This is a genomic window from Paraburkholderia sp. UCT31, from assembly GCF_014397655.1.
GTDB lineage: Bacteria > Pseudomonadota > Gammaproteobacteria > Burkholderiales > Burkholderiaceae > Paraburkholderia > Paraburkholderia tuberum.
Genome location: NZ_VZQP01000004.1, coordinates 1 through 57437 on the forward strand (window position 1 = coordinate 1; position 57437 = coordinate 57437).

At 63.7% G+C, this 57437-nt stretch carries 54 protein-coding genes and 1 pseudogene (1 of these 55 running past the window's edge); 22 read left to right on the forward strand and 33 right to left on the reverse strand.

Annotated elements, in window-relative coordinates; all coding sequences use genetic code 11:
* Nucleotides 1-79: 79 nt before the first annotated feature.
* Nucleotides 80-499 (reverse strand): PPC domain-containing DNA-binding protein, encoded by a 420-nt coding sequence (locus F6X40_RS03530; protein WP_184023491.1) that lies wholly within the window; start codon nt 497-499, stop codon nt 80-82.
* A 156-nt stretch (nt 500-655) separates the two neighbouring features.
* Here F6X40_RS03530 and F6X40_RS03535 point away from each other — a divergent pair, with 156 nt between their 5' ends.
* From F6X40_RS03535 to F6X40_RS03555, 5 genes are all read left to right on the forward strand, one after another.
* Complete coding sequence (locus F6X40_RS03535) at nt 656-1108, forward strand: MarR family winged helix-turn-helix transcriptional regulator (RefSeq protein WP_187626848.1); 453 nt, start codon at nt 656-658, stop codon at nt 1106-1108.
* Between the two features lie 87 nt (nt 1109-1195).
* Entirely contained in the window at nt 1196-1525 is a 330-nt protein-coding gene (locus F6X40_RS03540; protein WP_184059163.1) for a hypothetical protein, read from the forward strand.
* 122 nt (nt 1526-1647) lie between these two features.
* The gene (locus tag F6X40_RS03545; protein ID WP_018422741.1) at nt 1648-1983 is read left to right on the forward strand and encodes an ArsR/SmtB family transcription factor; all 336 of its coding nucleotides are present in this window, start codon (nt 1648-1650) and stop codon (nt 1981-1983) included.
* Nucleotides 1976-2455 (forward strand): SRPBCC family protein, encoded by a 480-nt coding sequence (locus F6X40_RS03550; protein ID WP_090810571.1) that lies wholly within the window; start codon nt 1976-1978, stop codon nt 2453-2455. The genes F6X40_RS03545 and F6X40_RS03550 overlap by 8 nt, the downstream gene beginning before the upstream one ends.
* A gap of 141 nt (nt 2456-2596) precedes the next feature.
* Nucleotides 2597-3025, forward strand: coding sequence for a VOC family protein (locus F6X40_RS03555; RefSeq protein ID WP_090810573.1), 429 nt, complete (start codon nt 2597-2599; stop codon nt 3023-3025).
* A 50-nt stretch (nt 3026-3075) separates the two neighbouring features.
* On the opposite strand, the gene F6X40_RS03560 is transcribed toward F6X40_RS03555, so the two are convergent.
* Together F6X40_RS03560 and F6X40_RS03565 are read right to left on the reverse strand one after the other, a co-directional pair.
* Nucleotides 3076-3402: a DUF190 domain-containing protein gene (locus F6X40_RS03560; protein WP_187626849.1), complete on the reverse strand. Its 327-nt coding sequence runs from the start codon at nt 3400-3402 to the stop codon at nt 3076-3078.
* A 252-nt stretch (nt 3403-3654) separates the two neighbouring features.
* Nucleotides 3655-4437, reverse strand: a complete 783-nt coding sequence (locus F6X40_RS03565) for an ABC transporter substrate-binding protein (protein ID WP_187626850.1) — start codon at nt 4435-4437, stop codon at nt 3655-3657.
* Between the two features lie 460 nt (nt 4438-4897).
* On the opposite strand from F6X40_RS03565, the gene F6X40_RS03570 reads away from it, so the two are divergent.
* Genes F6X40_RS03570 through F6X40_RS03600 form a run of 7 tightly spaced genes read left to right on the forward strand, consistent with a single transcriptional unit; the run spans nt 4898 to nt 10453 of the window.
* Nucleotides 4898-5425 carry a Na+/H+ antiporter subunit E gene (locus F6X40_RS03570; protein ID WP_187626851.1) on the forward strand — a complete coding sequence of 176 codons (528 nt, stop codon included), beginning with the start codon at nt 4898-4900 and terminating at the stop codon, nt 5423-5425.
* Nucleotides 5418-5678, forward strand: a complete 261-nt coding sequence (locus F6X40_RS03575; RefSeq protein WP_187626852.1) for a monovalent cation/H+ antiporter complex subunit F — start codon at nt 5418-5420, stop codon at nt 5676-5678. The genes F6X40_RS03570 and F6X40_RS03575 overlap by 8 nt, the downstream gene beginning before the upstream one ends.
* 3 nt (nt 5679-5681) lie before the next feature.
* Nucleotides 5682-5924, forward strand: a complete 243-nt coding sequence (locus F6X40_RS03580) for a hydrogenase subunit MbhD domain-containing protein (RefSeq protein ID WP_018422732.1) — start codon at nt 5682-5684, stop codon at nt 5922-5924.
* Between the two features lie 3 nt (nt 5925-5927).
* Complete coding sequence (gene mnhG / locus F6X40_RS03585) at nt 5928-6272, forward strand: monovalent cation/H(+) antiporter subunit G (RefSeq protein ID WP_187626853.1); 345 nt, start codon at nt 5928-5930, stop codon at nt 6270-6272.
* A complete protein-coding gene (locus tag F6X40_RS03590; protein WP_184059171.1) occupies nt 6269-6973 on the forward strand; it encodes a Na(+)/H(+) antiporter subunit B in 705 nt (234 codons plus the stop codon). Before mnhG ends, F6X40_RS03590 begins: the two co-directional genes overlap by 4 nt.
* Before the next feature lie 16 nt (nt 6974-6989).
* Nucleotides 6990-7364, forward strand: a complete 375-nt coding sequence (locus F6X40_RS03595; RefSeq protein ID WP_184023510.1) for a sodium:proton antiporter — start codon at nt 6990-6992, stop codon at nt 7362-7364.
* Nucleotides 7358-10453 (forward strand): complex I subunit 5 family protein, encoded by a 3096-nt coding sequence (locus F6X40_RS03600; protein WP_187626854.1) that lies wholly within the window; start codon nt 7358-7360, stop codon nt 10451-10453. Before F6X40_RS03595 ends, F6X40_RS03600 begins: the two co-directional genes overlap by 7 nt.
* A gap of 87 nt (nt 10454-10540) precedes the next feature.
* On the opposite strand, the gene F6X40_RS03605 is transcribed toward F6X40_RS03600, so the two are convergent.
* The 5 genes from F6X40_RS03605 to F6X40_RS03625 form a co-directional block, all read right to left on the reverse strand.
* A complete protein-coding gene (locus F6X40_RS03605) occupies nt 10541-11212 on the reverse strand; it encodes a hypothetical protein (protein ID WP_187626855.1) in 672 nt (223 codons plus the stop codon).
* A 27-nt stretch (nt 11213-11239) separates the two neighbouring features.
* The gene (locus tag F6X40_RS03610) at nt 11240-12784 is read right to left on the reverse strand and encodes a cytochrome-c peroxidase (RefSeq protein WP_187626856.1); all 1545 of its coding nucleotides are present in this window, start codon (nt 12782-12784) and stop codon (nt 11240-11242) included.
* Nucleotides 12785-12907: 123 nt separating this feature from the next.
* Complete coding sequence (locus F6X40_RS03615) at nt 12908-15322, reverse strand: alkaline phosphatase family protein (RefSeq protein ID WP_187626857.1); 2415 nt, start codon at nt 15320-15322, stop codon at nt 12908-12910.
* Between the two features lie 613 nt (nt 15323-15935).
* Complete coding sequence (locus F6X40_RS03620) at nt 15936-16610, reverse strand: PQQ-binding-like beta-propeller repeat protein (protein WP_018422724.1); 675 nt, start codon at nt 16608-16610, stop codon at nt 15936-15938.
* A 14-nt stretch (nt 16611-16624) separates the two neighbouring features.
* Nucleotides 16625-17854: a helix-turn-helix domain-containing protein gene (locus tag F6X40_RS03625; protein ID WP_187626858.1), complete on the reverse strand. Its 1230-nt coding sequence runs from the start codon at nt 17852-17854 to the stop codon at nt 16625-16627.
* A gap of 167 nt (nt 17855-18021) precedes the next feature.
* Here F6X40_RS03625 and F6X40_RS03630 point away from each other — a divergent pair, with 167 nt between their 5' ends.
* The 3 genes from F6X40_RS03630 to F6X40_RS03640 all read left to right on the forward strand — a co-directional run bounded on the left by F6X40_RS03630 (nt 18022) and on the right by F6X40_RS03640 (nt 20081).
* A complete protein-coding gene (locus F6X40_RS03630; protein WP_187626859.1) occupies nt 18022-18786 on the forward strand; it encodes a DUF899 domain-containing protein in 765 nt (254 codons plus the stop codon).
* The gene (locus tag F6X40_RS03635) at nt 18783-19616 is read left to right on the forward strand and encodes a DUF2182 domain-containing protein (RefSeq protein ID WP_187626860.1); all 834 of its coding nucleotides are present in this window, start codon (nt 18783-18785) and stop codon (nt 19614-19616) included. Before F6X40_RS03630 ends, F6X40_RS03635 begins: the two co-directional genes overlap by 4 nt.
* A 198-nt stretch (nt 19617-19814) precedes the next feature.
* Nucleotides 19815-20081 (forward strand): DUF4148 domain-containing protein, encoded by a 267-nt coding sequence (locus F6X40_RS03640; RefSeq protein ID WP_090810603.1) that lies wholly within the window; start codon nt 19815-19817, stop codon nt 20079-20081.
* 153 nt (nt 20082-20234) lie between these two features.
* Here the strand turns inward: F6X40_RS03640 and F6X40_RS03645 are convergent, their stop codons facing one another.
* The 12 genes and pseudogenes from F6X40_RS03645 to F6X40_RS03700 form a co-directional block, all read right to left on the reverse strand.
* Nucleotides 20235-21677 carry an aldehyde dehydrogenase family protein gene (locus F6X40_RS03645; RefSeq protein WP_187626861.1) on the reverse strand — a complete coding sequence of 481 codons (1443 nt, stop codon included), beginning with the start codon at nt 21675-21677 and terminating at the stop codon, nt 20235-20237.
* Nucleotides 21678-21716: 39 nt separating this feature from the next.
* Nucleotides 21717-22904: a fumarylacetoacetate hydrolase family protein gene (locus F6X40_RS03650; protein ID WP_187626862.1), complete on the reverse strand. Its 1188-nt coding sequence runs from the start codon at nt 22902-22904 to the stop codon at nt 21717-21719.
* Nucleotides 22905-22988: 84 nt separating this feature from the next.
* Nucleotides 22989-24773, reverse strand: a complete 1785-nt coding sequence (locus F6X40_RS03655; RefSeq protein WP_184023534.1) for an IlvD/Edd family dehydratase — start codon at nt 24771-24773, stop codon at nt 22989-22991.
* A 32-nt stretch (nt 24774-24805) separates the two neighbouring features.
* Nucleotides 24806-25279: pseudogene (locus F6X40_RS03660) on the reverse strand (MFS transporter); the annotation flags it as partial.
* A gap of 145 nt (nt 25280-25424) precedes the next feature.
* On the reverse strand, nt 25425-26420 hold the full coding sequence (locus F6X40_RS03665; protein WP_187626863.1) for a LacI family DNA-binding transcriptional regulator: 996 nt from the start codon (nt 26418-26420) through the stop codon (nt 25425-25427).
* 156 nt (nt 26421-26576) lie between these two features.
* Nucleotides 26577-27461, reverse strand: coding sequence for an SMP-30/gluconolactonase/LRE family protein (locus tag F6X40_RS03670; protein WP_187626864.1), 885 nt, complete (start codon nt 27459-27461; stop codon nt 26577-26579).
* Nucleotides 27458-28225, reverse strand: a complete 768-nt coding sequence (locus F6X40_RS03675) for an SDR family NAD(P)-dependent oxidoreductase (RefSeq protein WP_187626865.1) — start codon at nt 28223-28225, stop codon at nt 27458-27460. The genes F6X40_RS03670 and F6X40_RS03675 overlap by 4 nt, the downstream gene beginning before the upstream one ends.
* A gap of 65 nt (nt 28226-28290) precedes the next feature.
* Nucleotides 28291-30696: a glycoside hydrolase family 3 N-terminal domain-containing protein gene (locus F6X40_RS03680; protein ID WP_187626866.1), complete on the reverse strand. Its 2406-nt coding sequence runs from the start codon at nt 30694-30696 to the stop codon at nt 28291-28293.
* 280 nt (nt 30697-30976) lie between these two features.
* Nucleotides 30977-32107 (reverse strand): ABC transporter ATP-binding protein, encoded by a 1131-nt coding sequence (locus tag F6X40_RS03685; RefSeq protein WP_187626867.1) that lies wholly within the window; start codon nt 32105-32107, stop codon nt 30977-30979.
* Nucleotides 32108-32176: 69 nt separating this feature from the next.
* Entirely contained in the window at nt 32177-33007 is an 831-nt protein-coding gene (locus F6X40_RS03690) for a carbohydrate ABC transporter permease (protein ID WP_187626868.1), read from the reverse strand.
* A gap of 3 nt (nt 33008-33010) precedes the next feature.
* Complete coding sequence (locus F6X40_RS03695; RefSeq protein WP_316251785.1) at nt 33011-33928, reverse strand: sugar ABC transporter permease; 918 nt, start codon at nt 33926-33928, stop codon at nt 33011-33013.
* A 60-nt stretch (nt 33929-33988) separates the two neighbouring features.
* Nucleotides 33989-35269 carry an extracellular solute-binding protein gene (locus F6X40_RS03700; RefSeq protein WP_262421354.1) on the reverse strand — a complete coding sequence of 427 codons (1281 nt, stop codon included), beginning with the start codon at nt 35267-35269 and terminating at the stop codon, nt 33989-33991.
* Nucleotides 35270-35556: 287 nt separating this feature from the next.
* On the opposite strand from F6X40_RS03700, the gene F6X40_RS03705 reads away from it, so the two are divergent.
* Entirely contained in the window at nt 35557-36606 is a 1050-nt protein-coding gene (locus F6X40_RS03705; RefSeq protein ID WP_184045177.1) for a LacI family DNA-binding transcriptional regulator, read from the forward strand.
* Here the strand turns inward: F6X40_RS03705 and F6X40_RS03710 are convergent.
* The 9 genes from F6X40_RS03710 to F6X40_RS03750 form a co-directional block, all read right to left on the reverse strand.
* Entirely contained in the window at nt 36585-36974 is a 390-nt protein-coding gene (locus F6X40_RS03710; RefSeq protein ID WP_090810623.1) for a type II toxin-antitoxin system VapC family toxin, read from the reverse strand. The two genes, F6X40_RS03705 and F6X40_RS03710, sit on opposite strands and share 22 nt — an antisense overlap.
* Nucleotides 36974-37204, reverse strand: coding sequence for a type II toxin-antitoxin system Phd/YefM family antitoxin (locus F6X40_RS03715; RefSeq protein ID WP_008921569.1), 231 nt, complete (start codon nt 37202-37204; stop codon nt 36974-36976). Before F6X40_RS03715 ends, F6X40_RS03710 begins: the two co-directional genes overlap by 1 nt.
* A 686-nt stretch (nt 37205-37890) precedes the next feature.
* Nucleotides 37891-39021 (reverse strand): ABC transporter ATP-binding protein, encoded by a 1131-nt coding sequence (locus tag F6X40_RS03720; protein WP_187626870.1) that lies wholly within the window; start codon nt 39019-39021, stop codon nt 37891-37893.
* A 112-nt stretch (nt 39022-39133) separates the two neighbouring features.
* A complete protein-coding gene (locus F6X40_RS03725; protein WP_187626871.1) occupies nt 39134-40471 on the reverse strand; it encodes a GH1 family beta-glucosidase in 1338 nt (445 codons plus the stop codon).
* Nucleotides 40472-40530: 59 nt separating this feature from the next.
* A complete protein-coding gene (locus F6X40_RS03730; protein ID WP_187626872.1) occupies nt 40531-41361 on the reverse strand; it encodes a carbohydrate ABC transporter permease in 831 nt (276 codons plus the stop codon).
* Entirely contained in the window at nt 41358-42392 is a 1035-nt protein-coding gene (locus F6X40_RS03735) for a carbohydrate ABC transporter permease (protein ID WP_187626873.1), read from the reverse strand. The genes F6X40_RS03730 and F6X40_RS03735 overlap by 4 nt, the downstream gene beginning before the upstream one ends.
* 129 nt (nt 42393-42521) lie before the next feature.
* Entirely contained in the window at nt 42522-43769 is a 1248-nt protein-coding gene (locus F6X40_RS03740; RefSeq protein WP_187626874.1) for an ABC transporter substrate-binding protein, read from the reverse strand.
* Between the two features lie 190 nt (nt 43770-43959).
* Nucleotides 43960-45051 (reverse strand): LacI family DNA-binding transcriptional regulator, encoded by a 1092-nt coding sequence (locus F6X40_RS03745; RefSeq protein ID WP_184045163.1) that lies wholly within the window; start codon nt 45049-45051, stop codon nt 43960-43962.
* 199 nt (nt 45052-45250) lie between these two features.
* The gene (locus F6X40_RS03750; RefSeq protein ID WP_187626875.1) at nt 45251-46405 is read right to left on the reverse strand and encodes a porin; all 1155 of its coding nucleotides are present in this window, start codon (nt 46403-46405) and stop codon (nt 45251-45253) included.
* Nucleotides 46406-47249: 844 nt separating this feature from the next.
* On the opposite strand from F6X40_RS03750, the gene F6X40_RS03755 reads away from it, so the two are divergent.
* Entirely contained in the window at nt 47250-47558 is a 309-nt protein-coding gene (locus F6X40_RS03755; protein WP_090810637.1) for a BON domain-containing protein, read from the forward strand.
* 371 nt (nt 47559-47929) lie between these two features.
* Nucleotides 47930-49084 (forward strand): endo-1,4-beta-xylanase, encoded by a 1155-nt coding sequence (locus F6X40_RS03760; RefSeq protein WP_262421355.1) that lies wholly within the window; start codon nt 47930-47932, stop codon nt 49082-49084.
* 113 nt (nt 49085-49197) lie between these two features.
* Here the strand turns inward: F6X40_RS03760 and F6X40_RS03765 are convergent, their stop codons facing one another.
* The 3 genes from F6X40_RS03765 to F6X40_RS03775 all read right to left on the reverse strand — a co-directional run bounded on the left by F6X40_RS03765 (nt 49198) and on the right by F6X40_RS03775 (nt 51838).
* Nucleotides 49198-50763, reverse strand: a complete 1566-nt coding sequence (locus F6X40_RS03765; protein WP_187626877.1) for an alpha/beta hydrolase — start codon at nt 50761-50763, stop codon at nt 49198-49200.
* A 467-nt stretch (nt 50764-51230) separates the two neighbouring features.
* Nucleotides 51231-51449: a YMGG-like glycine zipper-containing protein gene (locus tag F6X40_RS03770; protein ID WP_187626878.1), complete on the reverse strand. Its 219-nt coding sequence runs from the start codon at nt 51447-51449 to the stop codon at nt 51231-51233.
* 11 nt (nt 51450-51460) lie between these two features.
* The gene (locus F6X40_RS03775) at nt 51461-51838 is read right to left on the reverse strand and encodes a hypothetical protein (RefSeq protein WP_184068248.1); all 378 of its coding nucleotides are present in this window, start codon (nt 51836-51838) and stop codon (nt 51461-51463) included.
* Nucleotides 51839-52736: 898 nt separating this feature from the next.
* Between F6X40_RS03775 and F6X40_RS03780 the strand changes: the two genes are divergently transcribed.
* Nucleotides 52737-53210, forward strand: coding sequence for a helix-turn-helix transcriptional regulator (locus F6X40_RS03780; protein ID WP_187626879.1), 474 nt, complete (start codon nt 52737-52739; stop codon nt 53208-53210).
* Between the two features lie 2 nt (nt 53211-53212).
* Nucleotides 53213-54538, forward strand: a complete 1326-nt coding sequence (locus F6X40_RS03785; protein WP_187626880.1) for a type II toxin-antitoxin system HipA family toxin — start codon at nt 53213-53215, stop codon at nt 54536-54538.
* Nucleotides 54539-54578: 40 nt separating this feature from the next.
* Here the strand turns inward: F6X40_RS03785 and F6X40_RS03790 are convergent, their stop codons facing one another.
* A complete protein-coding gene (locus F6X40_RS03790) occupies nt 54579-55256 on the reverse strand; it encodes a FadR/GntR family transcriptional regulator (RefSeq protein ID WP_184068239.1) in 678 nt (225 codons plus the stop codon).
* A gap of 220 nt (nt 55257-55476) precedes the next feature.
* Here F6X40_RS03790 and F6X40_RS03795 point away from each other — a divergent pair, with 220 nt between their 5' ends.
* Nucleotides 55477-57261 (forward strand): gamma-glutamyltransferase family protein, encoded by a 1785-nt coding sequence (locus F6X40_RS03795; RefSeq protein WP_187626881.1) that lies wholly within the window; start codon nt 55477-55479, stop codon nt 57259-57261.
* An 80-nt stretch (nt 57262-57341) separates the two neighbouring features.
* Nucleotides 57342-57437, forward strand: partial view of an MFS transporter gene (locus F6X40_RS03800; protein ID WP_187626882.1) — the beginning only. The gene runs 1332 nt beyond the window's last position; only the first 96 of its 1428 coding nucleotides appear in the window; the start codon lies at nt 57342-57344; its stop codon lies off the right edge, out of view.

The window sequence follows — 57437 nt, forward strand, 5'->3', positions numbered from 1 at the left end:
GTTGGTGGGGGTCGGCGGGCGGATGTTGGCGGGGCGTTGAGCGACTACCGGCGCGCGAAGCGATAGCGCCTTTGCGTGATCAGGCGGACCCGGACTGCGGAGCGCCGCCGCCGCGAATCACGAGTTCCATAAAACCCGTCTGCGGATCAGGCTCCCGCGCGAACGAATAGCCCGGAACCGACACGAGCAACAACTCGACGGTCGTGCGTACCGTGCAGCCGCGCGCCACATGACCGCCGAATACCTGCCCGCGCGCATCCGCGATCGACATGTGCAGATGAGCGCCATCGGGCGAGACGGAGCCTGCGAGGGTCAATATTTCGAGGTCGCCGCGAATTTCCGTCGGCGCTTGCGCGCCAGCGAACCTCAATGCCGCAACGTGGAGGCTGCCGATGCCCTGGACGACGAAGGCCGCTTGCAGGTCGCGTTGACGAAGCGCGTCTTCGACGGCGACGCGAAGGTCGTCGCCGGGCGCGAGTCGGAGGGGATGGGCTTGCATGCCTTGGCCGGTTGAGACGTGGTGGACTCAGGGATTATGCGTGAATGAGGAAGTATCTCACAGGCGCTTGTTTATGCTGGGTTCGTGCAAACTCGACGGCGAAAATATATTCAGTTTATATGTACAGTTAAACTGTACATATGCTATGTTTTCGGCATGTCACGACAATCACCGTCTTCCCAATCTACCGATCTGGCCGCCCTTGCGGGCGAACTGCGCATTGCCGTGAGCAAACTGGTTCGCCGCGCGCGAGAACATTCGCAATCGAGCGACTTTACGTCGGCGCAGAGGTCGGTGCTGTTTCATCTGGAGCGCGACGGCCCAGCCACAGTTTCCGCGCTAGCGCGAGCGCAGCGCGTAAAGCCCCAGTCCATGCGCATTACCGTTGCCGGTCTGGAGACGCTGGGCGTCGTCAAAGGCGAAGCGGATCCAACCGACGGACGCAAAACTCTTATCCATCTCACCCCCACGTTCAGACGAACGCTCAAGGCGAGTCGGGCGGCCAAAGAGGACTGGCTGATCCGTGCCTTGCAAGCGCAGCTATCGCCGCGAGAACAGGCCACGCTCGCCGCCGCGGTGGAACTGCTGCAGCGGCTCGCTGACTCCTGAACGTTTGCAGGTGCTTCATCCGAACCGGCATCGAAACGGGCACAGCCCGCGAGCTCATCGATTTACTCGATTCAAGGAGCAACTGAAATGGATTGGCCGCATGTCGTCTCTTATTTTTTCGGCGGTGTCCTGTTCGCGAATGCCGTGCCGCATTTCGTCAGCGGTGTGATGGGCGAGCCGTTTCAGAGCCCGTTCGCGAAGCCGTCCGGAAAAGGGCTGTCGTCATCGACCGTCAATGTACTGTGGGGCTTCTTCAATATGGTCGTCGGCTATCTTCTGGTTTTTCGTGTTGGCGACTTTCGGATCGAGGCAACGGGCGATGCCGTGCCATTCGGCCTCGGTATCCTGGCGATGGGCATGCTCTGTGCGCGGCTGTTCGGTCCTTTGCATGGCGGCAACATTCCGAAACGTACTTGAGCGCCTCATAAGCGGTAGTCGGCGCATGTGTCGAACCTGCGGAGTGTCCCTCACGTCGCCTTGACATGCAAGCAATCTCTTGCCTATAGTAAACGCAACAAATTACTTGCCTGTAGCCGTTCATGGCCGAGCGCCCCGACGACACCGACGTGCTATTCAAAGCCCTCGCCGATCCGAGCCGGCGCAAGCTGCTGGATGTGCTGCACGCGCACGACGGCCAGACTCTGAACGACCTGTGCGACCACCTCGACATGACGCGGCAAGGCGTGACCCAGCATCTGGGCCTGCTGGAAGCGGCTAACCTCGTCGTTACCGTACGCAGCGGGCGCGAAAAGTTGCACTTCCTCAATCCGGTGCCGCTGCAGCAGATCTACGAGCGCTGGATTGCCAAGTTCGAAAAGCCGCGCCTGAAGGCGCTCTCGACCCTGAAACGACGCCTGGAGAAAGGCAATGACTAGATCGACGTTCGTCTATGTGACCTATATCCGCACTACGCCGGAACAGTTGTGGTCGGCGCTCACCGACGCGGAGTTCATCAAGCAGTACTGGTTCGGCATGCACTGCGAAAGCGAATGGACGGCGGGCTCGTCGTGGAAACTCGTGTCGAGCGGCGGCCAGATCTTCGACGCGGGCGAGATCGTCGAGGCCGATCCGCCGCGGCGTCTGGTGATCCGCTGGCAGCACCAGATTCGTCCCGAGTTGCAGGCCGAAGGCGATTCGCGCTGCACGATGGAGCTCGAACCGAGCGGAACGGCGGTCAAGTTGACGCTCACGCATACGATCGAGCGCGATCCATCGAAATTCATCGAGGCGGTGTCGGGTGGCTGGCCGAAGATCATGTCCAACCTCAAATCGCTGCTGGAGACAGGCTCGATCGCGTTGCAGGAGGCTTATCCGGCCAATGGCGGGAGTCATGCCGGGAAGGCCTGATGCGGGGATACGCTGTAGAGCATCAGGTGTGTGGCTTCATCGTGGGGCCGAACGATGCATCCCAGGTTCGACAGCCGTCCATCCGCGAGATCACGCTGATAGAATCGTCTGCCCGACCCTCGCCCGTCTCAGGAAATCAGCATGGAAATCCAGCCCTATCTGTTCTTCAATGGCCGTTGTGAGGAAGCCATTGAGTTCTATCGTTCGGCGCTCGGCGCGCAGGAGTTGCTGAAGCTGCGCGCGAAAGACGCGCCGCCCGATCCCGCTCGCCCGGTGGCGCCCGAACACGCCGACAAGATCCTGCACGCGACGCTCGTCATCGGTAACACGCACGTGCTGATGTCGGATGGCGATTGCCGCGGCGGCAATGCCGTGCATGCGGGCTTTAGCCTGTCGGTCACCGCCGACGACCAGGCGTCCGGCGTAAAGTACTTCAACGCGCTGGCGGACGGCGGACAGATCACGATGCCATTCCAGCAGACCTTCTGGACCAGCGGCTTCGGCACGTTGATCGACCGCTTCGGCGTGCCCTGGATGGTCAATGTGCGGCACGAGGAGCCCACGGCATAGCATTGAAGCGGGCCGGCGTTCCATCTCACACGCACTCGAGGCCCGGTCGTTCAAGCCCCGTCGGCCTCGCCGACGACGCCGAACTCGGCGGTCGTCTTCACGTAGAACAGATGCAAACCCTCCACGCGCAGTCGATCGAACAGCCGATCGGCTTCGTCGCTCGTCACCGCCATCACGACGGACAACGGCTGATCGGCAAGCTCGAAGAAGTGCGCGGAGTGAATGCGATGATGATGGCCGATGCCTTCGCAAGCCGGGATCAGGGTCGCGCCGCGCAGGCCGAGTTCGCTCGCGAGACGCACGAGCCAGTCGGCAAGCGGCTTGCCATGATGGCTGCGCCCCTGCTGGGTGAAGAACGTGATCTGAAAGCCGTGCATGTGGGTGCCTCCCCGATGCGGATCGCGCCGCGCGCAAGGCGATCCGCACGCGAGCCGGCGTCCGCATTGCGCCGTCCCCTGCCCGCTTACTTTTGTAAGCGGAAACCTGCAGCGCCGCGTGAGGCGCCGGTTGCAACCGATTCGGGCATCCCGGCTTGCCGCAGCACGGCTCAGGACGGTCATGACACAAGTTTAGGTGTCGGGCCGCGCGAGTGCCAGGTCGAAACTGGTCACGTGCGGCGCGGCCCCGGCTCACTGACCGTACACGTCGAAATCGAAATACTTTTTCGCAATGCGGTCGTAAGTGCCATCGGTGCGGATCTCGGCAATGGCTTTGTCGATCTTTTCCTGCAGATCGGTATCTTCTTTACGCAAACCAATCGCTGTGCCGCTGCCGAGCGTTTTCGCGTCGTAAAGCGGATTGCCGGCAAATCCGAAGTCCTTGCCGCGCGCGGTGCGCAAAAAGCCGATATCGGCTTGCACCGCGTTTTGCAGTGACGCGTCGATACGGCCGGCAAGCAGATCCGAATACACCAGATCCTGATCCTGATACGGCACGATCGCGGCGCCGGCCGGCTCCCAATACGTCTTCGCGTAGGTTTCCTGAATCGAGCCCTGCTCGACGCCGATGCGCTTGCCCTTCAGCGCTTCCGGCGTCGGCTCGATCGGCGAGCCCTTCTTCGCGACCAGACGCGTCGGAATGCGGAACACCTTCGACGAGAACGCGATCTGCGCCTGACGCGCGGGCGTCATCGACATCGTCGACAGCACGGCGTCGAATTTGCGGCCTTTCAGCGCGGGAATCATGCCGTCGAACGAATTCTCGATCCACACGCATTTCGCGTTGAGCCGGCGGCAGATCTCATTGCCGAGATCGATATCGAAGCCGACGAGCTTGCCGTCGGCCGCTTTCGATTCAAACGGTGGGTAGCTCGCGTCGACTCCGAACCGCACGGTCGACCAATCCTTGGCGATTGCGCTTCCGGACGAGACGGCCAGCAGCGCAATCGTCAGGGTTGCCAGCATGGCTTTCATTGTTGCTCCTTATTGGTCATTTGAAGAATTCAAACCGGCGGCACGGCGACACATGCGGACCGCGCGAAACCCGACATTCGACCGGGATCTGGTCGCCGGCGCAAATTCATTAAAAAAATCAATTTATGCAGCGCGCGCATAGATTGGCGACTAGACTTCCAGATTCCGATCAGTCACAGGTGATTAAAAAACGGTACGGCGCCGCTTAGAGATTCAACGTCGCGTCTTATCGCGGCAACGCAGTCTGTTTCAAAATAAATGCGCGCCGATCGGCGTCGGCTTTTCGCGCGCCATTTTATTGAACAGATCGCAATGACACTAATTCACTCGATGAGCAGCCGATAAGCGTCGCGCGGATTTACGCACACAAAACGACCACCAACGGACAACCGTGCGCCGGTTGCTTTGCCATAAGTTGTCACTTAGAATTTTCCGCAAGGCTTCCTGAGGAACCGATGACATGGCTGCGAACAACGGAAAACCGGTGTCGTCGTTCGTTCCTCGGGGAATGCCTGGCCTCTGGGTCGTCCTGTTCGTCATCTGGATGATCGCCAATGCATCGCTCGCCGTCGAACCCGCACTCGTCGGTCTCGTCATTACCTTCGTCATCGCGCGTGTCTTCGTATCATCGAGCGAAGCATGGCAGCGCCTACGTCTAACGCCAGGCGCACCGTATCACTTCGCCGCGTATAGCGCGACCTTCGTCGTCGAGCTCGTACGCGCCAATCTGAACGTGATGGCGCTGGTGTACTCGCCGCGTATCGACATCAAGCCGGGCATCGTCAAGGTTCGCACGCGCCTCCAAACACCGCTTGGCCGTCTCGCGCTCGCCAATTCGATTGCGCTCACGCCGGGCTCGCTCGTCGTGGATATTCGGGACGACATACTATTCATTCACTTGCTCGACGTGAAGACGACCGATATCGACGAAGCGACCGAGGCACTCGTCGCACCGTTCGAAAAGCATCTGGAGAAAATCTTTGGCTGAGATCATGCTCCGGATCGCCGCCGTGCTGATCTTCTTCGCGATCCTGTTCGGCGTGCTCCGTCTCGTGATCGGCAAGACCCTCGTCGACCGCATCGTCGCGATCGACATGCTGACGGTCGTCTCGCTGTCGCTGATCGCGCTGTACGCGCAAGTCTCCGGTCGTTTCGTCTATATCGACGTCGCACTTGTCTATGCACTGCTGAGCTTTCTCGCGGTGCTCGCGATTGCGCGCTTTCTCGAAAGGGGGCTGTGAGCCATGCTCGAACTGCTCCTGCTGCTGATGTGCGCGAGCATTCTCGTGAGCGGCGTACTGGCCGTCTGCCTGAAGAATCTGCTGGCCGCGATGGTGAGCTCGGGGCTCGCGAGCCTGTTCGCCGCGATAGCCTTCCTGCTGCTCGCCGCGCCCGACGTCGCGATGGCCGAAGCCGCGATCGGTTCCGGACTCGCGACCTTCATCTTTCTGTACGCGATCCGCAAAACCGGTTATCAGAAGGGCTAGCGCATGTTCGAACTGATCGGCAGCGTGTTCATCCTGGTGGGCGCCGTCTTTCTGTTCTCCGCCGGCCTTGGGCTGCTGCGCATGCCGGATGCGTATACGCGCATTCAGGCCGGCACCAAGGCGTCGACGCTCGGCAACATGCTCGTGCTGATCGGCCTCGCGTTCTATCACCCGAGCTGGACCTTCCGTCTGATCCTGCTGATCTACTTCGTGCTCGTGACCAACCCGGTGTCCTCGCATGCGCTATCGCGCGCCGCCTGGCTGATCCGCACGCCGATGACCTCGTCCACGATCACCGACGCACTCGCCGACGAAGGCGGGCGCACCGCCGGGGAGGCCGAATCATGATGCGTCGCGCGTTTGCGCTGCTGACGGTGCTGCTGTTCGCGGTCGTGTTCTGGCGGCTGGTCGGCGGCTACACGGAGTTGCAGGCGCTGCGCCCGCTCGCCTGGTACTACGTCGTCAGAGGGCCGCTCGAACTCGGCGCGCCGAACATCGTGACCGGCATTCTGATCACCTTTCGCGGCTTCGACACACTCGGCGAAGTCGCGGTGCTGTTCATGGTCGCGGCGAGCGTCGGGGTGCTGCTGAAAGAGGAAAGCAACGCGACCTCCGCCGCTGCGGCAGACGAATCCGCGCCCGCGCGCCGCCCAGCCGGCGAGATCGTACATACCGGCAAGCAGGTGCTGCTGCCGATGATCCTCACCTTCGGCGGCTACGTGATCGTCAACGGCCATCTGTCGGCGGGCGGCGGTTTCCAGGGCGGCGCGATCGTCGCGTCCGCCGTGATGCTGATGCTGCTCGCGCGGCCCCGCTCGACGCTGAACGTCGCGCTGCTGAGCGTCGTCGAGTCGCTCGCGGGCGTGATCTACGTGTGCATCGGCATTCTCGGCCTCGTGCTCGCGGGCGGTTTTCTCGACCCGCGCTTTCTGCCGCGCGGCGAGTTCGGCGCGTTCTTCAGCGCCGGCGCGATCCCGCTGATTTCCACGCTGCTCGGCGTCAAGGTCGGCGCGGAGCTGAGCGTCATCATCGACCGGTTCAGAAGCTGAACGAGAAGGAGAGCGCATGAGCACGGGCATCCCGGTTTCGAAGATCCTGCTGATCACGGGCTTCTGCCTTTCCTTGATCGGCCTGTGGGGCATGCTGACCCACCGCAACATCCTGCGCATCATCATCGGCTTCGCGGTGATCGACACGGGCCTGCACATCGTGATGGTCGCGACCGGTTACGTCACGGGCGGCACCGCGCCGATCATCGACGCGGCGCTCAGCAAATCCGCCGCCGCGCACCGCGCGATCGATCCGATTCCATCGGCACTCGTCGTCACGGCGATCGTGATCGGGCTATCGGTCACCGCCATCATGCTGTCGTTCGCGATCCGTCTTCATGCCGCCAAAAAGACGCTTTCCATCGACGCCTTCACCGAGTCGAAATGGTAGCCGCGCTGTTTCATCCGCTGCACATCTTCATTCTCGGGCTCGGCGGCGGCTTCGTCATTCCGCTGCTGTACCGGCTCGGCAAGCCATGGCTCACGCTCGGCTTTTTCATCGCGCTGTGCGGCATCGTGCTCGTCTCCGGCGTGTCGTTCTACGGCCTGCTCGACGGCGGCGACACGATCGAGGTGCTGACCGCGGGCGCGCTGCCGCCGGTGTCGATCAATCTGCGCTTCGGCTTGTGGGAAGGCTTCTTCACGTTCAGCGTCAATGTGGTCGCGCTGCTCGGTGCATTGCATCTGTGGGACCGTCTGCGCGGCAACTACGCGGCGTTGCTGCTGTACCTGATTCTGGTGATGGGCATCGACGGCATGGTGATGACTCGCGACCTGTTCAACCTGTTCGTGTTTCTCGAGATCGTGTCGATCGCGACATACGGCCTGTTCGGGCTCGAGCGCACGCCCGCCGCGCTCGCTGCCGCGTTCAAGTACATCTTTGCGACCGTGATCGCGTCGACGCTCTTTCTGCTCGGCGCGGTGCTGCTCTACTACGTGAGCGGCACGCTGAACATCGACGAACTGCTGTCGCTGCGCGACCAGCTCGGCGGCCCGATCGGCACGACCGCGATCCTGCTCGTGTTCGCGAGCCTCGTGATCGAGCTGAAGCCGTTTCCGGCCAACGGCTGGGGGCTCGACGTCTACGAGACCGCGCCGAGCGGCGTCGGCGCAATGGTATCGGTCGGCGTATCGGCGGCCGTGTTTTTCGCGCTGCTGAAATTGCTGCCGCTGTTCGACGGCCTGCTGACGCTGCTCGCCGTCTCGGGCGGCGTCACGTTCCTGTTCTCGAACCTGCTCGCGATCAAGCAGACGAAGCCGCAACGCTTGCTCGGCTATTCGTCGATCGGGCAGATGGCGCTGTTGATGCTGTCGCTCGCGTTGTTGCGCCAGATCGGCGCGGACGCATCGATCCCGCTCGTCGTCGGCGGGCTCTTCATCAACCATCTGTTCGCGAAGGCGGGGCTGTTCTGGCTGATCGGCGTGCTGCGGCGGCACGGCGACGATGCACGCGCGATCCTGTCGCGCAGCCCGTTGCTGATCGGCCTGCTCGGTCTCTTCATGGTCGCGATCGCGGGACTGCCGCCATTCCCCGGCTTCTGGGCGAAGTGGGAACTCGTGATGCGACTCACCGCCGCCGGCAAGCCGTACTGGATCGTGTTGATCCTGACCGGCTCGCTGCTCGAAGCGGGTTATATGTTCCACTGGTTCGTGCGCGCGCTGGCGCCGTCCGACGTCGAGGCCAAAGCCCGGCCGAACATCGCCGCGCTGTTGCCGCTGTTCGGCGTCGCCGTGCTGCTGATCGCGGCGGCCTATATGGCAGCCGTGTTCTCGGGCGTCGTGTCGGCGTGGATCTTCTCGCCGCTCGCGGCGGGTGCGCTGTTCTATGCGGCCGATCGTCTGCCGGGGCGCGTGAAAGGCGTGCTCGCGGTGATCGCGATCGGATTGATCGGCAGTCTGCTCTGCGAGGGCTCGCGCGGTATCGCCGGACTGTTCGCCTGGCTGCTGCTCGCGGGCAGCCTCGTGATCGCAGCGGCGAGTCTCTATCGCGACGACGTGCGCGCCGGCTTCTATCCGATGCTCGTCGTGCTGTCGCTGTCGATTCCGGCGCTGCTGCGCTCATCCACCTCGCTCGAGTTCTTCTATAGCTGGGAAATCATCACGCTGTCGTCGTGCTTCCTGATCGCGAAGTGCCGGCGCGCGGGACCGCACGTGCTGACCTTCCTGCTGTTTTCGCTGCTGGCTGCGTTCTTCCTGCTGGCGGGCTTCGCCAACGTCGCGGCGATCGACGACAGCATCGCGCTGTCGGCGCTGATCCATTCGGGACCGGAGGCGAACCGCGCGTTCGTGCTGCTCGCGGCGGGCTTCCTGATCAAGGCCGGCGCGATCGGCGTGCACGTATGGCTGCCGGGCGCCTACACCGAAGCGGAAGACGACGTGACCGCGATGCTGTCGGCGGTGGTCAGCAAGGTCGCGATGTTCGGCCTGTTGATCGGCACCTATCTGACGATACGCTCGGAGGTCGGCCTCGAACTCGCGCACGCGATGACCTGGATAGGCATGCTGACGACCCTGTTCGGCGCGCTGATGGCGTTGCGGCAGAACGACTTCAAACGGATGCTCGCGCTGTCGAGCATGAGCCAGACCGGCTATATCGTCGCCGCGATCGGCCTGATGAGCCATCTCGGCTGGGTCACCGCGCTGTATCTGGTCGCCAATCACATGTTCGTGAAGGGCATCCTGTTCCTCGCGCTCGCAGGCGTGATCTCGCGCACCGGCACGCGCAACTTCGCCGATGTGGGCGGCCTCGCGCGCGAGATGCCGCTCACGTTCGCGATGGTCGTGATCGCGCTCGTCTCGATGTCGGGCCTGCCGCCGCTGATGGGCTTCGGCGGCAAATGGCTGCTGCTGAGCGCAATGACCGACAAGGGTTGGTACGGGCTCGCCGTGTGCGGGCTGATCGCGACCTGCGCCGGCTTTCTGTACATGCTGCGCCTGCTGAACGGCGTCTTCCTCAAACCGCGCCCGCCGCAGCGGCCGCAGGTGCGCGAAGCGCCTGTGATGCTGCTGGTGCCGCAGTTGCTGTTCGTGGTCGGTATCGTGATCCTGTCGTTCTTTCCGAAGGTGTTGCTCGAACCGGTGTCGGCCGCGATCGATCCGCAGTTCGCGGCGACACTGGTGTGGGGCGGCATGTCGCTCGAAAGCATCTACGGGTTCTGGAATCCGACGCCGGTCGTGATCGTCGTGCTGATCGTCACGGCGATCGTGTTCGGGCTCGGTGTGCTGTACTACCGCAGCCGCCGCGGCAATGCGCGCAACGCCCCGGATTTTTACCACTTCTACCGGCCGATCCTGAGCCGCACGGTGCCGCCGGTCGCGCAGATGTTCTGGCGCGGCATATCGCACTTCGCGCTCGTGGCGGCGGCTCGGATACGCCGCGTCTATACCGGCAACGGGCAGACCTACGCGCTCTATGTGCTGCTGTATTTTCTCGCGATCTATTTTGCGAGCACCGGGCTGAGTCCAGCGGGGACACCGTAAGGGTGCACCTGGTCCTGGCGCAGCGGCATGGACCGGCCCACGTGCGGGAACGATCGCCTTGGAGCACGGCGTCGGCGAACTCAACGATCATCGAACGAGATATTCTTCCGCTACCCAGCCGTCCTTGGTCAAGCGCACGCCTTCGCGCAGTTGCATGGTGCCCGCGCCTTCGATCACGCGCGCCACCATGGGAAACACTCGCTGGAACTCGGGAGTCCTGGCAAAAGGCGCCGGGTCGATCTTATAGGTGTAGAGCACCGAGGTCCTGGTCTCCCCGTCGTGACTCTGGGGCGGCTCCCAGCCCACCACCTTGTCCAGGGTCAGCGTGGCCACGCAAAAATCGGCGTCGTGCGTGACCGTCTTGCCGGGCGTCGCCACCACCACCGGCTTGTGCAGGTAGAACTGCTTGCCTTCGTCGGTCAGCACATACTCGCGTCCCGGCGCCTCGATCCCGGCCCCGTCCTCGCCAGTGCGCTCGACCGTCATGACGGTGCTCTTGACGAGGCCCAGCTTTTCCATCACCGGCAATTGCAGCGCATCGCGGGAATGCGTGACCACGATGTCCTGATCGGCCACGTGGATGGGCCAATCGTATTTCGCCACACACAGGTGGCCGCGATCGGCCAGGTAGTGCGTGATGGTGTTGGTAAAGTTCTCCGCGGTAGGCTCGGCCTTGTTCTGGCAACCGCCCAGCAGGAACGCCGCCGTCAGGGAAACCGCAATGGCAGTGCCGCGCACCGGATTCGAAAAATGCATCATCGTGGATAGTTCAGGTATTCAAAAAGATCAATTCACGCAGCTACCGCTCGTGGGCTGGGTCGCGGGAGGCTGGTAGCCGTCGCTCAAAGTATTCAGGAAGCAGATCACGTCCTGCACGTCCTGATCCGACAGTTGCGGCGCCGAATGGACAGCACGCGGCTGCGCACCGTTCAACGCGGTGGTGCCGCCCGCGTCGGTCTGGCCCTGCCCCAGCGGCAGTTCCTCGTCGATATTGCCCTGGTAGGCGGCCGGCAGATCGTTGAACATGTTCAACGTCGCGCCCGCTGCATAGGTGGGTTGCAGCGCATAGCCCGGGTTGCTGGTCAGCTTGGTCGAATCGCCACCCGTGGACGGATACCAGTACTCGGGGTTGGTGTCGCGCGTGTTGTAGAAGCGCACCACCTGCTCCAGCGAGTGGAACACGCCGTTGTGGAAGAAGGCGCTGCGCGCGGCGACGTTGCGCAGCGTCGGCACCTTGAAGCGGCCGCAATACGGATCCGGGTTGTTCACGCCCGTAAAGGGGTCCGGGCCGGCGCCGCTGGAGGCCGAAAGCGGCGTGTGGCTGTCATAGCTGCCGTTATTGATCGGGCCGCACAGCCCCATGTCGTAGTAGCTCGCGTTCAGGTTGGCCGCGATGGGGTTCGGATTGTCCGGGATCGACGTGTCGTTGCGCGGCGCACCGATCGCCTGATAGGTGAAGTCGGTCCCCAGCGCGTTCGAGCCGTTGAAGTTGGCGCCCATGAAATGGCAGGCCACGCAGCCGGCCCCGTGATCGGTATCGTTGAACAGGTTCATCCCGCGCAATTCGGCCGGCGTCAACGTGCCGCCGATCTTGTTGTTCGCATACAGGTCGAACTTGCTGGAATACGGCGCAAAGCTCGGGTCCTCATTCTGGTAGGCCTGCAGCGCGAGTCCGATGTCCTGGAACGCCGTGTCCGTATCGCCGAACACGGCCGGGCCGTACGCCGCCGTGAACTGTGCGGCATACGAGGAGCTCTTTACCGCCTGCACCACCGCGTCCTTGGAGGCGTTGTTCATCTCGATGGGATTGAGCAGGGGCAGCGCCACCTGGTCGGCCAGCGTCTTGCCGCGGCCGTCCCACATGAATCCGCCGCCCGGCGCGTTCGCCGTGATGCCGTCCGGGTTCGAGGCGTTGTCGTCGTAGGCGGGCGTCATGGCCTTGTAGCGCAGCGAGGGAACCGCGCGCTGGCCTTCCGATACGCCATCGGAACCCAGCTGCACCGCCAGGCTGTTGGGCGGGCCGTAGGCATACGCCGGATCGTGGCAGCTCGCGCATGCCTGGTTCTTGCCGCCAGACAGGTTCTTGTCGAAGAACATTTTCTCGCCGACCTGGGCCGCAGCGCTCAGCTTGCTCGTGGGCGCCGACCCCGTGGAGCCCGAGGAGCCCGTGGAGCCCGAGGAGCCCGTGGAGCCCGTGGAGCCCGAGGAGCCCGAGGAGCCCGAGGAGCCCGTGCCTGCGTCCGTCGAAGCAGACTGTGACGAGCTCCCGCCCCCGCAAGCGGCCAGTGTCGACAAGATGACATACAGCGCCCCCGCATAAACCTTGCGCATCGCTACTCCCCCCGGCTTTGTTCGATAAGACAGCTGGCGGGGGACCGGCCGAACCGCTCCCCCGCGCAGGCTACTGCTTGATGAATGGCACGCTTGCGCGTGCTTACCGTTTAGTGCTTTTTATTACTTCGTCGCCCACAGGTTCTTCTGGGTCGCGTCCGGACCAACTTGCGCCGGATCGCTCACGTCACCCGTCTGGAACTTCTGCGTGTAGCCGGCCGGAATCACGTAGGCGTGGTTCATCGGACGAACCGCGTCGTAGTGCGTGTCGGCGCTGCCAGCGTACTCAGGCAGGTTGGCGATGTTCTGCGCAATGTACGACTCCGTGTACTTCGAACGGTTGGCGTACGAGGTCGGAACAGCCGGGTCGGCCAGCTGGAACATGTCCTGCACCGTGCGCACGAACGAGAAGTGGCTGTACGTATCGCTGTCGGCGACGCCCTTCGGCGCGGAGCCCACGTCTTGCTGGTTGGTCATCAGGACGAAGATCGAGTTGCCATGGCCCTTGTTGCCGTTGCCGTACTTCGCCTGAACCGGAGTCCAGCTGCCGTCCGCGTTCTGCATCTGCGTAGCCTTGCCACCCACGTCCCAGCCGCAGCACGAGCTGCCGGCACCGTTGGACGTGCCATTGCCTTCGTCGAACATGACCACGATGGCAACGTTGCGCTGCTTGTTCTGCCACAGCGGCGAGGCCTTGATCTTCTGCACCACGGCGTTGGTGTAGTAGTCGGCGCGGGTCAGCAGCGCGTGAGCCGGAACGGTACCCGAGGCGGTCGCGCTGTCCTTACAGGTGCCGTCGCTGCCGGTGCCGTGCAGGTCATCACACTGGTCAGGCATGATGAAGTTCAGGGTGCCGACGTCGCCCTTGGCCAGGTCGGTGCTGAACTGGTCGACGTTGTAGCCGGTCGGAACCTTGTAGAGCGTGGTGTTGGTCAGGTCGGCCGCGTTCGTGTAGTACTGGGTACCGAAGATCGTGCGGTTGTTCGCGAAGAACTCCGGCTGGCTACGCACGTTCTGATAGGCCATGCCCGGATGGTGCTTGGTCTTGTAGAGCGAACCGGGCATGGCGAACGGCGTGCCCGTCACGGTGATGCTACCGTCCGTCTGGTTGTAGGCCTGCGATACACCCGTGTCACCGAGGCTGTCGGCGCGCGGATCCTGACCCGGGTTCATGGATTCGCTGTAGGTACGCCACGTCAGGCCCGCGCTCGAAATCTGCGTGAACAGGTTCGGCGCGTTCATGATGTTGTGGTTGGCGACGGAACCGGTGCCGTCCGTCGAGCACGTCTGGTTGGCGGCCGCCGTGTAATTGGACAGCAGCGATCCAACGGCCACGGTGGCGCCGCCGGCGGTGGTACCGATGATCGGGTCGTTCGGCGTCAGCGCGACGTGGGACGGCAGGGGCTGGCCGTCGGAAGCCGTGCCGCCGGCGAAAGCCTTGTCCGTCGGGGCGTTGGCGCCGGTCGCGGCGCAACCCCACCAGTTGTCGTCGCCGATACCGAAGTCGTCGGCGCCGCCCAGGGCGGTGTAGTTCGGCTCGGACGGGCTGCCGGTCGCGAAGTAGGTCGAGAAGTAGTTGCCGTTGGTGATCATCGAGTTGACCGCCGGCATGTACGCCGAACCCTTGACGCGGTTCGTGCTGCTGTTCTCCAGCATGATCACGAAGACGTTGTCGTAACGCGGAATCGCTTCGACGTTGAACGCAGCCTGCTGGGCTTGTGCGAAGGTGATCGCCTTACGCGTATCCGTCGGGATGGTTTCGCCAGCGGTGATGCCGGAAACGCCGGTCAGGGTGGGGTCGCCACCGGCAACGGCCAGCGCATCGGGGTACTTGTCGCCACGATCGAGCTTCGTGGTGGCGTACGTGTAGCGGTTCGTCAGTGCGTTTTCTTCGAACAGCACCGCGTACTGCTCGGCGCCGGACAGGGTGTTGGCGTCGGCCAGGACGTCGCCGGCGGGAACCGTCACGGAGGCGTTGTTGAATGCCGGGCCGGACAGACGGGTCGACAGATTAGCCTTCTCGGTCGCGTACTTGGTGCCGTTGGCTTCGACGAGGCGCTGCACTTCGCTCGACATCGGGCTGATCACGACTTTGGTGACGCCCTGGTCGGCGATCTGGTCGGCCGAAGCGCGCAGGATCAGGTGGCTGGCGACCTTGGCGGCCGATGCCGTGTTGGTGGCCGAGGTCGTGATGTCAGCGACGAGCGGACCCGTGGCGGTCGTGGTCAACGAGAAATGGCCGCTGCTGTCGGTCTTCGCGGAGGCTTCGCCGCTGTCGAGCACGCCGTTGCCATTGGCATCGACGAACACGGTGGCGCCAGAGTAGTAGCCGGCCTTCAAGGTCGGGTTGCCGCTCGAGTTGCCCGGGACGAAGGCGGCCGCGGCGACCACGCCCGAGTAAGTCGTGCCGGCGGTCGTGCCACCGTTGTTGTTGCTGGCAGAGGGGCTATCCAAATTTCCGCCGCAAGCTGCGAGCACGCAGGCAGCGGCAACGGACGTTAGACAAAGCGCTGGGCGCATTTTGTGATGCGATGACATGTGGGGACCCTTTGTTAGTTGTATCGGCAACCGCTTGTGTGGGGCAAGACTTAGTAAAACAAGCGAAATAATATGAAGGGTTTGTGTAAAACGTATGTCTGCTCACGGTAAGGATTAGAGTGTGAACCTGGCTTGGTTCTGGTCACATCTTCTCGAAAAGCCGCAATGCACGGGCAAGCAACGAAGACGAAAATAAAGCTGAGAACCAACCGTCGCAGTTGTTGCGGGTGCAGCGAAAATGCTCTCAATTCCCCGCTACGATTGAAAAACACTCGGAATACTTCGCGTGTGCGGTGCAGCATCCGAGTGTGTTGCGGTTTGGACTTTCGCGTACCGGGTGGTGGCGCATGCACCGCGTCGGCGGGTCTGATGCGAGCACTGGTGGGGCGAGGCTGAAGAAGCGAGATGACGGGACCGCTATCCGGCGGTGGCTGAGTGCTTTGCCGCGGCCTGCTAGAAGTCGCTGCAGGCGGCCCGCGTATGGGGAGTAGTCTCGCGATAAGAGTAACGCAATGGAATACTTCGTTTACCAACGATGACTTACGTTATCGGCAAGTACAAGTGAGCCAAATACCAGCGCCGGATAACGAAGACGCGCTGCTTGCATGACGAATCACTCGTTCGTCGAATCGACCGGCAATTGCGAGTCGCTCTCTCGCACGGGACGCTGCACGGCGCGAACGAGCCCGCTACCGCCGCCGCCGCAGAAGAACAGATCCGCGCCGTTCGATTCGAGTCCGGAAATGCCCGCGCCGGCCGGCATCTCGACGCGCTCGAGCACCTCGCCGCTGCGCGGATCGAGATGCCGCAGCTCGCTCTCGTCACCTTCCCACGTGCCATGCCATAGCTCGCCGTCGACCCACGTGATCCCGGTCACGAAGCGATTCGATTCAATCGTGCGCAGCACCGCGCCAGTGTCCGGATCGACCTGATAGATTTTTCGTTCGGGATACTGACCGACCCACAGCGAACCTTCGGCCCATGTCAGCCCCGACTGGCCGCCGTCGCCGGGCGCCGCGATCGTCGACAGCACGCGGCCGCTCTGCGGGTCGATCTTCTGGATGCGGCCGTGCGCGATCTGGAACAGGTGTTCGCCGTCGAAGGCCGTGCCCGCGTCGGCGGGCACCGCGATCGAGCGCAGCGTCTCGCCGCTCGCCGGATCGAACGCGTCGAGCCGTTCGCCGGTCGCGATCCACACCTGTCGGCCGTCGTAGGTGACGCCATGCACTTTGTCGACGCCCGTAAAGGGCCCATATTCACGGACGATTCTGGCGGCAGAGCGGTTCATGGTGGCCATCCTAATCATGAAGGGAACGGGGAAGGGAGTAACAAAGCCGTCGCGAATCCGGCCAGGGGCGGCGTCATCCAGCGGCGCGCGCGCCCCTCGCCCACTGGCTGCACCTTGCCGGCCGCGGCGAGCGAGTCGAGTGAGCGCTGCACGGTGCGCTGACTCGCGCCGAGCACGAGGGCAAGCGCGGAACTCGACCACGCTTGGCCATCCGACAGAAACGCGAGCAGCGCCGCATGCTCGCCTTCGACCGGCGGCGCCAGCACGACGACCTCGCGCGCGTGACGCGGCGCGAGCGCGAAGCCGCGCGTCGTCGCGCCGACGCTCGCGAGCGTGCCGAGCGCCGTGCGCAGCCGGCCGATCTCGACGCGCAGCCGCGCGCGATGCGATTCGTCGGCGCGTTTGGCGCGGAACGCCCGTGCGACGAGCGCATCGCGCGGCACGTCGTCGGGCCATGCCTCGCCGAGCATGCGGGCGAGCGCAAACAGCACCGGTCGGCTCGCGAGCGCAACCGCCGCGTTCGCATCGCGGATCGCGTAGCGGCAAGCGTCGACGATCAACGCGCCGCCAGCGCGATTCGAGGTCAACAGCTTCTCGACTTCATCGAGCAGGATCGGTTCTTCTTCGCCATGCGCGATCATGCGCGCCGCCGGTTTGCCCAGTGCCACCGACGCGCTTTCGACTTCCGCGATCAACGCCGGAATGCCGGCCTCGCGTGCCGCGCGTCCGGCCCGCGCCAGCGCGGCACGGGCGGCGCTGCTGCGCAAACGCCGCAGCGCGACTCCCGCGACCACCAGTTCATGCGCGGCACGCAGCGCGGGCGGAAACGGCCGGGGATCGAGCGCGGCAAGCTTGCGCTCCGCTTCGTCGAGACGGCCGATCAGCAGCAGACGCCGCGCCGCGAGATACCGCGCATGCGCGGCATTGACGCGATCGCCGTACGCGTCGAGCGTGGCGGTCGCGGCGTCGAGTGTTTTGGCGGGCCATGCGAGATCGCGCGACGCGAGCGCGATCTCCGCTTCGGCGACCACGCATCTCGCGCGCGCCACCGCATGCTGCGCGCCGAACGCACGCGCGGCGTCGCGCACCAGCGCCTTTGCGCGCCCGAAATCGCCGAGCTGCGCCATCGCGATGCCGCGCAGCGCGAGCGCCGGCGCGTCGTCGCGCAACGCGACGTGGTCGAGCGCGCCAAGCGGATCGCCGGCCGCGAGCGCGCGCGCCGCCGCGGAAATCAGCGCGTCCACGGCGTGCGAGTCCGCGCGTAGCACGTCGATGCATCAAGCGAATCCCGCCACACTTGTCACTCCCACCCGATGGATGCCCGGCCCTAATCTAGCACGACCATCAACCGTCACCGACGCCGTCGGGCAAGGGCTCGCGCGGCGCGGCACGACTCACGGAGGTACCCAAGATGACTACCCATCCGATCGGAACACGCGAACAGTGGCTCGCCGCGCGCCGCGCGCTGCTCGACGCGGAAAAAGCCCACACGCGACACGGCGACGAGCTCGCACGGCAACGCCAGGCGCTGCCGTGGGTCAGGGTCGACAAGGCCTACCGCTTCGATACCGACCAAGGCAGCGCGTCGCTCGCCGATCTGTTCAAAGGACGTTCGCAGCTGCTCGTCTACCACTTCATGTTCGGCCCCGACTACAAGGCGGGCTGCCCGTCATGCTCGTCGATCGCGGACGGCTTCGCCGGCTTCGCCGTGCATCTCGCGCATCACGACGTGATGCTGACGGCGGTGTCGCGCGCGCCGCTCGACAAGCTGCAGACGTACAAGCAGCGCATGGGCTGGACGTTTCCATGGGCGTCGTCGGCAAGCGGCGATTTCAATTTCGACTTCAACGTCTCGTTCACCGAGGCACAGCAGCGCGATGGCGATATCGAGTACAACTACGCACGCAACAGTCACGCAATGGACGTGAGTCCCGCGCCCGAACCGGTCGCGCAGTTCGCGGCGACCTGCGGCACCGACGCGGCCACCTATTCGCGCGACCGGCCAGGCATGAGCGCGTTCGTGCTCGAAGACGGCGTCGTCTATCACACGTACTCGACTTACGCGCGCGGTGTCGATGCGCTGTGGGGCATGTACCAGTGGCTCGATCGCGCGCCGAAGGGGCGCAACGAGACGGGCATCTGGTGGCGCCGTCACGACGAGTACGAGCGGTCATGAGCCCGCTCGTGCGCGCTGTCTGCACGAGCGGGCAGCGCCTTGCCACACGGCGCGCGGCGCGCTCATCGCAGCGCGTGTTCGTCGGCGTCTGCCTGCTGATGTTCGCCGCGAGCGTCGCGGCGACATTGGCCCACGGCGCGTCGATGGCGGCGATGGGCGCGTTGCCGATGCCCGGCGGCTGGTCGATGTCGACGCTGTGGATGCCGACCTGCGGGCGCACGTGGGCCCGCGCCGCGGCATCGTTCATCGGCATGTGGATCGTGATGATGGCGGCGATGATGCTGCCGTCGTTGATGCCGACGCTGCTGCGCTATCGCGACGCGATCGGCTCGCGCGCAAGTGCGGAGCGACTGGCCCTGCTGACGATGCTCGTGAGTGGGGCGTATGCGGTCGTATGGACGGTGCTCGGCGTGGCCGTGTTTGCACTGGGCGCGTCGCTCGCGGCGCTCGAGTTGCGGTGGCCAGCGCTCGCGCGTTCGATGCCGCTGGCGGTCAGCGTGGTCGTATTGCTCGCGGGCGCGTTGCAGTTCAGCACATGGAAAGCCCGCCGCCTCGCCTGCAGCCGCACGACACCCAGCCTTCCCGCCGATGCGCCGAGCGCGTGGAGATACGGTCTGCGCATCGGCATCGATTGCGCCGGTTGCTGCGGGGGTCTCACGGCAATTCTGCTGGTCGTCGGCATGACGGATTTGCGCTTGATGGCCGCCGTGACGGCCGCCATCACGGCCGAGCGACTTGCGCCGGACGGCGCACTCGTCGCCCGGGCGAGCGGCGCCATAGCCGTTGCCGGCGCGGGCTTGCTGTTCATCCAGGCCCTATCAGCCGGCTGACTCATGCGCGCCAGCTGTCGCGGATCGCTTCGCAAATCGACGCTCGACGGCCTTGCTGTCTCATTATTGTTTTGGTTTCGGAAACAGTGAGTTCAGAAATTAGGTATTTACCCTACTTTTCGCTCCCCCTAGACTGTCATCACTGCTGCAAACAAATGGTTTCGCAGCCTAACAAGACAAAATCTGGAGGTAGTAAAAATGAAATCGCTCGTTCAAGCTGTCGTTATCGCCGCTACCCTCGCTGCTCCGGTTGCCGTTTTCGCTCAATCGAACCAGCCGCTGACCCGCGCGCAAGTCCGTGAAGAGCTGGCTCAAATCGAAAAAGCCGGCTACAACCCGGCACGTTCGAACCCGAACGAATATCCGTCGAACATTCAGGCTGCCGAAGCCCGCGTCGCGGCGCAAAACGCCGCGGTCGGCGGCGTGACCAGCGGTTCGTCGCAGCAAGGTCACGCAGCGCAGTAAGGCGTTGCAGGTTGGCAAGTTGCTGTTGATGTAGCTGTACCTGCCGGAGCGCTCGGCTTAGCGCTCTCGCAGCTTCCCCTACTGGCCCGCCATCGCGACTGAATGCGATGGCGGGCCAGTTCCGTTTTGGGGAGCTCGGTTGTTAGTTCTGCGTCAGACCGCGCCCGGGTTGATATACGCGGTCTTCACCGACGTATAGAACTCGCGGGCGTAGGCGCCCTGCTCGCGCGGACCGTAGCTCGACCCCTTCCGCCCGCCAAACGGCACGTGATAATCGACCCCCGCCGTCGCGGTGTTGACCATCACCATGCCGGCCTGCACATGGCGGCGGAAATGACTCGCGTACTTCAGCGATGTCGTGCAGATGCCGGCCGACAACCCGAACTCGGTGCCGTTGGCAACCGCGAGCGCTTCCTGGTAGTCCTTGACCTTGATGACCGACGCCACCGGCCCGAATACCTCTTCACGGTTGATGCGCATAGCCGGGGTCGTCTCCGTGACCAGCGCCGGCGCGAGGAAATAGCCGCGCGTCGAGCCTTCGACGCGTTCGCCGCCGAACACCGTGCCGCCCTCTTCGCGCGCGATCGCCAGATAGCGCTCGTCCTGTGCCAACTGCTTGTCGTCGACGACCGGGCCGATGTGCGTGCCGTCCGCGAGCGCATCGCCAACCTTCAGCGCGCGCATGCGCGCCTTCATGCCGTCGATGAAGCGGTCATAGATCCCCGCGGTCACGATCAGCCGGCTCGACGCCGTGCAACGCTGGCCCGTCGAGTAGAACGCGCCGTTGATGCACGCTTCGATCGCGACATTGAGATCGGCGTCGTCGAGCACGACCATCGGGTTCTTGCCGCCCATTTCCAGCTGGAATTTCTTGCCCGAATCGAAGCACTTCGCGCCGATCGCGCGGCCCGTCGAAACGGAACCGGTGAAGCTGATCGCATCGACATCCGGCGACGACACGAGCGCCTCGCCAACCACCGAACCGCGCCCCATCACGAGATTGATCACCCCCGCCGGCGCGCCCGCCTCGGCGATGATCTTGACCAGCTCCCACGTGCTGCCCGGCACCAGATCGGCCGGCTTGATCACGACCGTGTTGCCGTACGCAAGCGCCGGCGCGATCTTCCACGCCGGAATCGCAATCGGAAAATTCCACGGCGTAATCAGGCCGACCACGCCAACCGGCTCACGCGTCATTTCGACCGTCATGCCCGGCCGCACCGACGGCATCACTTCGCCGCCGACGCGCAGCGCTTCGCCCGCGAAGAACTTGAAGATCTGCCCGGCGCGGCCCACTTCGCCGATCGCCTCGGGCAGCGTCTTGCCCTCTTCACGCGCGAGCACCTTGCCGAGCTCCGCCTTGCGCGCGAGGATCGCGCTGCCCGCCTGGTCGAGCACGTCGAAGCGCTGCTGCGGCGTGGACAACGACCACTGCGCGAAGGCCTTGCGCGCGGCGCTGATCGCGCGATGCGTCTGCTCGGCGTCGGCTTGCGCGAATTCGCCGATCACGTCGTCGAGATTCGACGGATTGACGTTGCGCGACACGCTCGCGCCGTCGACCCACTGTCCGTCGATGTAGTTTGCGAACTGACTCATGTCCTGATTCTCCTTTCGAAAATTGCAGCGACAATCCGGTTATTCAGCAACGAGCAGGCCCCGGGCCGCGAGATTGCGATAGAGCGCGCGCACGCCGAACGTCCACGGCTCGATTTCGGTGGACAGGCGCACCGTGTTGGTCAGCGCGCCGAGCTGCGGCGTCGAAATCGTCACGCGATCGCCGAGGTGGTGGGTGAAGCCGCCGCCGGGCGCGTCGCGGTCCTTGATCGGCGAGAACATCGTGCCGAGGAACAGCATGAAGCCGTCCGGGTACTGGTGGTGACGGCCGCAGGTCTGCGCGACGAGGTCGGCCGGGTCGCGGCTGATCTCGCTCATGTGGCTCACGCCGTCGAGCACGAAGTCGTCGTCGGCGCCTTCGACGCGCAGCGACACGCTCGCCGCGCGCACCGAGTCGAGCGAGAAGGTGTCGTCGAACAGCCGCACGAACGGGCCGATCGCGCACGAGCCGTTGTTGTCCTTGCACTTGCCGAGCAACAGCGCCGAGCGGCCTTCGATGTCGCGCAGGTTCACGTCGTTGCCGAGCGTCGCGCCGACGATACCGCCGCGGCTATTCACCGCGAGCACGATCTCCGGCTCCGGGTTGTTCCACACCGACGCGGCGAGCAGACCGACGTCCGCGCCGAAGCCGACTGCCGACATCGGCTGCGATTTCGAAAATACTTCGGCGTCCGGACCGATGCCGACTTCCATGTATTGCGACCACGCGTCGCGACGCTCGAGCTCGGCCTTCAGCTTCATCGCCGCTTCCGATCCCGGCTTGATCTTCGACAGATCGGTGCCGATCGTCGACGCGATCGTCTCGCGCACTTCCTTCGCCTTCGCCGGATCGCCGCCGGCCTGCTCCTCGATCACGCGCTCGATCAGACTCACCGCGAACGTGACGCCGCAGGCCTTGATCGCCTGCACGTCGCACGGCGCGAGCACGCGCACGGCCGGCGCGCTCGCGCCCGGCAGGTTCGCCTCGATCAGCTGCGCGACCGGCCCGAGCGGCACGCCCGGCGCGCTGCGCGCAAATTGCGCGGCATCGTCGCGCTCGAACAGGTCGGCGGTAGTCGGCACGACCGCGGTGATGTCGAACACCTCGCCGCCGCGCACGACGACCACGCACGGTCCTTCATGTTGTTCGGTCTTGCGCCACACGCGGCCGATCAGCAGTGCGTCGTTCAGATCGCCGGGAAGAAAGCTGGAGGGGAAAGTTGCGGACATGGGATGGGCTCTTTCGGATAAGTGGGAAAGCGGGCAAGGCCGGGCGTCGCGTTGCGTGCGAAGCCCGGCCTTGTCACCCGCGGGTCAATGCGAATGCCGTGGGTTGCCGCGCTCGGCAATCACCTTCAGATACAGCGTCGCCGGTTCGAGGCAGCCGCCGGTCGAAAGCTGGCCGACCGTCTTGCGATACAGCTCCTGCCACGGCGTTTGCGCGGGCGGAATCTCGAAGTGCACGGTTTCGCGACGTCGCGCGAGTTCCGCTTCGTCCACCAGCACTTTGACGCTACGCGAATTCAGATCGACGCGGATGCGGTCGTTCGTGCGCAACAGCGCAAGGCCGCCGCCCACCGCCGCTTCCGGCGACATGTTCAGAATCGACGGGCTCGCCGACGTGCCGCTCTGACGGCCGTCGCCGAGCGTCGGCAGCGACGTGATGCCCTGGCGCACGAGCGCCGCCGGCGGCGCCATGTTGACGACCTCGGCGCTGCCCGGATAGCCGACCGTACCCGTGCCGCGAATCACGAGGATGCAATGCTCGTCGATTTCAAGCGACGGGTCGTTGATGCGCGCGTGATAATCCTCGGGGCCGTCGAACACGATGGCGCGCGCTTCGAAGCTGTTTTCTGCGCCTGGCTCGCTCAGGTAGGTCTTGCGGAACGCATCGCCGACCACCGACATCTTCATGATCGCGCTGTCGAAGAAGTTGCCGGACAGCACCATGAAGCCCGCGCCGTGCTTCAGCGGATCGTCGGTCGTCTTGATGACCTCGCGATCCGGCGCGGGTGCGGCGGCCGCGATTTCGCCCATCGTGCGGCCCGACACGGTCAGGCAATCCTCGTGCACGAGGCCGCCTTTCGCGAGCTCGCGCATCACGGCCGGTACGCCGCCCGCGCGATGGAAGCTCTCGCCGAGATATTCGCCGGCGGGCATGCAGTTGACGATCAGCGGCACCTGCTCGCCGACGCGCTGCCAGTCTTCGAGACTCAGCTCGACGCCCATGTGCCGCGCAATCGCGATCAGATGCGGCGGGCAGTTGGTCGACGCGCCGAGCGCCGATGCGACGACGATCGCGTTTTCGAACGCTTCTTTCGTCATGATCTTCGACGGCCGCAGGTCCTCGCGCACGAGGTCGACGATGCGCTTGCCGGTCGCGTAGGCCATCTGGCCGCGCTCGCGGTAAGCAGCCGGAATGCTCGCGCAGCCGGGCAGCGACATGCCGAGCGCTTCGGCGAGGCTGTTCATCGACAGCGCGGTGCCCATCGTGTTGCAGTGACCGATCGACGGCGACGACGCGGTAGTCAGCTCCATGAAGCCTTCGTAGTCGATCTCGCCGGCCGCCAGCAGATTGCGCGCATGCCAGATCACGGTGCCCGACCCGACGCGCTTGCCGTCGTGCCAGCCGTCGAGCATGGGGCCGCCGGACAGCACGATCGCCGGCATATCGACGGTGGCCGCCGCCATCAGGCACGCGGGCGTGGTCTTGTCGCAGCCGGTGGTCAGCACGACGCCGTCGAGCGGGAAGCCGTGCAGGATTTCGACGAGGCCCAGATACGCGAGATTGCGATCGAGCGCGGCGGTCGGCCGGCGGCTCTGCTCGGCGAGCGGATGCACCGGAAACTCCATCGGAATGCCGCCCGCGTCGCGAATACCGGCCTTCGTGCGCGCCGCGAGCTCGATGTGATGCCGGTTGCACGGCGCGAGATCGCTGCCGGTCTGCGCGATGCCGATGATCGGCCGGCCCGACTGCAGCTCTTCGCGCGTCAGACCGTAGTTCATGAAACGCTCGACGTACAGTGCCGTCATATCCGCATGCGAGGGATCGTCGAACCATTCCTGGCTGCGCAGCCGGCGCGGGGTGGATGCTGACATGATGCTTGTCTCTCTGTCTGGGTGAGGGTTTCTTATGCGTGCTCTGCGTGTTTCTGTGCCCGCGCTGTCTCGCGGCCGGGGCCGCTGCCTTCATTCGAGGCGGCCCGCGTCAGCATCGTGCGCGGCACGAGCAGGATCAGCACGCAACTGACCAGCAGACACGCACCGAGTGCGTAAGTGCCGTTGTTGATGTCGCCGGTCAAATCTTTCGCCACGGCGGTGATCATCGAACCGGTAAAGCCGGACAGATTGCCGATCGCGTTGATCATCGCGATGCCGGCCGCCGCGGCGGCGCCCGACAGCAGCTGTCCCGGGAACGTCCAGTAAATCGGCATCAGCGCAAGGATGCCGGCGGTGGCGATTGTCAGAAACGTGATCGCCCACACCACATGATGCGCCAAAGCCGCGCTCATGATTAGACCGATTCCGCCGATCAGCGCCGGAATCGCCGCATGCAGGCGCCGCTCGCCGGTTTTCTTTGAATGCGCCGTGCCGGCGAACCTCGCCGTGAAGTTACCGGTAACATTTCTGACTGTGGATGTTACGCCCGGCTTATGGTCCGGGCAACCAAGGGATATCCCTGAGCTGTTTAATTGAGGGTACGCGGCTTGCGAATTCAGCGTCGCCCCGCTGATGCTCGCAGCGTGCCCTCTACGCGCTATCGCGTGCAATCACCGTGAAATCGATCTTCACCGCTTTCCTGCGCTGCACCTCGCCCGCTTCGCGATCGGCGAGCGCCGCGAGCAGCGTTTCGCCAGCGCGCAGGCCGATGCCGTACGCGTCGACCGACACCGTCGTGATGCTCGGCTGACAGCACCACGACACCTCGAAGTTGCCGAACCCGGCGACCGCGATGTCGCCCGGCACCGACAGCCCGCGCCGGTGACACTCCATGATCGCGCCGAACGCCGACATGTCGCTCACGCACATCACGGCCTCGGTATCGGGCCACGTGTCGAGCAATGCGCCGATCGCCGGTGCGCCGTGGCTCATCGTGATCGGCGAATCGCCGAGCCGGATCACGCGCGGCTCGCCGAGACCGAGCGCCTTGATTTCGGCGACGTAGCCGCGCATCCGGTCGTGCCCGCGCCGGTCGCGCTCGCTGGCACCCGCGATGAAGCCGATCCGCCGATAACCGCGCTCGTGCAGATGCCGGACCATCGCGCGCGCCGCCGACGAGTTCGAAAAGCCGACGACCCTATCGATTGGATCGCTGGGCAAATCCCACATTTCGACGACCGGAATGCCGGCGCGCTGCAACAGCATGCGCGTCGCCTCGGTGTGCCGGCCGCCCGTCAGCGCGACGCAGCGCGGCTGGTGGCGCAGCATCGAGCGCACCAGCAGTTCTTCCTGTTCCAGACGGTAGTCCGTGTCGCCGAGCAGCAACTGCAGACCGTGCGGGCCCAGCGCGGCATTCAGTCCGCGCACGGTGTCGGAGAAGTTCGAGCTGGACAGCGACGGCACCAGCACCGCGACGAACGCCGAGCGTCCCGACGACAGCGCGCCCGCCGCCGCATCGGCGACGTAGCCGAGTTCGTCGATGACCTTCTGCACGCGTTCGCGAGTCGCCTGCGACACGTTGCGGCCGGCGAGCACGCGCGACACGGTCATCTTCGAGACGCCCGCGCGTTCGGCAACATCGGACATGCGGGGCGGGACTGGCGGCCTGGACGTCATGATAGGTATCGGGGCGAATGCGCGAAAGTCATGGAACGCACATGATAGCGGGCCGCTCCTTGCGGAGCGACCAGGCAACGTCAGGGTTGCGTTTTGCGGCCTGTCCTGTCGCTGTGTTTTTGTCGTCTAACGCTCGAAGCCCACCGTGCAGCGCGCCTGAGCCTGCCCCGCCACCGGCGCGCGGAACGAGAACAGCCCGCCCGCCTGCGGCTGATGCTGGCGCTCGACCGTCGTCAGTCCCTTCCATGCGGTCGACACATAGACGGTTTGCAGATCGTCGCCGCCGAACGCGAGCTTCGTCACGTTCGCGCACGGCAACGGCACCTGATCGACCAGCTCGCCCGCCGGCGAGTAACGCTCGATCCGCCAGCCGCCGAACAGCGCGATCCACACGAAGCCGTCGGCGTCGACGGCCATGCCGTCGGGATGGCCGTCGCCGGAGATGGCGGCGAAGATGCGCTTGCCCGACAGCGTGCCGTCCGCGGCGACGTCGAAGGCATAAACCACGCGCCGCATCGTGTCGTTGTGATACAGCGTGCGGCCGTCCGGGCTCATCGCCGGGCCGTTCGTGATCACGTAGTCGTCGTCCTGCGCGATTGCCGCGCCTTGCTCGTTCACGCGATACAGCGTGCCGCTCGGCGCCTCTTCCGCATCGTCCATCGAGCCGAACCACAGGCGTCCCCGTGCATCGACGAAACCGTCGTTGAGGCGGTTGCCCGGCAGATGCGGTTCGACCTCGGCGAGCTTGCTGAACTCGCCGCTCGCCGGATCGAAGCGATGCAAGCCGGATGGCAGCCCGCATACGAACGTGCCGTCCGCGAGCGGCGCCAGAAAACCGGGCTGGTCGGGCGCCTGCCACGTCCGCTGCTCGCCGGTCGCGACGGACAGCCGATGAATCCGGCGCCCCTTGATATCGACGAAATACACCGCGTTTTCGGCGGCCTGCCATAGCGGCCCTTCGGCCAGTTCGGCGCCGACCGCCCATACGCATGCTGGGACCGGCATGCTCATTCTCCGTACCACCCTGCGTCGACGAAGTAATCGCGGCCGGAGCAGCGTGACGCGTCGTCGGAGGCGAGGAACAGCGCCATACGCGCGACGTGCTCGGGCTCGATGCGCAGTTGCAGACATTGACTCGCGACGACCTTCGCTTCGCTCTCAGCCGATTGCCACAGCTGCATCTGCCGCGGCGTCTTCACCGCCCCGGGGATGATGCAATTCACGCGGATGCCCGCGCTGCCCAGATCACGCGCGAGACCACGCGTGAGCCCTTCGATGCCGGCCTTGGCGGTCATATAGATCGCGAGGTTCGGCAGCGCGAGATGCCACGACACCGAGCCCAGATTCAGGATCACGCCGCGCCCCGCGCGACGCATACCGTTCGCGGCGGCCTGCGCGCAGAAGAACTGGTGGCGCAGATTCACCGCGATACGGTCGTCCCAGTAGCTCGCGGTGAGTTCGCCGATTTCGTGCCGGTCGTCGTTGCCGGCGTTGTTGACGAGCACGTCGATCGGGCCCACCGCATCGACGATGTCGGCGAACGTGTTTTCGATCGCGTCGACATTTTTCAGGTCGCAGCGGCGGAACAGCGGCGGATGCTTCGCGTGGCGAAGCGTTTCCTGCAGCGCGAGCGAATCGTGCTCGGCGACGTCGAGGAAGAACACGCGCGCGCCTTGCTGCGCGAAGGCCTCGACGATCGCGGCGCCGATCCCGCTGCCGCCGCCGGTCACGACGATGGTTTTGTCCGACAGACTTGGATAGGTTGCGTACGACATCAGATTTTCCACTTGTTACGAGTAGGACCACACACAGGACGGCGCTCGCCGCCCTGACCCGCCGCTTAGGCCACGATCTCGACCTCGCTCAGCATGCGCCAGTCGCGTTCGAGCGTTCTCGTCGCGGAGCCCGCGACGGCGACCGTGCCGCTCAGATGAATGTCGCGGCTCGAGTTGCCGACCAGCAGATCGAAGTCACCGGGCTCGACGATACGCTCGCCACACGCGTCGGTGAAGTTCAGCATGTCGACCGGCAGTTTCACGCGCACACGCGCCGACGCACCCGCCGCGAGCGGCACGCGCGCAAACGCCTTCAGCTCGCGGACCGGCCGCGCGACCGACGCGTGCCGGTCGCGCACGTAGATCTGCACGATCTCGGTGCCGTCGCGCGCGCCGATGTTGTCGACCGTGAAGCTCAACTCGATAGTACCGTTTTCGATCGACACTTCGCTGTGCGCGAGCGCGAGATCGCCGTAACGGAACTGCGTATAGCCGAGACCGAAACCGAACGGATAGCGGCAGCCGAAATGGTATGCGATCGGCGTTCCCGCGCTCTTCAGACGATGGTTATACACGTACGGCACGGCGCCCGCGCTCTTCGGCACCGACAGCGGCAGACGGCCGCTGAAATTGACGCGGCCCACCAGCAGATCGGCCAGCGCCTCGGCGCCACGCTCGCCCGGCGCGAACGCCATGATCTGCGCGGCGATGCGGTCTTCGAGGCCGCCGAGATTGTACGGACGGCCGCCCGTCATCACGACGACCGTCGGCGTGCCGCTATCGACCACTGCCTGCAGCAACGCCTGCTGCACACCCGGCAGGTCGAGGCTGTCGGTATCGGACCCTTCGCCGACCGTGCCGGACTGGAACAGGCCCGCCAGATCGCCGACGAACACCAGCGCGACGCCCGCTTGCCGCGCGGCCTCGACCGCGGCCGCGATGCCGTCGGTATCCTTGCTGATCAGCTCGTCGCAATGCGCGTCGCCGGTCAGATCGAGCGACACGTCGCCCGGGAACACCGGCGCGCCCGCGCGGCGCTCCTTGATGATGTCGCAACCCTGCGCGTGAATGACGCGCTCGTCGCCGAGCAACGCGCGCAGCGAACGCAGCGGCGTCGCGATCGAAGCAGTGGACTGCTCGCCGCTGTTGATCAGGTGCACCGGGAAGCTGTAGCCGGCGAGCAGCGCGAGCGGATCGTCGGCGGTCGGGCCGATCACCGCGATCTTGTCCGGGCCGTGCACGTCGAGCGGCAGCACGTCGCCTTGATTGCGCAGCAGCACCGCCGATTCGAGCGCGACCTGATATGCGGTATCGCCCGCGGTCGCGCTTTTCACGTCGACGCGTTCGGGATCGACGTACGGATTCTCGAACAGGCCGAGCTGGAATTTCACGCGCAGCACGCGCGAGACGGCGGTGTCGATCGTCGCTTCGCTGATCTCGTTGCGCTCGAGCGCTTCCTTCAGATGCACCGCGCACTCGTGACCCGGCAGCTCGACGTCGAGGCCGGAGTTGAACGCGAGGGCTGCGGCCGACGCGCTGTCGCGCGCCACCGCATGATGGCTGAACAGCAGGTCGACGCCCGCGTAATCGGCGACGACGAGACCGTCGAAGCCCCATTTCTCTCGCAGCGTGTCGTGCAGCAGCGCGCGATCGCCATGACAGGGTACGCCGTCGACGTCGTGATAGGCGGGCATCACCGAGCCCGCGTTCGCAAGCTTCACGGCCATTTCGAAAGGCAGCATGAACACGTCGTTGAGCTCACGCGGACCGACATGCACCGGCGCATGATTGCGGCCGCCTTCGCTCGCCGAATGACCGACGAAATGCTTGAGCGTCGCGAGCAGATCGCGCTGTTCGCCCTGCAGGCCCTTCACGTAATGACACGCGAGCACGCCAACCAGATACGGGTCTTCGCCGAGCGTCTCCTCGGTGCGGCCCCACCGCGGGTCGCGCGACACGTCGAGCACCGGCGCGAGCCCCTGATGACAGCCGATCGAGCGTGCCTGCTCGCCGATGATCGTGCCCACTTCGCCGACCAGTTGCGGATTCCACGTCGCCGCATAGTTCAACGGCGACGGGAACAGCGTCGCGTCCTTGATCATGAGCCCGACGAGGCATTCCTCGTGTGACATCACCGGAATGCCGAGGCGCGTGTCTTCGACCATCTTGCGCTGCAGCTCGTTGAGCGCGCGTACGCCTTCTTTCGGATCGACCGTATGCGTGCCGAGCGGACGCGTGATCTGGCCGAGGCCATGCTGCAGGATCTCGTCGACCGTGATCTGGTTGGCGCTCTGCGCGAAATCGATGCTACGCGCCTTGTGATTGCCATCGGCCGAGAGCTTCAGCCACGCGGCGTGAAGCTGCGCAATCTTTTCGTCGAGTGTCATGCGCGCGAGCAGATCGGCCACGCGCTCTTCCACGGCTGCCGCTGGATTGCGGTAGAGCGGGACCTCACTTTGGCGAAGCAACATCGAAAACTCCTTTTTTTTATCCTGGTGTACGAAGCGCATGAAGCGCCGACAAATCCGTTGTTCCTGACAAGCGTGCGGCATGGCGTTGCTTCAGGCCGGATGCCATCCCCTTCTATTTCAGATGCCTTTCCAGACTTCGCAGTCCTGCTAATCGATCGAACGCAGCCGCGACTCGAATTCGCCGTGTTTGATCGACTACGGGTCGTTCGTTGCGTCTAGCGACGCGATGCAATGGGACCGCGCTTGTTCGCGCCGTGCAAGCGGCGCGATCGCAAGCGGATCAGTGCAGACGCGGCAGCGCGAAATCCTTGTCGTCGAACACGTGGCACGCGTGCGGTGCGAACGCCAGTTCGACGCGTTCGTCGTGCGTCACGCCACCGTCGCCGGGCAGCTTGGCGATCATCGTGTTGCCGTCGCGCACGCCACCGTCCACATGCACGTAGCTGTGCTCGCCCATCCGTTCGACCAGGCGCACGGCGCAGCGGATTGTCTGCACGCCGGCCTGCGCCGACGGCAGGGCAAGATGCTCCGGCCGGATGCCGAGCGTGACCTGCGAACCGACGCGCTGCCTGCGGCCGTCGACCTCGGCGCGCACGCGCTCGCCCGTGGTCAGCTCGACCTGAATGCCCTTGTCGTCGACCGCGAGCACCGTGGCCGGCATGAAGTTCATCTTCGGCGAACCGATGAAGCCTGCGACGAAGCGGCTCTTCGGCCGGTGGTACAGATCGAGCGGCGCGCCGATCTGCGCGATGCTGCCGTGTTTTTCCATGTCCGCGCCGGCGTGCAGCAGCACGATCTTGTCGGCGAGCGCCATCGCTTCGATCTGGTCGTGCGTGACGTACACCGCGCTCGCGCGGTTGAACTCGCGATGCAAACGGGCGATTTCGGTGCGCGTCTGCACGCGCAGCGCGGCGTCGAGATTCGACAGCGGCTCGTCGAACAGGAACACGCCCGGCTCGCGCACGATGGCGCGCCCGATCGCCACGCGCTGGCGCTGGCCGCCGGACAGCGCAGCGGGGCGGCGTTCGAGGTAGCTGTCGAGTTGCAGCGCGGCAGCGGCGCTGCGCACCTTCTTGTCGATGGTGGCCTTATCGACCTTCGCCTGACGCAGGCCGAATGCCATGTTCTCGTACACGCTCATATGCGGATAGAGCGCGTAGTTCTGGAACACCATCGCGACCTGGCGCTTCGCGGGTTCGACGTTGTTCATCAGTTGACCGTCGATGCGCAGTTCGCCGTCGGTGATCGATTCGAGACCGGCGATCATGCGCAGCAGCGTGGACTTGCCGCAGCCCGACGGCCCGAGGAACACGCAGAATTCGTCCCTGCCGACTTCGAGGTTGGCGTCGCGGATCACCGAGTTACCGCTCGTATAGGACTTCTGTACGTTAGTGAGAGAGATGCTTGCCATATCGTTTATGCGAAGTTCGGTGTGCGGGCCACTTTGGCCCATACGATTCGAGGTGAGGTGCGATGCGGATCAGCCCTTGAGCGAGCCGGCCATCATCCCCTTGATCACGCGCTCCTGACCGAACGCGTAGGCAACGATCAGCGGCAGCGACGTGAGCACGAGGACGGCCAGCATCGAGGGTATGTTCGACGCGTATTGCCCCATGAAGTCCCAAATCGCGAGCGGCAGCGTACGGTGCTCGGCCGTCGACGTGAGCATGTACGCGAAGATGAACTCGTTCCACAGACCAATGCCGTTGAAGATCGTCACAGTGGCGAGCCCCGGTGCCGAAAGCGGGAAGAAAATTCGCCAGAAGATGCGGAACGGACTGCAGCCGTCGAGCTGCGCCGCTTCTTCGAGCTCGCGCGGAATCTGGCGCATGAACTCGGTCAGGATGAAGATCGACACCGGCAGACTGAGGGCCACATAAGGGCCGAGCAGCGCGAACGCGGTGTCGTAAAGGCCGAGGTTGCGCGTGAGCAGATAGATCGGCACGAGCGTCGCATGCAGCGGCACGATCATGCCAGCGACCACCAGACCGAACAGTGTCTTGTTCAGCGAGAAGCGCAAGCGCGCAAACACGTAGGCCGCCATCGCACTGATGATGACGATCAGCAGCACCGACACGCCCACCGTGAACACGCTGTTACGGAAATAAGTGAAAAACGGCCCCTGCAGCACAGCCGCGTAGTTACCCCAATACAGGTGGCTCGGCGGCGCCCACACTGACGTCGCGAAGGTCTCTTCCTGGCTCTTGAAGCTCGATGCGACCATGAAGAGAAACGGAATCGTCGTGACGGCCAGCCAGATCAGTGCCAGCAGAGGAACCCCCACGCGGGGGAAGCGTAGTTTCTTGTTCATGGTTCAGACCTCGGTTGCATAACGGCGGGTGAAGTACATCGACACCGCCGCCACCGTGATGACGATAAGGAACATCGCCGAGCCGATGGTGCTGCCGTAGCCGAGTTGAAACGAACTGAACACCGTGCGATACATGTAGGTGGCCATCACCTCGGACGAGCCTTCGGGGCCGCCACCGGTCATGACGAAGACGAGATCGAAGTAACGCAGCGACCCGAGCACCGACAGCAGCACAGCGGTGCGCACCGTGCCTTGCAGGTGCGGCAGCTTGATGCGCCAGAAAATGGTCCACTCGGATGCGCCGTCGAGGAGCGCGGCCTCGTTGACCTCGGCCGGCATCGACGAGAGGCCGGCGAGAAACAGAATCATGTAGAAAGGCGCGTTCTGCCAGATGATCACGGCGATGGTCGCAGCCAGCGAAAAATGCGGATCGCCCAGCCAGTCCTTCGCGAGGCCATCAAGCCCGAAAGCCTGCAGCGCGACGTTGATCGGACCGAAATTCGGATCGTAGATTTGCTTGAACAGCACACCGATCGCCACGCTCGACATCAGCAGCGGCAGGAAATAGAGAACCTTGAGCAAGCGCGAGCCACGACCGGCCTTCTCCAGCAGCACGGCGAGCGCGAGCGCGATCGGAAGCTGGACGACGATCGACGCGACAGCAAGAATCACGTTGTTCTTCAGCGATTGCCAGAACACTATGTCGTGCGCGAGCCGCGCCCAGTTCGCGAGCCCGATATAACGGGCAGTGTTGCCGAGGCCGTTCCAGTCGAGCAGCGACAGCCGCAGGCTGGAGACGAGCGGATAAAGCAGGAACACGGCCAGCAGCAGCAGCGACGGCGCAAGAAACACAACCGTGACGAGCGTTTGCGATGAAAATCTCAGCCGGCGTTCGGGTGTAGCGGAAAGTGCGATATTCACGGGCTTGTATGCCGACCGGCACCTCGCGGTGCCGGTCGGACTTTTCTTTAAGACTGGAGATCAGCCGCCCTTCTTCGAAGCGGCTTCCATTTGCTGCGCAGCAGCCTCAGGCGTCAGCGACAGACCGAACAGTGCTTGCGTCGTGTCCTTGTGCAATTCACCGAGGGCCGGCGGCAATGCCTGGTCGTACCAGAGCTGCACGCTCGGAGCGGCGGCAAGCATTTGCTGCAGACGCTGCGTGAACGGATCGTCGATCTTGACGTGATTGACCGGCGGGAGCTTGTGGTCATCCGACGCGCGAGCCTGCATCGCCTGCTCGTCGGTCAGTGCCTGGATCAGCTTGAACGCTGCGTCCGGCGTCTTGCACTCGGTCGAGATGCTGAGGAAGCCGTCGCCGACCGTGCCGATCAGGTCGCGCGGATCACCCTTGCCACCCGGCACGCTCGGGAACGCGAAGAAGTCGAGGTCCTTCGAGAACGTCGGATTTTCGTTCGCGATCGTCGAAGCTTCCCAGGCGCCCATCAGCTCCATGGCAGCCTTGCCCGTGTACAGCAGGCGGCGCGAGGCGCCCGAGTCGTAATCGAGACCGTTGATGCCCGGTGCGAACGCGCCAGCCTTCACGAGTTCCTGAATGCGCTTGCCGGCTTCGACGAACGCCGGATCTTCGAAGCCCTTGCCCTTGCCTTCGATCGCGTCCTTCACGACTTGCGGACCGCCGATACGGTCGACGAGGTACATGTAGTACATCGAACCAGTCCACTTGTTCTTGTTCGCGAGCGAGAACGCTGCAACGTTGTGCGACTTCAGCACTTCAACGACGTGCATCAGTTCATCCCACGTCTTCGGCGGCGTGATGCCGTACTTCCTGAAGACTTCCTTGTTGTAGAAGATCACCGCGGCCGCCGCGTTTTCGGCGGCAACACCATAGGTCTTGCCGTCGAACGTCGTGACATTCCACGACGCTTGCATGAAGCGGTTGCGGTACGCCGGATCCTTCTCCAGGTACGGCGTGAGGTCGGCGATCTGGCCGGATTTCACGTACTCGTGCAGCCCGCCGCCGCCCCAGTTCTCGAACACGCACGGCGGCTGGTTCGCGCCGAAAGCGACCTTCAGCTTAGTCTTGTACGCCTCGTTCAGGACGTGCGAATTCTCGACCTTGTAGCCCGGAACCGCCTTTTCGAATCGATCCGACGCGTCGCGAATGATCTTGCTCGACGACGCATTGGTCTGCTGGTCCCATACCGTGATCGTTTTGGAGTCCGCCGCTACGGCGTTCGAAACAACTGCAGACAACGAAAACAGCAGCGCCGTCGCGCCGATGATGGACCGCGCTTTAAACAAAGCCGGGTACGCCATGGGTGTGTCCCCTCTTCTGGATTTATAAGAAATCACCGAAACATTAACGTTAGCCTTAACGTTAGTGAATGTTAGGTCGATGCGTGAAGTAAGGCTATGCGGGATTTTACCTGGTCCCGGCGGGCTGCGACGCAACTGCCGGATAAGATGGACCGATTGTGGGAAAGCTGAAATATAAAGGGTTCTGCTAGAATAACGACTACATAAACGTTATCGCTAACGCGATTAGCGAGTCGACCCATCCAATGACCTCTCGCACACCTTCGACCCGCATGGCAAGACAGACCCCAACGCTTGAGCACGTTGCCAAGCTTGCCGGGGTGTCCCAGATGACCGCGTCGCGCGCTCTCAACGGCCGTCCCGGCGTGTCGCGCGAAACCCGCGACGAAGTCCTGAGAATCGCGTCGGACATCGGTTACGTCGTCAACCGCACCGCGCAGAAACTGTCGGGCGGCCGCAACGGCATCATCGGCATCATCACGCCGACACTCGACACGCAATTCTCCAGCGAACTGATTCTCGGCGCGGGCCGCGCGGCGCGTGGCGCAGGCTGCGAGATGCTGGTCTACACCGTGTTCGACGAAGATCGTCATACGCATCACGACCTGCTAGGGCTCATCCAGCAATTCTCCGACGGTATCCTCGCCATTCTTCCGCGCGAGTCGCTGTGCCTCGAGGCGCTCGCCACCGCGAAGGTACCGGTCGTCGTCGTCGATCAGCGCGGCACGCTGACGGGCTTCCCGTCGGTGTCGGTCGACAACTACGGCGGCGCCTGTCTCGCGGTCGAGCACCTCGCCGAGCTCGGTCACAAGCGCATCGCGTTTCTGGCCGGCGACGAAACGATCGAAGGCGTGCGCGACCGGCAACGCGGCTATCACGACACGCTGGCTCGCCTCGGCCTGCCGCGCGAAGACGCGCTGGTCGCCGCGGGCGACCTGTCGCAAATGATGGCGTTCGACGTCACGTTCGACCTGCTGAATCTCGCCGAGCCGCCCACCGCGATCTTCACGGCCAACGACCAGAGCGCGTTCGGCGTGATCGCCGCGATCCGCGAAGCAGGTCTGCGCGTGCCGGACGACATCTCGGTGATCGGCTTCGACGACATCCCGATGTCCGAGCAGTTTCACCCGGCGCTCACCACGATCCGCCAACCGTTCCAGCAAATGGCGCGCTCGGCGGTCAACACGCTGCTCGCGCAGATCGCCGGGATCGACGCCGCTTCGCAGCGCATCACGCTCCCGGCGGAACTGGTGGTGCGCGATTCCACCGGCCCAGTCCGCACCAGGCAGCGCCGCGGCCGTCACCAGATCGTTTCGACGTAAGTCGACGCGCGCACCTTCGCATCCGAAGTCACGAGCGCGCCGCCATGCGTGCGCGCGGTCGCGACGATCAGGCGTTGATGCAAGGCGAGCGTGGGCGGCAGCGTGGCCGCGCGAAACGCGATCTCGGTGTCGACCGGAATCATCCGCACGCCGTCGAGCGACAGAAACGTCGACATCCAGCTGCGCGCGTCCATCGACAGCCCGAGACTGCCGACCTTCACGAACTCCGCGATTTCGAACGCACTGATTGCCGAAATCAGGATCTCGCCGCCGGCGAGCTCCCGATCGATCGCATCGTGCGCGGCCTGGCTCAGCGCTTTCTGCCTGCCGAGCCAGCACACGAGCGCAAGCGTGTCGAGCGTGATCATTACTCGTCCTGCTCGGCAGTGACAGGCTGCAACGCGTGCTTCAGGTTGAAATGCGTAATCGACGCGCGCAGCAGTTCGAGCGGGTTTTCCTGCTTGCTGCGATACGGCCGGATTTCGATGGTGGGTTGTCCGCGGTCGGTGACGACCACGGTTTCGCCCAATGCCTCGACCTGACGGAACAACTCGCAGGCCCGGGACTTGAAAATGGCTTTAGATACTCGCTTTTCCATGACGCTCTCCACCCAGCAAAAATCCAACGGTATTTTTTGTATCGGGCCGGTGCGCCCGCAGGCGAACACCCGCGATGCGTGCCCGACATTCTTTATCAACCTTGCTCTCAGTCGTTGCTTCCCAGCCTACTGCCAGGAGCTCCCTCGAGCTCCAATCCAACTCGCGGCGACAACTACCGTAGCCGCGACACAGCCTGCAACGGTCGCGCCAATTCCTGCGCGCAACCGCTGCACTTTCACCTAATCAATTGGTTTTACACAGACCGCTCTGGCCATACCGGGTCGTGCCGGATAGCCGCGCGCCGCGTCTTGGGTTTGAATGTTTTGCCCCGTTTTTTAGCTCTTCGAATAGATGCAAACGTCCCCGAACGTTACCCTTAACGTTAGCGGATGTTAATGGCGGACATTCGCCGCCGCCATGCGGAGTTTACCTAAGCTCCAAATCGCTATCCGACCCCTCGACTGGACCCTCTAAATCAAGCCCGGCAAGGAGAAAGCTCCATGCAAGGCGTCGAAAGTACTGCGTAATATTATTTAATGCGAACTGGCTAACGTCATCGCTGCTTGCGTCAGTCTTCGTCGTTCGATGCAGGGGGCCCGGATGAAGGCTCCGCATCGAAATGCACGATCCACGCATGCAACGATTCGCGCGGCTTTACCGTTGCTCACTCGCCGACATCGGCCTGTCAAACCACCGCGCCGACGTCCTCGCCGACTTCGGGTCGCGCGAGGCTCACCGCGGCGCCATTCGCATCGAACAGCGTGACCGACGACGACGCCACCTTGATCCCGACACGCGCGCCGACCGCGTGCTGCGCGTCCTTCTTGTCGAGCTTCAGCGCGATCGCGTGCGCCATGCCATCGAGTCGAGCATGCAGGATCGAGACGTCGCCGAGATGCTCGACCAGTTCGACACGCGCGGCGAGACCTTCGTCGAGCGAGCCGATGCCCAGATGCTCGGCGCGCACCCCGAGCGTCAATTCGCCACTGACCGGCTGCGCCAGCCGGCCGGGCAGCACGATGCGCTGGCTCGCGCCGGCGAGCGCCACGACGGTTTGCGCATCGCTTCGCGACACCAGCGTCGCGGTCAGCATGTTCATCTGCGGCGAGCCGATGAAGCCGCCAACGAAGCGGTTCGACGGCCGCTCATACAGGTCGAGCGGCGCGCCGGTCTGCTCGATGCGGCCTTTGTTGAACACGACGATCTGCTGGCCCAGCGTCATCGCCTCGACCTGATCGTGCGTGACGTAGATCATCGTCGTGCCGAGTTCGCGATGCAGCTTCGCGAGTTCGATACGCATCTGCACGCGCAGCGCAGCGTCGAGATTCGACAGCGGTTCGTCGAACAGGAACACGCGCGGCTTGCGCACGATCGCCCGTCCGATCGCGACGCGCTGGCGCTGGCCGCCCGACAGCGCCTTCGGTTTGCGCTCCAGCAGATGTGTGATCTGCAGGATCTCGGCGGCACGGCCCACCGCCACGCGCACTTCCTTTTTCGACTTGCCCGACAGCTTCAGCGAAAAGCCCATGTTTTCCGCGACCGTCATGTGCGGGTAGAGCGCGTAGCTCTGGAACACCATCGAGATGCCGCGGTCCGTGGGCTGCAGATCGTTGACGCGTACGCCGTCGATCAGAATGTCGCCGCCCGTCACTGACTCGAGCCCCGCGATCATGCGCAGCATTGTCGACTTGCCGCAGCCCGACGGTCCCACGAACACCGTGAACTGGCCGTCCGGGATGTGCAGGTCGATGCCCTGGATCACCTGCGGTCCTTCGCCATACGTCTTCGTGACGTTGCGCAATACGAGTTCGCCCATTTGATGCCTCCTCCTCAATCCTTGTACTTGCAGACCCCGCGTGACGCTATCCCACTGCCGTACTACTGTCGCGCCACGCGAGGTTCGATGCGCCCGTCGTCGGGCGTGCGCCTCAGCGCACGGCCGCGACGCCGGCGTGTTGCGCGATCACGTCGCGATACCACAACGCGCTGTCCTTCAGCGTGCGCTCCTGGCTCGCGTAGTCGACGTAGACCATGCCGAAGCGCTTGTCGTAGCCCGACGCCCATTCGAAGTTGTCCATCAGGCTCCAGGCGAAATAGCCCGCCACGTCGACGCCCTGTTTCACCGCGTCCGACAAGGCGGCGAGATGCAGGTCGTAGAAGCGCACGCGCTCGGCGTCGTGCACGCGGCCGTTATCGAGCACGTCTTTCGCCGCGCAGCCGTTCTCGGTGATGTAGATCGGCGGCAGCTTGTAGTCGGCGTTGATGCGCGTCAACAATTCGGTGAGACCTTGCGGATAGACTTCCCAATCCATGTCGGTGAAGCCGAGCGCGCCCGGCGGACGCTTCTCGCCCGATGCGCTCGCGAAGATCCGCGTGTAGTAGTTGACGCCGAGGAAGTCCATCGGCGTACTGATCACGTCGAAATCGCCGCTCCGGATCACGTCTTGCGGACCGTTCGCGCCATACCATTCCAGCGCCTCGGCCGGATACTCGCCCTTGAACAGCGGGTCCATGTACCAGCGCACGAACTTCGCGTATTCGAGCGACGCGGCGGCCTGATCTTCGGGCGCATCCGTCGCGCCATGCGCCGGCGACTGGTTCAGCACGATGCCGAGCGGCGCCTTCACGCCATCGGCGCGCAGTGCCTGCAACGCGAGACCGTGCGACAGCAGCAGATGGTGCGCGACATGCGCGGCCTTCTTCAGATCGGCGTTGCCCGGCGCGAAATAGCCGGTTGCGTTGCCGAGCCACGCGGTGCACCACGGTTCGTTGTGCGTCGCGATCGATCCAATGCGATCGCCGAGCACGCTGCCGATCTTGCGTGCGTAGTCCGCGAAGCGATAAGCGGTGTCGCGGCTTTCCCAGCCGTTTTGCGTATGCTGCAGCGACAACGGCAGGTCCCAGTGATACAGCGTTGCGAACGGCTGGATGTCGCGCTCGAGCAAACCGTCGACGAGGCGCTCGTAAAACGCGAGGCCCTTGTCGTTGCATGCGCCGCGGCCAGTCGGCTGCACGCGCGGCCAGGCGATCGAAAAGCGATAAGCCTTGACCCCGAGTTCGGCCATCAGGTCGAGGTCTTCCTCGACCAGGTGATAGTGATCGCATGCGACATCGCCGTTCTCGCCGTTCACGACCTTGCCCGGCACGTTGCAGAACGCGTCCCAGATCGACGGGCCGCGGCCGTCCTCATGCGCTGCGCCTTCGATCTGGTAGGAACTGGTGGCGACGCCCCAGACGAAGTCTTCGTTGAATCGATACGTCGACATAGATGATGTTGTCCTGAATGGTCACGCCTGCTAGGGCGTGAAAAATGAAAGAGAGAATCTCAAGCCTTGACCGCGCCGGTCGTCAGACCGTCGATCAGACGCCGCGAGGTGAATGCGAACAGCACCAGCAACGGCAGCACCGCGACCGCGGAGCCCGCCATCACCGCGCCCCAATCCGAATTGGTCGGACTTTGCAGAATGCGCAGAGCGAGCGGCAGCGTGTACATCGACGGCGAACGCAGCACGACGAGCGCCGACAGAAAGTTGTTCCACGCCTGAATGAAGCTGATCAGTCCAAGCGTACCCAGCGCCGGTCCCAGCAGCGGCATCACGATGCTCCGGTAGATGCGGAATTCACTGCAGCCGTCGATGCGCGCCGCCTCGATCAGCTCGGACGGAATCGCCGCCGCGACGTACTGGCGCATCAGGAACACGCCGAGCGCGGCGGCCGCGCCAGGTACGTACAGCGCGCGCGGCTGATCGATCCAGCCGAGCAGGTTCATCGTCATGAAGGTCGGAATCATGCCGAGGAACGGCGGCACCAGCATCGCGGTCAGCGCGATCGCGAACAGCGTCTTCTTGAAGCGGAATTCGTACATCGCGAACGCGTAGCCGGCCATCGACGTGACGAGCAGCGTCAGCACGGTTTGCATCGTGGCCGTATAGAAGCTCCAGCCGAGATTGCGCCAGAACGGAATGTGCCGCATCAGCGAGGCCATGTTGTCGAGAAACGCGCTGCCGAACCACAGCGGGGGCGGCATCGAGAAAATCTCGGAACTCGTGTGCGTCGCGAACACGAACATGAAGTAGAACGGCGAGAACATCAGCAGCGCGCCGACCACCACGATCGCGTAGCCGATATAACGGCCCTTGTTGCTCGACGATTTCATCGCTGTGTCTCCTCGTTCATGCCGCTGCGGTGAAAGATCCGCGTGTTCAACCACATCAACGCGCCGATCGAAATGAACAGCAGCCATGCGATCGAACTCGCGGTGCCGAAATCGCCGTCGTGGAATGCGGTGCGATACATATAGACGGCCGTGGTCAGACCGGACTGGCTGGTACCCATGCCTTCGTTCGGCAGCAGGATGAACGGCTCTTCGAACAGTTGCAGCCCACCGATGATCGACAGCGTGACCGCGAATAAAATCATCGGCTTGATCAGCGGAATCGTGATGCGGGTGAACTGTTGCCAGCCGTTCGCGCCGTCGATGCGCGCGGCCTCGTAAAGGTCCTTCGGAATGGTTTGCAGCGCCGACAGATACAGCACCGTGTTCCAGCCGACATAGCGCCAGAAGATCACGACCGACACCGCCGGCTTGACGTTCTTCGGGTTGTACAGCCACTCGATCGGATGCGCAGGGACGATCCAGTGCAGGCCGGGCAGCTTGCCGAGCTCGGCGATCGCGAGGTTGATCATGCCGAAGTCGGTCGAATACAGCGACGAGAAGATCAGCGCGATCGCGACGCTCGACGTGATGAACGGCAGGAAGTACAGGCCGACCACCAGGTTGCGCCAGCGGCGAAACGCGGTTTGCAGAAAGAATGCGAGCGGCAGCGCCACCAGATGCTGCGGCACGCCGGACATGATCGCCATCGACGCGGTGTTGTACAGCGACTTCCAGTACCACGGGTCGGTCAGCGTGAACGTGAAGTTCGACAGACCCACCCACTTCATGCTCGCGAGCCCCGCCGTCGCGTCCCAGCTCTGGAACGACAGGTACAGCGAAAACAGCAGCGGGAACGCCATGAATAGCGCGAACAGCAGGAAAAATGGCCCGAGAAACAGGTAGGGTGCGACTTTCACCGGATCGAGCCGCGAAGTTCTGCGCGGCGCGGCGAACGGCGCGGGCGAGCTCAGCACGTCGCTCGCGCGCGCATCGCGGGCGACCTCTGGGGTCGTGGGCAGCGGGGTGTTCATCAATAGTTCCGTCCAGTCGGGCGTAGCCGGGATCGATGACCGGCCACGCTGTTTGCAGCAGACTTGCAGCGCACTGCGACACACTTCGGTCGCGGTACGCAGCGTGCCGCGACCTTGCATCGATACCGCTTAACGGCGGACCCGATGCGCGATCTGGTCCTGCGCTTCCTGGAGCGCCGTATGCACGTCTGCACCGTCGTCGACGACCTTGTCGAGCGCCGAGTGCACCGCTTCCTCGGCGACCTGGTCGTACTTGCTACGCTGGATCGCCGGGATGTGCGAGGCTGCGTCACGCCAGATCAGACGCGCTTTCTCGTTGCCGAGGAATGCGACCGGCTCCGCGAAAAACGTGTCGTTCTGCGCGGCAAGCAGCGCGGGGAATGCGTCGATCGAACGGAACGATGCGAGCTGCGTGTCCTGGCGCGTCGTCAGGAACTTGATGAATTCCCACGACATCGGCTTTTGCGTCGCCTTCGCCGGGATCGAGTAGAACGTGCCGCCGAACGATGCGTACGCGTTGTTCGGCAGATTGGCCGCGCGCCACAGACCCTTCGTGTCCGGGGCGATCCACGACGACAGGTGGCCACCGAGCCACGCGCCCATCATCTGCGTCGAGACGGTCCCGCGCTTGAAGCTTTCGGCCCATTCGTTCGACCAGGGCGTGATCTTCGCGTCGAGACCGAGGTCGCGTGCTTTCTTCGCGAGCTCGAACGCCTTCACGAAACGCGGCGACGTGACGACCGGATTGCCGGCCTTGTCGAAGTACACGCCATCGCCTTCCTTCAGGTCGGCGCGAATGTAGATGTCCTCGATATCGCGCGACGATGCCATCAGGTACGCACCCGTCGCCTTCTTGATCTTCACGCCCGCCGCCAGGTACGAGTCCCACGACTTCGTCAGGTCGGCTTCGGTCACGCCCGCCTTGTCGAGAAGGTCCTTGCGATAGAACAGCGTGCCCGGACCGATATCGGCCGGCATGCCGACGATCGTGCCGTCCTGCGTGGTCGCCTGCGCGAACGTGTAGTTGATGAACTGGCTTTTGTACTGGCCCGCGTTATACGGCGCCTTCGACAGATCTTCGAGACCGCCGCCCGAGGCGAAGCGGCCGATAAAGCCGACCTCCACCGCCATCACGTCGGGCAGATTGGAGCTCGTCGCGAGTGCGGTGGTCATTGCGTTGTGGTGATCGGCGATCGCGAGCGACGACACCTTGATGTCGACGTCCGGATGCAGCTTCTTCCACGCCGGAAGCGCGTCCTTGATTTCCTGATCCAGCTTAGGAAAGACCGCGATTGTCAACGTGGTGTTGGCGTGCGCGCCGACTGCGGCCAGGCTGAGCAGAACGGCGGCGGCAGAGCCTGAAAAGCGGAATTTCATTACTCGTCTCCTGAAGAACCCTGTTTGAATTGCATTCGATGAATACCCGGTTGCTGCGACCTACTTCCCCTGTTGTCTTTGTTGCTGCTTTGCTTGGTGCTGCTTTGCCTGGTGCTGAATGCTCTGCTGAATTTCTGCTTGACTGCCGATACCTGAAAGCGCTTTCACGTTGAGGCGAAAAAAACAGCCGCTACGTAGGTGTATCCCCCCGTTTTACCGGCGGCGTGATTCGCCGCGTGGTTTCACGCGTCACGAGCGTGAGCGGAATCGGGCTTAGCGCGATCGACTGCTTGCGGATCATCTGCACGATGCCCTGTGCGGCGAGGCGACCGATTTCGTAAGTCGGCTGGCGGACCGTCGTCAAAGGCGGCGTCATGTACGACGAGGTCGGCAAATCGTCGAAGCCGACCAGCGACACGTCGTCCGGCACCCGCACGCCGCGGCGGAACATCGCGAGGCGCGCGCCGTACGCGGTTTGATCGTTTGCGCAGAACACCGCGCTGAACGATGGATGGCGCGCCATCAGGCGCTCCATCGCTGCGACGCCGCCCGTCTCGAGGTAATCGCCCTGCTCGACGAGATCGGCATCGAAACCGATGCCCGCTTCCTCGAGCGCGGTCCGGTAGCCGACGAGGCGCTCGATCGCATCCTCGTGACTTGCCGGCCCGGCGATGAAGGCGATCTCGCGATGGCCTTGCTCGATCAGATGATGGGTCGCGTCGCGTGCGCCCTGCATGTTGTCGATCGGCAGGCCAGCGAGCGTCGCGCTGTTTTGTACCGAGCGGCCGAGTACGAGCATCGGCGCGTGCCGCGAGTAGTCGGTCAACGTCGACTCATCGAGTTGCGCGTGCAGCAAGATGATTCCATCGACGCGCCGCGCGATGAACTGCTCGAGGCGCGCCTTTTCGTCGTCGATGTTCCAGCGGCTGCTCACGAAGATCGGCGTAAAGCCCGGTTCGTACAACGACTCCTCGATGCCGCGCAGCCACTCGGCGTAAAACGGGCTCGACACCGCCTGCGTCAATACGCCGATCGTTTCGGTCCGCCCGCTCGCGAGACTGCGCGCGAGCACGTTCGGCCGATAGTTGAAACGCGCGATCGCCGCTTCCACCGCCTGCTGCTTGGCGGGAAGCACGCGCGCAGAACCGTTCAGGATCCGCGATACGGTGCTCGGAGAAACACCAGCCGCGCGCGCGATGGCTTCGAGCGTCACGTTGGGCGCAGCGGGTACGTTGGATACCTTGGGCGCGCCGGGTTTATCGTTGGAGCCGTCGTGGGTCATGAGTTCTGCCTGAATCCTGTGATGAAAGCGCTTTCAGATATGAAGAGGCGTACTACGTCCGGTGATGAATTCGGAAAAAAGAAAAAGCAGCCGATGCGACGAGGGTGGAGGAGGCGTCGCACCGGCCTCTCTATGAAAGAGAAATAAACAGTCCTTGAAACAAAGAGATCACTGCGATTGCTGATCAGGCAACCTCAACTCAGAACGAGGTCATGATCCCGGCGAAGACGCCGGTCTGGCTATGACCATAGTTCGGGTTGCTGTTCGACGACGTGCCCGTCACCGCATCGAAGTTGTTGTTGCCGTACGGCCCGTTGCCGAGGTTCAGGTTCGACGTCGAGCTGTTGTGCACGTAGCCGGCTTCCGTGTACAGGAACGTGCGCTTCGACAGCGCGTACGTCGCGGCGAGCGTGAACAGCGTTGCATTGCCGTTGCCGTTGTTCGCGTTCGCGTGGTAGACCGCAGCCGTCACCTGCGTGGGCGTCGTGACTTGCCATGCGGCGCCGAACCATTCGTGGTTCACACTGGTCGGCGCGCTCACGCCGAGAGGCTGCGACGCATCGGTTACGCCCACGCTCGCGTTGGTCGCGTCAGGCGCGCTCAGGTGCTGGTAGCCCGCGTACAGCTTGACCGGACCTAGCACGTACGTGCCGCCGACAAGGGCCATCCGCGAAGCAGAGTAGACGTTGTTGAACGAGCCGTTGGCGCCGCGCACTTCGTCATAGATCACGCGGACGTCGCCGTTGCCCCACGTGTACACACCTTCGACCGCGTTCGTACGACCCTGGCCGGTCGGCACGCCAGCCGAGTTGACAGGCGCCGAGTTCCAGCTCGTGTTGTTGGTCAGCGAATACTGGCCCTTCAGCACGAGGCCGCCGAACAGCACCGGCGAGTTGTACTCCGCGCCGTTGCTGGTGCTCGCCCAGTTGCGACCGCGCACCAGTGTCGAGATCGCGTAGCGCTGCATCACCTGCGGGTCGGTGCCCCAACTGTCCTGCGAAAGTTCGCCGGCGCCGAGGTTACCGATCTTGAACAAACCCCAGTGGTCGTTCGTCAGCCCCACCGTTGCGTGACGGCCGAACAGATTGCCCGCGGATGCACCAGTCATCGTGTTGAGCTGTCCTTCGAGCTGGAAGACCGTCTTCGTGCCGCCGCCGATATCTTCGGCGCCCTGCAGGCCGAACCACGAGCAACCCCAGTCGCCGCTTTGGGCTGACCACGCGTGGCCGCCCGGGAGGCCGGTTTCAAACTGGATGCCGTTGTCGATACGGCCGTACAACGTGACACTGCTCTGCGCATGGGCCACCGTCGTCGCGGCTGCCATCACCGACACAGCAATAAGCTTCTTCTTCATTTAGATATCCTATATATATTTTGGCGTCTCCAAGCCGCACAGGACGCACGCGTTCTCACACGTTTCCCCTCTTGCCGAAATGTTCGCTACTTATTTGCTTCACATTTCGAGGCGATTATAGGGATGACCTTGCGCCGCGCATCAAACTAACTGCTCAGGGAAAACGCTGTTATCGATAACAGTTGCGCGCCGGACGATCCCGCAGTAGCGCCCTGCTTTGTGACCATTACGTGATGGTCACAAGCGTCGGAAATCCGTTTGAACTCATGCACCGAAACGATGCGCCAATCCGTCTCGCGCGTCGCTCAGCGCTTGCTTAACAAGGAAGACGCGCTCGCATGCAAGCAAAATTTCGCGCTCGATGTTGCGAAGATGCAACGAGCCGCCCCGCTTGCATTGCCGGTTTGGGCTTGACGAACTGGCGCAGGAGCCGCCAGCAGTGGTGGACATTAGCGACTATCATCAATGCATACGATGCCGGGCAACGAGCCGGGCTCAGCCGCGTAGCAGGCTGGGTGCAGGATTGTCGGCGCATCCGTCTGGCTCTCGCGCTCCATCACGACCGCTCCAACCAGCTCCCATCCCTCGGCTCTCGCTGTTCCCCCGCCACGCCGCACATGCGACGTCCCGTTCGAACACGCTGCCCTTGCAACTTTTCTGCGGGCGAAGGCACGACCGCCCATCGCCCCGACTGGCAAAACCTCGGCGCGCAACCGCGATAACCGCGACGCGTGCAGTGGAAAGAGGATTTTGTCCAGTGCACTTCCGACGCCTCGCATCGAGTCGAACCGGAAGATTTGCCGGCGGATTTTGCCGGCACACCTTGGCACTCTAAGGAGGTATCGTGAAAACAGCCCTTGTTTCTACACTCGCGCTGCTGATTTCAAGCGCAATAGCGCCGGCGGCCCATGCCCAGGATTCGCAAGCCACCGACCAACAACTCGCCCATAGCGTGCGGGTCGCGGAGGCGCACAGCGGAGTCGGGATGTCACATGTGTTCGTCTTTGCCCACTCGGGGCGGATCACGCTGGTCGGATGGGTGCCCGAGCGGGACCATGTCGCGCGTGCCGAGCAGAGTGCGATGTCGGTTCCGGGTGTCACCTCGGTGGACAACCGGCTCTCGCCCGACGCTGGCTCGCTGAACGGGCATTGAAATCAAACTGAATCGCCGCGCGGACGACGATTGAAGCAAACCCGCGCGTTGAACGGATTCGGTTTTCCTGTCTCGCCAGTTGGGATTCTGTGACTGGCGCCCTGTTTCGCGCCGTTAGCCGCGCGGCGGTTCCGTGCAATCCCCATCTGAAAGCGCTTTCAACCCACGCCGTGTCAAGCCGGTCGACTCGACGCTGATTCACCATCCATGTCTCGTCGATATGTCAGGTAAATCCCTCATAGCGGGGCTGACAGAGGCTGCTTAACATCTTCTCTGTTACCGGTAACGGTAAACATAGTTAGAGAAGACATCCGAACCGGCATTCCGTCACAAGGAGACCAGGAGTGCGTCCTTTGAGGACTTCAATGCGCATGCTCTGCGCAGCCGTCGCCGTTTGCGCGCTCGCAACCGCAGGCTGCGCGCACAACCAGGCCGCCGTCGCTCATGACGGCCAGCCGCTCGCCGCGGCGCCCGCTGAGGCGCTGCCGCCGTTGCGCAGTGTGATGGCCGCGCACTTCAAGGTCGGCGCGGCGATTGAACCTGATTCAATCGACAGTCCCGCCGACGCGGCGCTCGTCGCCGCCCAGTTCTCGAGCCTGACCGCCGAGAACAAGATGAAGCCGGGCACGATCGGCGTCGCGGAAGGCAAGTACAACTTCGAACCGGCCGACAGGATCGTCGCGTTCGCGCAAGCGCACGGCATTGCGGTGCGCGGGCACACGCTCTTGTGGCACTTCAAGGCCGGCGACTGGACCGAGGCGCCGGACTGGTTCTTCGCCGGCGATCCGAAAGATCCGCTCTATCACGACATCGTCGCGAAGCGGCTCGATCGATATGTAACCGACGTCGTCACACACTTCCGAGGCAAGGTCTACGCGTGGGACGTAGTCAACGAAGTGATCAGCGACGATCCGCATCAGGTGTATCGCGAAGACAGTCCGTGGTATCGGACGCTCGGCAAGGACTACATCGCGATCGCCTTCCGCGCGGCGCGCGCGGCGGACCCGAACGTGAAGCTCTATATCAACGAGTACAACACCGACGATCCGCGCAAGCGCGCAAAGCTGCTCGCGGTGATCCGCGATTTGCGCGCGCAGGGCGTGCCGATCGACGGTGTCGGGCATCAGATGCATATCAGCGTAAATTGGCCGCCGCTGCCGAACATCAAGCAGGCGTTCGACGACGTCGCCGCGCTCGGCCTCGAAAACCAGGTGACCGAGCTCGACGTGAGTCTCTATGCCGATCCCGGTGAATGCTGGAGCGATCCGCATGCATGTCTGCCGGACCTCGGGCATCCAGTGCCGAACGACATCATGCGCGCGCAGGCCGAGCGTTATCGCGCCGTGTTCGCTCTGTTCGAGCAGGAGCCGAGCATCAAGGCGGTCACGTTCTGGGGCTATTCGGACAAGCACACGTGGCTGACGTCGACGCCGGTGCCGCGCAACGACCTGCCGCTGCCGTTCGATGCGAACCTGCAGCCGAAAGCGGCGCTGTGGACGATCGTCGATTCGTCGTATCAGCCGTAACGTCGATCTTCGAGCCGAAAAGCAGGCGGCCCGCGGTAGGTGCGGGCCGTCTGGTCACATCTCGCGAGGGTGGCAGTGCAATTGCCGTCAGCTTGATTCAAAGCATCGAGATTTCAAGGCTCGTCCGAGCCGACCTGCTCGAGCGCATTCAGATTTTCGGCGAAATCGTCGGGCGAACCGTCGGCGGTTTCATGCGTGCGCGGCGGTGACTTGACGACCGGCGGCGGCATCTTGCCGATGCCTTCGTCGATACGCTGCAGCAGATACGGGAAGAACGGATTCGACGCGATGCGGAACATCGAATCGAGCGTCAGAATCAGTGTGCCGCGTTCGCCGCGCGGCGCGAGCGTGCCGAGGTTCTCGTTGAAGTTCTCCGAATCGTCCGGCGCGATGCCGTACAGCGCGTCGGTGATCGGGAATGGAATCGCGACGTGCGACAACGAGAAAATATCCTGCGGATAGTCGATATCCAGCGGCTTGACACGCGTTTGCACTTCGCCCGCATAAACGCTGCGCTCTACAGTACGCGCTGAATCCGGCGACACGTTGGCGATCACCGTCGTGCGATAGTTCTGCGGACCGATGCGCAATAGGCGCGAGAGCGCCGTGTACGACGCGGAGCGCAGGAAGGTCCTGAAGCGCACGCTGCGGTTCACGTCGAACAGCACGATTTCGCTGCCGTTCTCCGGCAGCTTGTCGTAGAGCGCCGACATCACCGCTGGCGTGCTGACCGTGAAATCCGTCACCGACTGGAACGTCAGGATAGGCGGCAACTTATCGAGCCGGTTCTCGCGCTCGAGCCGCGCAATCTGTTCCTGAATCACGCTCGTGAGGAGAAAGGACTGTCGCGCGCCATTCACAGGAAACGAGTTGTACTTGAACGGGTTGAACTCCGGCACGATGCCGAGCCACGCGGCGCGCGCGAAGGCCGGTAGCACCGCGGGCAATCCGGCGAGACCGGCAAAGCGTGCGTAACGCGTGACGCCGATCATCGGCGAGATCAGCACGACGCGCGTCGGACGCGCGAGCGCGGGATTCTCGATCGCGTCGAGCGCATATTGCAGTGCGAGCGCGCCGCCGTTCGAAAACCCGACCAGCTCGATCGGCTTGTCCGGCCCCACGCGACGGCGCGCTTCACGCACCGCGAGCCGAGTGGCCGCGGTCCAGTCCTGCCAGTGCACGTCGACGAGCCCCGCCGGCACCGTGCCATGTCCGGGTAAGCGGATGCCGATCGCGACGAAACCGCGATCACGATATCGGCGCGCGATATGCCGCATGCTGTACGGCGCATCCGTCATGCCGTGCAGCAGCACGACCGCGCCGACGGGTGACCCCGACGGCTCGAGAATGTACGAGTGATTCCAGTTTTCGGCGAAATGCCACGGAAAAATCGGCGAGCCCTCGTAATAGCGGTTCGCCGGAATGCGCTCGGACGGCCGCAGCTTTTCAACGACATTGACGCGCACGTCGTCGAAAATCCGATTTTCCGCCTTGATGTATGCGTTCCAGTCGGCGGTGTCCATGTCCTCGACGGTCATTTCGCGCGGCACATAGGTGTGCCATACCGACAGCTCCGGCCCGCGCTGCGAATACCACGCGCGTAGCCCCAATGCGAGCACCGCCATCAGCACCAGAACCCATGCACTTATCTTTATCACCTTCAGTGACGTGCGCAGCATTCGTGTTCTCTTGATGAGATGAAGGTTGCACCGCGCGCAGACTGCTCTCTGCGTGGTGTGCGCATGCCGCCATCGCGGCGGCTTCCGATGTGGATATCCTAAGGGCTTTTAATCACCGGTTCAAACTTTGTCGGCCGGGCGGCCAACGCGACGTCGACAGCGGCTCGAGTATGAACGGATTATTTTCATGACGAACTGGGGATGCGCGATGTCGCGAGCGCGAATGAATTCGCCCCATTCGCTTCGCTACTTGACATTCGACGTGAGGAAAATGGCACGGAATGCATACGGCGTCGCGGGGAAGGGAGAGGTGCCTCATGGAAGAACGGTCCTTCAGCGACGCCTCGGAAATCGCTTCACTCGACGGCCGTGGAATGCCTGATCAAGGCCTGATCGGGCCGTGCGCTTCAGTAACGAAACCGGGACGTGACCCAGGTCGCGCCCCAGCCTTGCCTGCTCGCCGGTAATTACTGACGGCCGCGGATATTGCCGGCCACGCCGCCCGCCGCGCCGCCGATGATCGCGCCGGTCCACGCATCGCCGCCGGAGATCGCCGCGATGCCCGCACCGGCGCCCGCGCCAAGTGCCGCGCCGCTCACCGTTCCCTGCGTCTGCGGGCTCATGTCCGTGCAACCGATGATCGCGGCCAGTGCGCCAATACTGACGATCCACCCAAGTCGTTTCATGATCGTTCTCCTTACTGATTTTTCTTCAGGCCGGGCACGACCATCTGGAACCAGAGGGTCTCGATCACCGGGTGTTGGATCATCGTGGGATTGGCGGCGTAGTAGCCGTCGAGGCCTTGACGCACGCTGTCGAGTGTCTGGCCTTGCATGCCCTTGCCGAAGCGCTGTGCGATGTCATTGCTGTTCGCCGTGTTGCCGGCATAGGCGCGCTCGACGTCGATCAAATTCGAGATGCCGACCAGATACGCTTTCTTCTGCTCATCGGTCGACTGCATCCATTGCTGGCCTGTGACAATTGGAATGCTCTCCGCACGCGCGACGTTGCCCATCATTGCCAGCGATAGAAAAGTCAGAGATAACAGCGTTCGCCATTGTGGTTTGCTTGCCATCACATACTCCAAAGAAGTTATGTTCTCCAGCGGCCCGCCGGCGACCGCATCCGGCGGCGTCGATCGCGTTATTTGGAAGAATGGTCTGTGTGTCTCGTCGAATCTCCTTTCAGGTTCACCGGTCGGCGTGGTTCGCCGGTTCGGCTTCTATTGGCGTTGGGTCGTATCAGCGAATAGACACCTTGATGGCAGAAAAATCTCGTGGCGGATTGGAGTGATTTGCACACATGCTGTGTGCGCGCAACGATTGGACTCGTGTTGGCGTCGCCGCGTAATACACGCTATAGAGTCTACAGCCTTTTCTGTAATTTCCAAGCCCGTTTCCTCTCGATGCGCGGCGCGTGACATTTGTGTCAAATTTCATTCAGCGAGCGAAAGGATACGATGCAATGCGCGTCGACACTCGTCAGTTATCCTGCGCTCGATTTGAGCGCCCGTGATATTGCTAGCGATTCGTTATCGACGGCCATTCAGTGTTCTGGCCACGCAATGCGAAAACAGCTTTTGTTTTGCCTGAATGTTCGGCTTCCTGATTAGATCGTCAATCGAAAACGATTCGGATTTATCTATTTCCGGTCGAGGCGTTGCTTCTTCTGGTGGCAGCACCAACCAGCAGTGAAACAGATGCGATTTTATGGTTGCGTTTGTCGATCATCTTTATTTTCGGTGGATCACATGTTGCCTGCGGCGGAAGGGCTGCGCAGCAGCGAAGGGGGTGGCGGTGTGCGGTTGACCGTTAGTTGCGTGATGAATAGCGTGACGGGACGCCGTTTCAAATGCGTCCGTGCTCGTCATTAACAGACTCTAGCTTGTATTTGCTAAATACAGAGTATAGACTGTATCTGTTATTTACAGGTTTTGGGCTGTTACGCCGCCGCAGCCGAACCGGAGATCGACCGTGGACTACGCCATCAAGACACTGAGCCAGCTCAGACCGATCCTGCAGGGCTTCAGGAAGGCCGCCGGCCTCACTCAGGCCGCGATGGCCGCGCATCTCGGGGTCACGCAACAGACCTACGCGCAACTCGAAGCGAATCCGGCGACCGTCAGCGTCGAACGGCTCTTCAGGGTGTTGCGGGTCTTGCAGGTCGATCTGAAGCTCGCGCAGAGCGGATCGACGCAAAGCGTGGCCGTGGAAGACGCCGCGCCGGCGCCGAACCGCTCCCGCCGCGCCGGGAGCGGAACGCCGGCCGCCGGAACGCGGGTCGCCGGAACGCCGGCCGCCGGAACGCCGGTCGACGCAAAAGGCAACGCTAAACGCGCCACGCGCGTGCCGCTCAAACCGGGAGCGTCGGCGCAAAGGCCCAAAGCGGTCAAACCCGCCAAGGCAACCAAAGCGGCCAGCACCAGCAAGAAACGGGAGGACTGGTAAGCATGGCGCGCAGCACACCGAACCGTCTGAATCTGTGGATGAACGGCCTGCGGGTCGGCGCCTGGGAAACGACACGCAGCGGCGAACGTCTGAGCTATGCCGACGAATGGATCGACGATCCGCAAGGACGTCCGCTATCGCTGTCGCTGCCGTTCACACCGGGCAATCAGGCGTATCGCGGCCAGATCGTCGCCGACTATTTCGACAACCTGCTGCCCGACAGCGAACCGATCCGGCGCCGCATCGCCGCGCGCTACCGGACCGGCAGCGCCGCGCCGTTTGCGTTGCTCACCGCGCTCGGCCGCGACTGCGTCGGCGCATTGCAACTGCTGTCGCCGGACGAAGAGCCGAGCGATCTGACGAGCATCCACGGTCGCGAACTCAGCGACAGCGACATCGCGGCGTTGCTGCGCGGCACGACGACGGCGGCGCCGCTCGGGCAGCACGATCCGCTCGAAGACCTGCGTCTGTCGATCGCCGGCGCGCAGGAAAAAACCGCGCTGCTCCGTCATCGCAATCGCTGGCTGCTGCCCGAAGGCAGCACGCCGACCACGCACATCTTCAAGCTGCCGCTTGGGCTCGTCGGCAACATGCGCGCCGATATGCGCACGTCGGTGGAAAACGAATGGCTGTGCTCGCAGATCGTCGCGGCCTACGGGCTGCCCGTCGCGCGTTGCGAAATCGCGCGATTCGATGAGCAGAAGGTATTGATCGTCGAGCGCTTCGATCGCCGTTTGTCGAGCGACGCCACGTGGATCGTGCGTCTGCCGCAAGAGGACATGTGCCAGGCCACTGGCACGTCGGCGCTGCACAAGTACGAGGCCGATGGCGGTCCGGGCATCGAGGCGATCATGGAGATACTCGCGAGGTCCACACGCGCGACGACGGACCGGCGCAACTTCTTCGCGACGCAGCTGGTTTTCTGGCTGCTCGCCGCGACCGATGGCCACGCGAAGAACTTCAGCATTGCGCATCTGCCCGGCAATCGCTACGAATCCACACCGCTTTATGACGTGCTGTCCGCGCATCCGATCATCGGCAGCGGCGCGGGGCGCCTCGCGGCGCAAAAAGTGAAACTGGCGATGGCGGTTCGCGGCAAGAACGTCCACTACCTGCTCAATCAGATCCAGCGCCGGCATTGGGTGGCCGAAGGACAGCGCGTCGGTTTTTCCGCCGCGGACGTCGATACGCTGATCGATCAGTTGACCGCGCAAACGGAGACGGTGATCGACACAGTCTCGTCGCAACTGCCCGCCGACTTTCCGCTGGACGTGGCCGATGCGGTCTTCGACGGCATGCGCCGGCTGAACCGGAAGCTTGCGCAGTAAAGCGCCGCCATCCCGATCGACGCGCGGCACCACGGCAACCTCACGCACGCCGCGCCGCCGCACCATCGGTCTTCGCCGACGCACGCCACTGCACGCTCAGCAGATGCTCGCGCATGCATTGCGCGGCCGCATTTGCATCGCGCGCTTTCAGCGCATTGACGATCGCCTGATGCTGTTGCGCGAAAAACTGCCGCGTCTCCTGCGCGGACGTTTTCTCGCGCACCTCCGGCTTCACCCGCATACCGTTGATCACCTCCATCAACGCAATCAACGCGGGATTACGCGTGGCATGTCCGATCAGCAAATGAAAGCGATGATCCCATTGCTGCCACTCGTCGTCGTTTTTCGCGGCGGCATTTTTGCGTGCGCATTTCTCCAGTTCCTGCAGGTCGTCGCCACTCGCTTTCGTCGCGGCCAGCGCGGCCAGCGCCGGCTCGAACAGCAGCCGCATTTCGGCGATATCCGCGGGACTGGTGCCGGCGCGCAAGCCGCGCAGCGTCGGCGCAAACTTCAGCGGCCGCGCGCCCAGATAGGTGCCGCGGCCGACGCCGCGCCACACGCGCCCCGACGCCTCGAGCGAAGCCAGCGCCGCGCGCAGCTCGCGGCGGCTCACGTCCAGTTCCTCGGCGAGCTTTCGTTCGGGCGGCAGCGCGTCGCCGTCCTTCAACTGATGATCGGCGATGTAGTCGAGCAGCGCATCCAGTACCGGTTTGTCCATGTTGTCCACTGAACCAACTTGTATTGGTTCAAACGATACCAGAATCGCGGCGGCATGACCTACCAGCACCCAGTGATTTTTGATTCGCTATACTGGGTCGCATGTTGATGGTTAACACCGGGTGCAACCCGGCTTCGTTAGTTTTACGCTTCCATTTTCTCCAATTGAACCATTCCATATTGGTTCCTCCATTCGGACCGTCGTCGCCAAGGAGTCGCGCATGTCGTTTACAACCCGTCCAGAACTGATCGGCACCTTCGGCATGGTGGCCTCGACGCACTGGCTCGCGAGCGCATCGGCGATGGCGGTCCTCGAAAAAGGCGGCAATGCGTTCGACGCCGCCGCCGCGGCCGGCTTCGTCCTGCAGATCGTCGAGCCGCATCTGAACGGTCCGGGTGGCGAGTTGCCGGTGGTGTTCTACAGCGCGCGCGAAGAACGCGTGCGCGTGCTGTGCGGACAAGGCGTGACGCCCGCGCGCATGACGATCGAGCGGATGCGCAAGATGGGGCTCGAAGTGGTGCCGGGCACGGGCCTGCTGCCCGCGGTCGTGCCGGGCGCATTCGGCGCGTGGATGGCGCTGCTGCGCGACTATGGCCAGTTGCCGCTCGAAGAAGTGCTGAGCTATGCGATCGGCTACGCGGAAAACGGCTATCCGGTGCTGCCACGCATGGCATCGTCGATTCTCGCGATTCAGGACTTTTTCCGCACCGAATGGACGACCTCGGCCGAGCAATGGCTGCGCAACGGCGAGGCGCCGATGCCGAACCAGTTGTTCGCGAATCCCGCGATCGCCGAAACCTACAAGCGCATCCTGCGCGAGGCGAATACGCGCAGCGATCGCGCCGAGCAGTGCGAACGCGCGCGTGATGTCTTCTATCGCGGCTTCGTCGCCGACGCGATCGACCAGTACTTCCGTTCGACCGCCGTGCTCGACACCTCGGGCCTGCGCAATAGCGGTCTGCTCGATGCGGGCGATCTCGCGCGCTGGGAGCCAACCTACGAAGACCCGGTGTCTTACGACTACGCGGGCATGCGCGTGCACAAAACCGGCCCGTGGGGCCAGGGCCCGATGTTCCTGCAACAAATCGCGCTGCTGAAGGGTTTCGATCTCGGCGCGATGGACCCCCTCGGGCCCGATTTCGTGCACACGGTGATCGAGTGCTCGAAGCTCGCATTCGCCGATCGCGAAGTGTTCTACGGCGACCCGGCGTTTTCGCATGTGCCGATGGACGTGCTGCTCAGCGACGCGTACAACGACGAGCGGCGCCGCCTCATCGATCCGCGCCGCGCGTCGTTCGAATTCCGTCCCGGGCTGCTCGGCGACAGCGAGCAACGCGCCGCGCGCATCGTCGCGAATGCCGGGCGCGAGCAGGCCGGCGGCTTTGGCCAAGGTGAGCCGACCTTCGCGCCGCTGCCCGAATTGCGCGGCGATACCGTGCATCTCGACGTGGTCGACCGCTGGGGCAACATGGTGTCGGCTACGCCGTCGGGCGGCTGGCTGCAGGCGTCGCCGGCGGTGCCGGGGCTTGGCTTCAACGTCACCACGCGCGCGCAGATGTTCTGGATGGAAGAAGGCCTGCCTTCGTCACTCGGCCCGGGCCGCCGGCCGCGCACCACGCTGTCGCCGACGCTCGTCACGCGCGACGGCAAACCGTACGCGGCCTTCGGCACGCCGGGTGGCGACCAGCAGGATCAGTGGTCGCTGCAGCTGTTCCTCAAGCACGTGCATGGCGGCATGAACTTCCAGGCCGCCGCCGATGCGCCCTCGTTCCAGACCGCGCACTTCCCCGGCTCGTTCTATCCGCGCGCGATGCAGCTCGGCAAGATGTCGGCCGAGTCGCGCTTTCCGGACAGCACGCTCGCCGAACTGCACGCGCGGGGCCACGACCTCACCGTCGCGGAACCGTGGGCGCTCGGCCGGGTCTGCGCGGTCGCGATCCGCAACGGTTTGATGCGAGGCGCCGCTACACCGCGTCAGATGCAGGCCTACGCAATCGGCCGATAAGCGGCCGATAAGCGGCCCGAAGCATCCATCAGCGCAGAACGCGCGGCCTCGCCGCGCCATTTCCTTCAGGAGAAGTTGCCGTGTCCGCCGTCGCCGCCCGTCTTGAAAGACTTCCCCTGTCGAGCTTTCACCGCAGACTGCTGCTGATCGGCGGCCTGGGGTACATGTTCGACGGG

Coding starts and splice junctions, on each gene's coding strand:
- F6X40_RS03530 (WP_184023491.1), bottom strand. CDS start 499: ATGCAAGCCCATCCCCTCCGACTCGCGCCCGGCGACGACCTTCGCGTC.
- F6X40_RS03535 (WP_187626848.1), top strand. CDS start 656: ATGTCACGACAATCACCGTCTTCCCAATCTACCGATCTGGCCGCCCTT.
- F6X40_RS03540 (WP_184059163.1), top strand. CDS start 1,196: ATGGATTGGCCGCATGTCGTCTCTTATTTTTTCGGCGGTGTCCTGTTC.
- F6X40_RS03545 (WP_018422741.1), top strand. CDS start 1,648: ATGGCCGAGCGCCCCGACGACACCGACGTGCTATTCAAAGCCCTCGCC.
- F6X40_RS03550 (WP_090810571.1), top strand. CDS start 1,976: ATGACTAGATCGACGTTCGTCTATGTGACCTATATCCGCACTACGCCG.
- F6X40_RS03555 (WP_090810573.1), top strand. CDS start 2,597: ATGGAAATCCAGCCCTATCTGTTCTTCAATGGCCGTTGTGAGGAAGCC.
- F6X40_RS03560 (WP_187626849.1), bottom strand. CDS start 3,402: ATGCACGGCTTTCAGATCACGTTCTTCACCCAGCAGGGGCGCAGCCAT.
- F6X40_RS03565 (WP_187626850.1), bottom strand. CDS start 4,437: ATGAAAGCCATGCTGGCAACCCTGACGATTGCGCTGCTGGCCGTCTCG.
- F6X40_RS03570 (WP_187626851.1), top strand. CDS start 4,898: ATGGCTGCGAACAACGGAAAACCGGTGTCGTCGTTCGTTCCTCGGGGA.
- F6X40_RS03580 (WP_018422732.1), top strand. CDS start 5,682: ATGCTCGAACTGCTCCTGCTGCTGATGTGCGCGAGCATTCTCGTGAGC.
- mnhG (WP_187626853.1), top strand. CDS start 5,928: ATGTTCGAACTGATCGGCAGCGTGTTCATCCTGGTGGGCGCCGTCTTT.
- F6X40_RS03590 (WP_184059171.1), top strand. CDS start 6,269: ATGATGCGTCGCGCGTTTGCGCTGCTGACGGTGCTGCTGTTCGCGGTC.
- F6X40_RS03595 (WP_184023510.1), top strand. CDS start 6,990: ATGAGCACGGGCATCCCGGTTTCGAAGATCCTGCTGATCACGGGCTTC.
- F6X40_RS03600 (WP_187626854.1), top strand. CDS start 7,358: ATGGTAGCCGCGCTGTTTCATCCGCTGCACATCTTCATTCTCGGGCTC.
- F6X40_RS03605 (WP_187626855.1), bottom strand. CDS start 11,212: ATGATGCATTTTTCGAATCCGGTGCGCGGCACTGCCATTGCGGTTTCC.
- F6X40_RS03610 (WP_187626856.1), bottom strand. CDS start 12,784: ATGCGCAAGGTTTATGCGGGGGCGCTGTATGTCATCTTGTCGACACTG.
- F6X40_RS03615 (WP_187626857.1), bottom strand. CDS start 15,322: ATGTCATCGCATCACAAAATGCGCCCAGCGCTTTGTCTAACGTCCGTT.
- F6X40_RS03620 (WP_018422724.1), bottom strand. CDS start 16,610: ATGAACCGCTCTGCCGCCAGAATCGTCCGTGAATATGGGCCCTTTACG.
- F6X40_RS03630 (WP_187626859.1), top strand. CDS start 18,022: ATGACTACCCATCCGATCGGAACACGCGAACAGTGGCTCGCCGCGCGC.
- F6X40_RS03635 (WP_187626860.1), top strand. CDS start 18,783: ATGAGCCCGCTCGTGCGCGCTGTCTGCACGAGCGGGCAGCGCCTTGCC.
- F6X40_RS03640 (WP_090810603.1), top strand. CDS start 19,815: ATGAAATCGCTCGTTCAAGCTGTCGTTATCGCCGCTACCCTCGCTGCT.
- F6X40_RS03645 (WP_187626861.1), bottom strand. CDS start 21,677: ATGAGTCAGTTCGCAAACTACATCGACGGACAGTGGGTCGACGGCGCG.
- F6X40_RS03650 (WP_187626862.1), bottom strand. CDS start 22,904: ATGTCCGCAACTTTCCCCTCCAGCTTTCTTCCCGGCGATCTGAACGAC.
- F6X40_RS03655 (WP_184023534.1), bottom strand. CDS start 24,773: ATGTCAGCATCCACCCCGCGCCGGCTGCGCAGCCAGGAATGGTTCGAC.
- F6X40_RS03665 (WP_187626863.1), bottom strand. CDS start 26,420: ATGTCCGATGTTGCCGAACGCGCGGGCGTCTCGAAGATGACCGTGTCG.
- F6X40_RS03670 (WP_187626864.1), bottom strand. CDS start 27,461: ATGAGCATGCCGGTCCCAGCATGCGTATGGGCGGTCGGCGCCGAACTG.
- F6X40_RS03675 (WP_187626865.1), bottom strand. CDS start 28,225: ATGTCGTACGCAACCTATCCAAGTCTGTCGGACAAAACCATCGTCGTG.
- F6X40_RS03680 (WP_187626866.1), bottom strand. CDS start 30,696: ATGTTGCTTCGCCAAAGTGAGGTCCCGCTCTACCGCAATCCAGCGGCA.
- F6X40_RS03685 (WP_187626867.1), bottom strand. CDS start 32,107: ATGGCAAGCATCTCTCTCACTAACGTACAGAAGTCCTATACGAGCGGT.
- F6X40_RS03690 (WP_187626868.1), bottom strand. CDS start 33,007: ATGAACAAGAAACTACGCTTCCCCCGCGTGGGGGTTCCTCTGCTGGCA.
- F6X40_RS03705 (WP_184045177.1), top strand. CDS start 35,557: ATGGCAAGACAGACCCCAACGCTTGAGCACGTTGCCAAGCTTGCCGGG.
- F6X40_RS03710 (WP_090810623.1), bottom strand. CDS start 36,974: ATGATCACGCTCGACACGCTTGCGCTCGTGTGCTGGCTCGGCAGGCAG.
- F6X40_RS03715 (WP_008921569.1), bottom strand. CDS start 37,204: ATGGAAAAGCGAGTATCTAAAGCCATTTTCAAGTCCCGGGCCTGCGAG.
- F6X40_RS03720 (WP_187626870.1), bottom strand. CDS start 39,021: ATGGGCGAACTCGTATTGCGCAACGTCACGAAGACGTATGGCGAAGGA.
- F6X40_RS03725 (WP_187626871.1), bottom strand. CDS start 40,471: ATGTCGACGTATCGATTCAACGAAGACTTCGTCTGGGGCGTCGCCACC.
- F6X40_RS03730 (WP_187626872.1), bottom strand. CDS start 41,361: ATGAAATCGTCGAGCAACAAGGGCCGTTATATCGGCTACGCGATCGTG.
- F6X40_RS03735 (WP_187626873.1), bottom strand. CDS start 42,392: ATGAACACCCCGCTGCCCACGACCCCAGAGGTCGCCCGCGATGCGCGC.
- F6X40_RS03740 (WP_187626874.1), bottom strand. CDS start 43,769: ATGAAATTCCGCTTTTCAGGCTCTGCCGCCGCCGTTCTGCTCAGCCTG.
- F6X40_RS03745 (WP_184045163.1), bottom strand. CDS start 45,051: ATGACCCACGACGGCTCCAACGATAAACCCGGCGCGCCCAAGGTATCC.
- F6X40_RS03750 (WP_187626875.1), bottom strand. CDS start 46,405: ATGAAGAAGAAGCTTATTGCTGTGTCGGTGATGGCAGCCGCGACGACG.
- F6X40_RS03760 (WP_262421355.1), top strand. CDS start 47,930: ATGCTCTGCGCAGCCGTCGCCGTTTGCGCGCTCGCAACCGCAGGCTGC.
- F6X40_RS03765 (WP_187626877.1), bottom strand. CDS start 50,763: ATGCTGCGCACGTCACTGAAGGTGATAAAGATAAGTGCATGGGTTCTG.
- F6X40_RS03770 (WP_187626878.1), bottom strand. CDS start 51,449: ATGAAACGACTTGGGTGGATCGTCAGTATTGGCGCACTGGCCGCGATC.
- F6X40_RS03775 (WP_184068248.1), bottom strand. CDS start 51,838: ATGGCAAGCAAACCACAATGGCGAACGCTGTTATCTCTGACTTTTCTA.
- F6X40_RS03785 (WP_187626880.1), top strand. CDS start 53,213: ATGGCGCGCAGCACACCGAACCGTCTGAATCTGTGGATGAACGGCCTG.
- F6X40_RS03790 (WP_184068239.1), bottom strand. CDS start 55,256: ATGGACAAACCGGTACTGGATGCGCTGCTCGACTACATCGCCGATCAT.
- F6X40_RS03795 (WP_187626881.1), top strand. CDS start 55,477: ATGTCGTTTACAACCCGTCCAGAACTGATCGGCACCTTCGGCATGGTG.